We start from the raw sequence: 55,570 nt of genomic DNA on the forward strand, positions 1-55,570 counted from the left end.
TGACCCCATGCCGAACTCAGAAGTGAAACGCTGTAGCGCCGATGGTAGTGTGGCATTCGCCATGCGAGAGTAGGACACTGCCAGGCACCCAATTTCAAGATTACGCCCAGCGTGGTCTTTACCGGTTAGTGTGCTGATATGGCTCAGTCGGTAGAGCGCATCCTTGGTAAGGATGAGGTCCCCAGTTCGATTCTGGGTATCAGCACCATTAAATAAGAAAGCCTCCCAATCGGGAGGCTTTCTTGTATCTGCCTTTCAGCCATCCATCGCAAATTGCAGTCCTGCAATGTCGCACCTTCTTGTTGCTGAGATATCTTCCCTTTCTATCCCGTATGCTTTCCGGGCGGCGCTTCTCTCTTAAAGGGATCCGGGCTAAGTTGTGGATTGGCAAAGACAACGACGCTTTCGAAGGGGAAAGAACATGCTGATTAGGAATGTGCGTCTGGCGGGCAGGGAAGGGATGTGGCAAATCCTCTGTCAGGGAGGCGTGATCCGGGCCATCGAGCCCATGAGCACCCAGCTGCTCTCTGCCCGCGAGCTTGATGGTGAGCAAGGCCTTGTCATCCCCCCCTTTATCGAACCGCACATTCACCTCGATACCACCCAGACGGCTGGCGAGCCGAGCTGGAACCTCTCCGGCACCCTGTTTGAGGGGATCGAGCGTTGGGCCGAGCGCAAGGCGCTGCTGACCCATGAGGATGTGAAACAACGCGCCATCCAGACACTGAAATGGCAGATTGCCAACGGCATCCAGTTCGTCCGCACCCATGTGGATGTTTCCGACCCCAATCTGGTCGCCCTGAAGGCGATGCTGGAGGTGCGGGAGGAGATGAAGGAGTGGGTGGAGCTGCAGATAGTGGCCTTCCCGCAGGAGGGGATCCTCTCCTACCCCAACGGCAAGGCATTGCTGGAAGAGGCTCTCAAGCTGGGGGCCGACGTGATCGGTGCCATCCCCCATTTCGAGTTTACCCGGGAGTACGGGGTCGAGAGTCTGCACTACGTCTTCGATCTTGCGGAGAAATATCAGGTTCTGGTGGATGTGCATTGCGACGAAATCGATGACGAACAGTCCCGTTTTATCGAGACACTGGCAACCCTGGCCTACGAGCGCGGTATTGGCCATAGGGTAACCGCCAGCCACACCACCGCCATGCACTCCTACAACGGAGCCTATGCGTCGCGGCTGTTCCGGCTGCTCAGGATGGCGGGCATCAACTTCGTCGCCAATCCGCTGGTGAACATTCACCTGCAGGGGCGCTTCGATATCTATCCCAAGCGTCGTGGCATCACCCGGGTGAAGGAGATGCTGGAGGCGAACATCAACGTCTGCTTCGGCCACGACGACGTGTTCGATCCCTGGTATCCCATGGGTACGGCCAACATGTTGCAGGTGCTGCATATGGGGCTGCATGTCTGCCAGATCATGGGCTACGAACAGATCAACGACAGTCTCAAGCTGATCAGCTGTCACAGTGCCCGCACCCTGAACGTGCAGGATCGCTACGGCATCGAGGTGGGCAAGCCCGCCAACCTGCTGATCCTTCCTGCAGAGAATGGTTTCGATGCGGTGCGCCGCCAGGTGCCGGTACGTTATTCCATCCGTCATGGCAGAGTCATCGCCGATACTCGCCCGGCCGAGACGACCCTCCATCTTGTGAATGCAGAATCGGTAGACTTTCGCCGCTAGGGTCTAGCCGGGTCGATTAATTGCCCGGCTGTCCCCTGCTGCCGACATTTTGCATAATGCCAACCTGACAATCTTGGAGACTGCTTGATGCAAACCTGGTTATTTGTCGCTGTCGGGGGCGCCTTCGGTGCCTGCCTGCGTTTTGGCATCGCCGAACTGATGGCCTGGCTGCTGGGACGCCACTTTCCCTATGGCACTCTGGTGGTCAACGTGGTCGGTTCCTTCATCATGGGGATTGCCTATGCCCTGATCAGCCATGGTCACGTGGTGGAACACCCGATGAAGCCATTGCTGATGGTGGGTATCCTCGGTGCCCTGACCACCTTCTCCTCCTTTGCCCTCGACACGGTCGTGCTGGCCCAGCAAGGGGCCTATCTGAAGGCGCTGCTCAATATCGGTCTCAATCTGTTCCTCTGCCTGGCCATGGTCGTGCTGGGGATGCAGTTGGTCGCAAGCCGGGTTTGAGGTGTCCGCACGCCATCGGCTCTGGTAAACTGGCGGCCATTCTTTGCTCTATGGGTATTTGAGGGATGTCGGAACAGACTACTACTACGCATTTTGGCTATAAAACCGTGGCAGCGACCGAGAAGGAAACCCTGGTCGCCGGTGTCTTTCATTCGGTGGCGGCCAAGTATGATCTGATGAACGATCTGATGTCGTTCGGCATCCATCGCCTCTGGAAGCGCTTTACCATCGACTGCTCCGGTGTCCGCAAAGGACAGAAGGTGCTGGATCTGGCTGGCGGCACAGGGGATTTGACCGCCAAGTTCTCCCGCATCGTGGGCGAGACCGGTCAGGTGGTCCTGGCGGACATCAACGACTCCATGCTGAAAGTGGGCCGCGACAAGCTGCGCAACCTGGGGGTGGCCAACAACGTCTCCTACGTACAGGCCAATGCCGAGGCGCTCCCCTTCCCTGACAACCACTTCGACGTCATCACCATCGGCTTCGGCCTGCGCAACGTCACCGACAAGGACAAGGCGCTTGCCTCCATGTTCCGGGTGCTCAAGCCGGGTGGCCGCCTGCTGGTGCTGGAGTTCTCCAAGCCGGTGAGCGAAGTGATCGCCAAGCTGTATGATCTCTACTCCTTCAAATTGCTGCCGAAAATGGGCGAAATCGTCGCGAACGACAGCGAAAGTTACAAATACCTGGCGGAATCCATCCGCATGCACCCGGATCAGCAGACCCTGGCAGGCATGATGGAGAATGTCGGGTTCGAACAGGTCGAGTTTTACAACCTGACCCAGGGCGTGGTCGCCCTGCACCGCGGTTACAAGTTTTAAGGTCGCCTATGCCGATGGATGCCATGGTCACCGCGGTGATCGAAACCAGCCTCAACCAGTTGCTGGCCCTGGACAAACAGAGCCCGGAGCGGTTGCGCAAGCTGACGGGCAAGGTACTCAAACTGGAGCTGCGCGAGCTCAAGCCGCTCTGGTTTGTCTTCTCGGAGCGCCGTCTGGATGTGCTTGCCAGGTTTGAAGGGGAGGCGGATGCGGTGCTGAGCCTCTCCCTGACCGCCCTCGGTCTGCTCAAGGAGCCTTCCGCCCTGACCCGCTACATCCGCGAGGAGAAGCTGGACCTGAGCGGTGACCCCCAGCTGGTGCAGGCATTCAGCGCCCTGCTTGGCGAGCTCGATATCGACTGGGAAGAGGAGCTGTCCCGCTACACCGGCGATGTGGTGGCCCACACCCTGTGCAGTGGTGCCCGTCAGGCTCGCCGTTTTGTGGGGCGAGAGTTGTGCCGTTCCCAGCGTCAAGTGGCCGAGTATCTGACCGAGGAGGCGAGGCTTGCCCCGGGTCCGCTGGAAGTGGCGAGCTTCAATGACGATGTCGAAGAGCTGGCCCAACAGATGAAGGCGATCGAGTTGCGGCTTGCCCGCCTCGAACAGCAGGTGAGCTGATGACCCCGAAGGAGTTCAAACGCCTCTATCGCATCGTCAGCATCCTGCTGGAACAGGGCATCGACGAGCTGGTGCCCGCCCGTTATCAGCCCTGGCCTGGCCGTCTGGCCCGTCGCAGTCTGTTCTGGCTCAAGAACAAGCAACAAGGCATGAGCCGTGGCGCCCGTATTCGCCTCGCCTTCGAGGCCCTGGGCCCCATCTTCATCAAGTTCGGCCAGATGCTCTCGACCCGCCGAGACCTGCTGCCCCCCGACATTGCCGAAGAGCTGGCCCTGCTGCAGGACAGGGTGCCTCCCTTCTGTGGTCAGGCCGCCCGTCGCCAGATAGAAGAGAGCCTGGGTTGCCCCGTCGAGACCCTGTTCGATGAGTTCGACGAGACGCCGCTGGCATCCGCCTCCATCGCCCAGGTGCACACCGCCCGGTTGAAGGAGAACGGCCGCGAGATCGTCATCAAGGTGATCCGTCCCGATATCGAGCCGGTCATCGAGGCCGACCTGCGCCTGATGCAGGCCCTGGCCCGTCTGGTGGCCCGTTTCGTGCCCCAGAGCGGACGACTGCGCCCCGTCGAGGTGGTGGAGGAGTATCGCAAGACCATACTCGACGAGCTCAACCTGATGCGCGAAGCGGCCAACGCCATCCAGCTGCGCCGCAACTTCACCGGTTCCGAGGCGCTCTATGTGCCCGAGGTGTTCACGGACCATTGCCGTGAGCAGGTGCTGGTGATGGAGCGCATCTACGGCATTCCGGTCTCCGACATTGCCGCGCTGGAAGCCAACGGCACCAACATGAAGCTGCTGGCCGAGCGCGGAGTGGAGGTGTTCTTCACCCAGGTGTTCCGCGACAGCTTCTTCCACGCCGACATGCACCCGGGCAACATCTTCGTCTCTTTCGAACACCCCGAGAATCCGCTCTGGATCGGCATCGACTGCGGCATCGTCGGCACCCTCAACCGGGAAGACAAGCGCTACCTGGCGGAGAACTTCCTCGCCTTCTTCAACCGCGACTACCGCCGTGTGGCCGAGCTGCACGTGGAGTCTGGCTGGGTACCGCCCGATACCAAGGTGGACGAGTTCGAGTTCGCCATCCGCACCGTGCTGGAGCCCATCTTCGAGAAACCGCTCTCCGAGATCTCCTTCGGCCACGTGCTGCTCAATCTGTTCAACACCGCCCGTCGCTTCAACATGCAGGTGCAGCCGCAACTGGTGCTGCTGCAAAAGACCCTGCTCTATGTGGAAGGGCTGGGTCGCCAGCTTTATCCCCAGCTGGATTTGTGGCAGACCGCCAAGCCCTATCTGGAAAACTGGATGCACGAGCAGGTCGGCCCCAAGGCGGTGTGGAATGCCATCAAGGAGAAGGCGCCGTTCTGGGCGGAGAAACTGCCGGAGCTGCCGGAGCTGGTCTATGAGACCCTGCGTCAGGCCCGCCATCAGCAGCACCACTTCGACCAGATGTTTGCCGATTTCCGTCGCCACAGTCGCCGTCAGGGGCAGGCCCGCTACCTCTTAGGGGTTGGAGCCAGCCTGCTGCTCGCGGGTGTATTCTTGCTGACCCAGAAACAACACATTGAGTGGGGACAAATCAGCCTCGCCGGCGCCGGGTTATGCTGGCTGCTGGGTTGGTTGCGAACCCGTTCCCATTAAATAACCTGCGCCATCGGGCGCCTATCCGGAGAGAAAGTCATGGGTGGTATCAGTATTTGGCAGTTGTTGATCATCGCAGTCATCGTCGTGCTGTTGTTCGGCACCAAGAAATTGCGCGGTATCGGCGGCGATCTGGGCGCGGCGGTCAAGGGGTTCAAGAAGGCGCTCTCCGATGAGCCGGCCGACACCAAACCCGAGCAGAAAGATGCCGAGTTCCCGACCAAGCAGTTGAACGAGACGGCCAGCAACGCCGAAGCCGCCAAGCAGAAAGACAAAGATCAGGCCTAAGCCATGTTCGACATCGGTTTTTGGGAGCTGGTCGTCATCGGCGTCGTCGCCCTGGTGGTGCTGGGTCCCGAGCGGTTGCCGGTCGCGATCCGCACCGCCAGCCACTGGATAAGGCTGATCCGCAGCACCGCCAACTCGGTCAAGGCCGAGCTGGAACAGGAGCTCAAGTTGCAGGATCTGCACAACGATCTGAAGAAGGCCGAACGGTTGCAGATGAACAACCTGAGCCCCGAGCTGCAGGAGTCCATCGAGCAGTTGAAAGCGGCCGCCCAGTCGGTGAATCGTCCCTATCAGGGGGAGAACGAGATCCGCCCGCCTCGGGAGCCCGCCCAGGCTGAGCCAGCCATTCCGGTGGCGGCCTCGGTGCCCGCGACCCCAGAGGTGCCACCGGTCAACAGTCAGCGAGAGAGCGAGCCTGTGCCCGCCAGCGAGTCCGCAGCCAAAGGAGAGGGTAAGCCATGAGTCAGGCAGAACAACCCCTCATCAGCCATCTGGTGGAGCTGAGAACCCGTCTGCTGCGCGCCATCTCCGCCATCCTGCTGGTGTTCATCGCGCTCATCTACTTCTCCAACAACATCTACGACTTCGTGGCCCAGCCGCTGCTCAGCCAGTTGCCGGCAGGCACCAGCATGATAGCGACGGATGTGGCGACGCCCTTCATCACGCCCATCAAGCTGACCCTGGTGGTCTCCTTCTTCGTGGCGATCCCCTATCTGCTCTATCAGGCCTGGGCCTTCATCGCACCCGGTCTGTACCAGCATGAACGGCGGCTGATCCTGCCCCTGGTGGCCTCCAGCGCCGTGCTGTTCTATGCGGGGATGGCGTTCGCCTACTACGTGGTGTTCCCCCTGGTGTTCGGCTTCTTCACCAGTACCGCCCCCGCCGGGGTGACGGTGGCGACCGACATCGCCAGCTACCTGGACTTCGTGCTGACCCTGTTCTTCGCGTTCGGGGTGGCGTTCGAGATCCCGGTGGCCACCATACTGCTCTGCTGGACCGGGGTGACCACCCCCAGGAGCCTGAAGGAGAAGCGCCCCTACGTCATCGTCGGGGTCTTCGTGGTCGGTATGTTGCTGACGCCGCCCGATGTCTTCTCCCAGACCCTGCTCGCGATCCCCATGTGGGGCCTGTGGGAGATAGGTCTGTTCTTCGCCCGCTTCTACGTGAAGAAAGAGGACGAAGAGCAGCAACAAACGGAAGAGGGGAGCTGAGGCTCCCTTCCTCTTTTCATGCATCCGTTCGAGGCGTATGGTAAGGCCCCATCGAGTAGATGGTTTTCAAATGCCTGATATGCACCTCGTTTGTCCGGAACCCCTGACTCCATGATCGACATCGGTTTGAACCTGACCAGCAGCCAGTTCGCAGGCGAACAGGCCGACCTGGTGGAACGCGCGCGCGCCGCCGGGGTGGAAGCCCTGATCCTGACCGGCACCGATCTGGCCGGCAGCCGCGAGAGCGCCGCATTGGCCGCCCGCTGGCCCGGTTACTGCTTCTCCACCGCCGGGGTACATCCCCACGATGCCAAAAGCGTCGATGAGGCGACCCTGCCCGCCTTGCGCGAACTGGCGGCCCTGCCCCAGGTGGTGGCCATCGGCGAGTGCGGTCTCGACTACAACCGGGACTTCTCCCCCCGTCCAGTGCAGGACGTGGTGTTTGACGCCCAGCTTGCGCTCGCCGCCGAGCTCGGGATGCCGGTGTTTCTGCACTGCCGCGATGCCCATAACAAATTCGTCGAGATCCTGCGCCCCTGGTTGCCCCGCCTGCCGGGGGCCGTGCTGCACTGCTTCACCGGCTCCGACGCCGAGCTGGACGAGTGCCTGGCGCTGGGGCTGCATATCGGGGTGACCGGCTGGCTCTGTGACGAGCGCCGTGGCCAGCTGCTGCGCGAGCAGGTGGCCCGCATTCCGGCGGGTCGCCTGATGATAGAGACGGACGCCCCCTACCTAGTGCCGCGGGATCTGAAACCCAGGCCCAAACGCAACGAGCCCGCTTTTTTGCCGCACATCGCCCAGGTGGTGGCGGCCTGCCGTGGTGAAGCGCCCGAGGCCTTGCTGGCCCATACCCGGGCCACCTCCGCCGCATTCTTCCAACTTCCGCTTTTGGAGTGATTCATGGCCACAACTCTTCCGGGGGCCTTCCCGGGCCGTCGCCTGCGCCGGGTGCGCAAACATGACTTCAGCCGCCGCCTGGTGCGCGAGAACGTACTGACCGTCGACGATCTCATCTATCCCGTGTTCGTGCTGGAGGGGGAGGGTCAGCGAGAGGCCGTTGCCTCCATGCCGGGGGTGGACAGGCTCTCCATCGATCTGCTGCTCGAAGAGGCCGCCGAACTGGTGGCCCTGGGTGTGCCGGCGGTGGCCCTGTTCCCGGTGACGCCGCTGGAGAGAAAGAGTCTGATGGCGGAAGAGGCCTACAACCCGGATGCCCTGGCCCAGCGGGCGACCCGTGCCCTCAAGGCTCGCTTCCCGGAGCTCGGGGTCATCACCGATGTGGCGCTCGACCCCTTCACCACCCATGGCCAGGACGGCATCATCGATGACGAAGGCTATGTGCAGAACGACATCACCACCGAGATCCTGGTGAAGCAGGCGCTCTCCCATGCCGCCGCCGGGGCCGACATGGTGGCCCCGTCCGACATGATGGACGGCCGCATCGGTGCCATCCGCGCGGCGCTGGAGGAGAACGGCTTCGTCAACGTGCAGATCATGGCCTACTCCGCCAAGTACGCCTCCCACTACTACGGCCCGTTCCGCGATGCGGTGGGCTCCGCCGCCAACCTCGGCAAGAGCAACAAGGCCACCTACCAGATGGATCCGGCCAATGGCAACGAAGCCCTGCACGAGGTGGCCCTCGACATCGCTGAAGGGGCGGACAGCGTCATGGTCAAGCCGGGCATGCCCTACCTGGACATCATCCGCCGGGTGAAGGATCAGTTCGGCGTGCCGACCTTCGCCTATCAGGTGAGCGGCGAGTACGCCATGCACATGGCGGCGATCCAGAATGGCTGGCTCAAGGAGAAAGAGTGCGTGATGGAATCCCTGCTCTGCTTCAAGCGGGCCGGGGCCGATGGCATCCTCACCTACTTCGCCAAGCGGGTCGCCCAGTGGTTGAAAGAGGACGCCCGACGCTGAGGCGGGGAGTGTCCATGCCCTCACAATGCCGGCCCTCGGGCCGGCATTGTCGTCTCTGGCAGATGAAGTGCTGGTTTTATGAACAAAATGCCTGAAAAAGTGGGTAACAAGCCCGTCTCTTGGCGGCAAAGGCTTGATAAATGGGGTTTCTGCCTACATCTTAGATGGTCCAAGCAGGCTTCTGGACGGCAGGGGCTGCAGAGCATTTAGAGGTACCGCAGATGACTAACCCTTTGCTGACAATGGACTCGCTGCCTCCCTTCAGCCAGATCCAGCCCGATCAGGTGCAACCTGCCGTGACGCAGGCCATCGCCGATTGCAAACAGAAGATTGAGGATGTGCTGGCCCAGAAGGAGCCTCACACCTGGGACAGCCTGATCGCCCCGCTGGAAGAGGTCAACGACCGCCTCTCCCGGATCTGGTCCCCCATCAGCCACCTCAACGCCGTGCAGAACAGCGAGGCGCTGCGGGCGGCTCACGATGCCTGCCTGCCGCTGCTTTCCGAATTCCAGACCTATGTCGGTCAGCATGAAGGGCTCTATCAAGCCTATCTGGCCCTCTCCGAGAGCGATGACTTCCCCCGGCTGGATGATGCCCAGCGCAAGGAGATCCTGAACACCCTGCGCGATTTCCGCCTCTCCGGCATCGGTCTGCCTGCCGAGGCGCAGCAGCGTTACGGCGAGATCCAGGCCCGCCTCTCGGAGCTCGCCTCCCGTTTCAGCAACAACGTGCTGGACGCGACCCAGGGCTGGCACAAGCTGGTGACCGACGAGGCCGAGCTGGCCGGTCTGCCCGCGAGCGCCCAGGCTGCCGCGCGCCAGATGGCCGAACTCAAGGGCAAGGAGGGGTGGCTGTTCACCCTGGACATCCCCTCCTACCTGCCGGTGATGATGTATGCCGACAGCCGCGCCCTGCGTGCCGAGCTGTATGAGGCCTTCACCACCCGCGCCTCCGACCAGGGCCCCAACGCTGGCAAGTGGGACAACTCCACCATCATGACCGAGTTGCTCACCCTGCGCCGGGAGCTGGCCCGACTGCTGGGCTTTGCCAACTATGCCGAACTCTCCCTCGCGACCAAGATGGCGGACAAGCCGGAGCAGGTGGTGGAGTTCCTCACCGACCTGGCTGCCAAGTCCCTGCCCCAAGGCAAGGCGGAGCTGGAGGAGATCCGCGCCTTTGCCGCCGAGCAGCACGGTCAGGACGAACTGGCGGCCTGGGATCTTGCCTATTACGCAGAAAAGCTCAAACAGCACAAGTTTTCGGTCTCTGATGAGCAGTTGCGTCCTTATTTCCCCGCCGGTCGGGTCGTGAAGGGGCTGTTCGAGGTGGTCAAGCGGGTGTTCGGCATGAAGGTACGCGAGCGTCTCGGCATCGACACCTGGCACCCGGATGTGCGCTTCTACGACATCTTTGACGCCGATGACGAGCTGCGCGGCAGCTTCTACCTGGATCTCTATGCCCGCGAGCACAAGCAGGGCGGCGCCTGGATGGATGTCTGCCTGGGTCGCCGCTACCGTCAGGACGGCTCCCTGCAAAAGCCGGTGGCCTACCTGACCTGCAACTTCAACGGCCCGGTGGACGGCAAGCCGGCCCTGTTTACCCACAACGAAGTGGTCACCCTGTTCCACGAGTTCGGCCACGGCATTCACCACATGCTGACCCGCATCGATGTGGCTGGCGTGGCTGGCATCAACGGCGTGGCCTGGGATGCGGTGGAGCTGCCGAGCCAGTTCCTCGAGAACTGGTGCTGGGAATCCGAGGCGCTGGCCTTCATCTCCGGCCATTACGAGACCGGGGAGCCGCTACCCGCCGATCTGCTGGAGAAGATGCTGACCGCCCGCAACTTCCAGGCGGCGATGCAGATGCTGCGCCAGCTGGAGTTCGCCCTGTTCGACTTCCGTCTGCACCAGACCTTTGACCCGACCAGAGCGGATCAGATCCCTGCGCTGCTGGATGAGGTGCGCAGCCAGGTCGCCGTGATGACGCCTCCGGCGTTCAACCGCTTCCAGCACAGCTTCTCCCACATCTTCGCGGGCGGCTACGCGGCGGGCTACTACAGCTACAAGTGGGCCGAGGTACTCTCTGCCGACGCCTTCTCCCGCTTCGAGGAGGAGGGGATCTTCAACCCGGCCACGGGCCACTCCTTCCTGAAGAATATTCTGGAAAAGGGCGGCTCCAGGGAGCCGATGGAGCTGTTCCGTGCCTTCCGTGGCCGGGAGCCCCAGGTGGATGCGCTGCTGCGTCACAGCGGTATCGCCGCGTGAGGTCCCGCCGCCACAGTGAGCCTCGATTGGATGAGCTGCCGCGCCACTGTGGGAGCTTCAAGCAGGTACACATTTGCGGCATAGTGGGATCGAAACGTGATTTTTGATAGAAAAAGGGACCTTTTGGTCCCTTTTTCCAAGCCTTTTTAATATCTTGCGGAGTGCATGTTTGCACTGTCCCCGCCTCTTCAGTAGAGTCGGGTTCTACCTTCCAGGGAGAGAAAGAACCTTGCCATGAGGCGAGCACTCGAGTCTGTCTATCAAATCATCTCCAGCCTGTCTCATTCGAGTGGTCAGGGATATTTTGATGCCTTTGTGAGTGAAATCGCCAACGCGGTGGGGGCTGACTTTGTCCTGGTGTCCGGCAAGGATCAGGCGGGTCTGTTCTTTACCGTGCATGCCGCCTATCCCGCCTCCCTCGACATCAACGCCTACAGCTTCCCCCTCGCCGACACTCCGGGGGAGATCGCCATGCAACAGGGTGAAGCCTGGTTCAGTGATCGCACCCGCCAGCTGTTCCCCCACGCCGCCGTGCTGGAGCGCTGCGAGGTGAGAGCCTATGCCGGCGTCGCGCTCAAGAACGCCGAGGGAGAGACCATCGGCCTGTGCAGCGTCATGTTCAAGCGGGCCATGCCGAGAATGGAGAAGATAGTGGGCCTGCTGCGTCTGCTGGCCCCGCTCGCCGGTCGTGAACTGGCGCTGATGTATCAGCAGCGCCAGAGCCAGGAGCAGCCGGCGCAACCGGAACATCACCACTTCCTGGACACCATGATGTCCCATGCGCCCGTGGGCATCGGCAAGGTGGATCTGGGCGGCAAGATCCTCTGGGCGAACCCGGCCATCGAGAAGATGCTCGGCTACAGCCAGGAGGAGCTGCAACAGCTCACCGTCGCCGAAATCAACCATCCGGACGACTGGCAGACCAGCATTGCGCTCTACGACGCCCTCAAGCGGGGAGAGCGTCCCGCGTTTACCCAGGAGAAGCGTTATCTCCATCGGGATGGGACCGTCCTGTGGGGACGGGTGACGGTGACCCTGATCCGCAACGAGCAGATGCACCCCGACTATCTCATGGTGGTGCTGGAGAACATCGATCCCATCAGGCGCCATGCGGAGCAGCTCAAGCTCTCCCACCGGGTCTATGACAACCTCTCCGAAGCCATTCTGGTGTGCGATGCCGACAGTCGCATCATCTCGGTCAATCCGGCCTTCGAGAAGATCACCGGTTACAGCGAGGAGGAGGCGTGTGGCCAGCGGCCCAGCATGCTCAAGTCCGGACTGCACGATCAGACCTTCTATGCGGACATGTACCACGCCCTGGAGCGGGTGGGGATCTGGCGTGGCGAGGTGTGGAACAAGCGCAAGAACGGCAAGCTCTATCCCCAGCAGCTGATGATCAGCGCCGTGCGGGAAGGGGGCAAGATCAGTCAGTACATCGCCATCTTCAGCGATCTTTCCCAGACCAAGCTGGCAGAGCAGAAGATCGCCGCCCAGGCCAACTACGACAACCTCACCGGCCTGCCCAACCGCTGGCTGTTCGGTCGCTGTCTGGCCCGCTTCTGCGAACGGGGGGAGCGCTTCGCCCTCATGGTGCTCGACCTCAACAACTTCAAGGCGGTCAACAACAGCATGGATCACCATGTGGGCGACGCCCTGCTGCGGGAGGTATCGGATCGGCTGGTGAGCCGGGTGCGCACCGAGGACCTGGTGGCCCGCATCGGCGGCGACGAGTTTGCCTTCCTGGTGCCCGGCATCGTCAACCGCCGTCAGGCCGAGGTGTTTGCCAAGCAGGTGATCGGCGGTTTTGCCCGTCCCTTCATGCTGGCCAACCAGCACCTCTATGTGACCGCCACCCTGGGGATCACCCTCTGTCCCAATGACGGCGGCGACAGCGACGAGCTCTTGCGCAATGCCGAGCAGGCCCTGTTCGTCGCCAAGCGCCAGGGACGCCCCCTCGGCACCTACAACGCCTCCATGCGGGAAGAGGTGAGCCAGCGCCACCAGATGCAGCACGATCTGGCGGAGGCCATCAAGCTGGGCCAGCTGACCATGGCCTACCAGCCCATCTGGGACAACCGCAGCGGCCGGGTCGCCAAGCTGGAGGCCCTGGTGCGCTGGTATCACCCCCACTGGGGTCAGGTCTCACCGGCGGATTTCATCCCGCTGGCGGAAGAGGCGGGGCTCATCCAGGGGCTGGGTGCCCTGGTGCTGTGGCAGTCTTGCCGGGATCTGGCCAGATTGCAGCAGTCCGGCTTCCCGGATCTGCAGATGTCCATCAACCGCTCCACCCTGGAGTTCCAGACCATAGACCCGGAGGCCAACGAGTGGCTCAGGGTGATCCGCCACTTCGAGCTGGATCCGGCGGACATCATCATCGAGATCACCGAGTCCCTGCTGATGGAGACGAGCGATCAGCACAGGGTGCGGATCGATGCCCTGCGCGAGGCGGGCTGCAAGCTGGCCATCGACGACTTCGGCACCGGCTACTCGGCACTGAACTACCTGCGTACCTTCCCGGTGGATCTGGTGAAGATCGATCGCTCCTTCGTGCGCCATATTCCCTTCAACGAGCAGGACCGTCTGCTGCTCGACGGCATCATCAACATCGTGCACAACCTCGGCATGCAGGTGGTGATCGAAGGGGTGGAGACCCGGGAGCAGCTCAACTTCCTTTGCCAGAAGGGGTGCGCCTTCACCCAGGGGTATCTGCTCAGCCGCCCGCTGCCCTTCGACGATCTGACCGAGTACCTGAGCCTCAACCGTCAGGGAATGAACCTGGCGAATCTGACCACGGTGAGCTGACCCCCCGCTTCTGCTATCATGCCGGCTTCTGCGCCGTGATGAGTCCATGTTATGCCCCATATTCAGGTTTTCAGTGAAGTGCCCGCCCGCGATGGCGAGCTCGACGCCCTGCGCCAGCGCCTTGCCGACGTGGCGTTTCCCGCGCCCTTCGCCCTGGTGCTGACCGCATCGCGGTTGGAGCTGCGCAAGCTGGACGAACCCAAGCTGGGGGCCGTCTATGTGGATTTCGTGGAAGGGGCGGTGGCCCATAGACGCAAGTTCGGTGGCGGGCGCGGCCAGTCCATCGCCAAGGCGGTGGGATTGAAGTCGGGAGCCATGCCGACCGTGGTGGATGCCACCGCCGGGCTCGGGCGCGATGCCTTCGTGCTCGCCTCCCTCGGCTGCAAGGTGACCCTGATCGAGCGCAGCCCCGTGGTGGCGGCACTGCTCCAGGACGGTCTGACCCGGGCGGGGCAGGATCCCGAGATAGGCCCCTGGGTGCGCGAGCGGATGCAACTGCTGCAAGGCCCGGCGGTGGAGACCCTGCTGGCGCTGACCGAGCGGCCGGAGGTCATCTACCTGGACCCCATGTTCCCCCACAAGCAGAAGTCGGCGCTGGTGAAAAAAGAGATGCGGGTGTTCCAGTCTCTAGTGGGGGCGGATCTCGACGCGGATGCTCTGCTGCCAGCGGCGCTCAGGATGGCTAACAAGCGGGTGGTGGTGAAGCGGCCCGACTATGCGGGCTGGCTCAACGAGCACAAGCCCAGCATGGCCATCGAGACCAAGAGCAACCGCTTCGACGTCTATGTGATGGCGGCGCTGGCGAGTTGAGTGGCGACTGGCAGGGAATCTGAGCGTCAAACGAAGAGGGCCAACCTGATCAGGTTGGCCCTCTTGCTATTCATTGGCTGCGGGGTGGGGCGAAGTGGATCCGCTTTTCTTCCCCTTGCCAGACGAGTTCCAGGGTCGCCAGGTCCGCCAGGCTGAGGCGCTCAGCGCGCTCCAGCAGCAGATATTCGACTCCGTCGCTGGCTTCTATGGTGCGGATCTTGTCCGCCCAGGCTCGTCCATCCCGGTCGGTGATCGTGACGGGCAGCTGCCAGCTGGCGGCGATCTCCAGCCAGTCGTACAGGTCACAGCTGACGGGTTGGTAATCGGCCATGGGGTGTGCGCCTCAGGCTTCCAGCAGCCGGGTGGACCAGCCCATCTTCTGCTGGCGCTCTACCTCGAGGCGCAGCTCGCTGGCGCGCAGGTAGTGCTCGTCCAGCCAACCCTTGGGCAGGGTCAGGGTCAGGGCATCTTCATCGGCTTGCAGCATGAACCTGGGCACAGTGCCCTGGGTCCGGCGCATGCAGAGGATGAGGGAGATGCGCAGGATGCGGGCCAACCGGATCGCCTGGCGACCGGTGACGGCGCCCTGTTTCTCCAGCGGCTCCAGCTTGAATTCATCCCGCTGGTTGAACAGCAGGGCCGACAGCAGCTTCTTCTGCGCGGGGGTGAAGCCCGGCATGTCGATGTTGTCGATGATGTAGGCGGCGTGCTGCGGCGCCTTCTTGTACTCGATGCACAGACCGATTTCGTGCAGCAGGGCCGCGTAGCGCAGGATCGGGCGACCGTAGCGCTTGGAGAGGCGCCAGGCCGGCTGCAACTGGGTGAACGCTTCGATGGCGGTGTCGCGGACCCGCTCGGCGTGCTCCTTGTCCAGCTGGTAGCGGCTGATCAGGCTGTCGGCGGTGCGATCCCGGGCATCACAATCGTGATTGTTGCCGAGCAGGCCGTAGATGAGCCCTTCACGCAGGGCACCGCCCGCCAGGGTCATGCTCTCGATGTCGAGGGTTTCGAAGATGGCGATCAGGATGGCGAGGCCGGAGGGGAACACGGTCAGCCGTTCGGCCGCCAGCCCTTCGAGCTGCAACTGATCGAGTCTGCCGCAGGCGATGGCCTGACCCATCAGCTCTTGCAACTTGGGCAGGGTGACCCGCTCGCTCTTGCCCTGGGCCAGCATGATCTCCTGCAGCGCCTGGACGGTGCCGGAGGCGCCGACGCAGGTGCGCCAGCCGAGGGCACGGTAGTCCGCAGCCACTTTCTCCAGTACCGCCTTGGCGGCGGCAATGGCCTGGTTGAAGCGCGCCTCGGAGAGCTCGCCATCACCGAAGTGGTTGTTGAGCCAGGTGACGCAGCCCATGTGCAGGCTGTTGAGCAGCTTGGCTTCGCTCTGCTCGCCGATCACCAGCTCGGTGCTGGCGCCGCCGATGTCGATCACCAGCCGGTTGCCTTCCCCTGCCGACGTCCATGAGACACCTTCATAGATGGTCTTGGCTTCTTCCTCGCCCGAGATGATCTCGATGCTGTGGTTGAGCACCCGTTCCGCTTCGCTGATGAATTCGTCGACGTTGGTGGCCAGGCGCAGGGTGGCGGTGCCCACTACCCGGATGTTGTCGGACGGGATGTCCTGCAACTGCTCGGAGAAGAGGCGCAGACAATCCCAGCCCCGCTCCATGGCGGCACGGTTGAGGCGAAAATCGGCATCGAGGCCCGCGGCGAGGCGTACCTTGCGCTTGACCTTGGTGACGGTGCGCAGGGCACCGGCGACCTCGCGCACCACCAGCATGTGAAAGCTGTTGGAGCCGAGGTCGATGGCGGCATAGAGAGGCGAGTTGTGCAACTTGGCCGATCCCTCAGTTCTTGCGGGGGGGACGACGACGGTTGTTGCTGTTGCCACCGCCCTGGCGATCCCGCATGTTGCGGTTCACCGGCTGGCGGTTGCGGAACACCCGTTTTGGTGCGGTGACGTCATCCAGCAGCGCCTCGCGGTCATACTTGCTGACCGGGATGGGGTGGTGGATGTACTCCTCGATGGCCGGCAGGTTGAAGGCATAGTCTTCACAGGCCAGGCTGATGGAGTGACCGCTTCTGCCGGCGCGGCCGGTACGACCGATGCGGTGGACATAGTCTTCGGCATCATCGGGCAGGTCGTAGTTGAAGACGTGAGTCACGTCGGGGATGTGCAGACCACGGGCGGCCACGTCGGTGGCGACCAGGATATCCAGGGTACCCTTGGTGAAGTCTTCCAGGATCTTCATCCGCTTCTTCTGCGGCACGTCGCCGGTCAGCAGGCCGACGCGGTGGCCGTCGTTCTCCAGCCAGGCGTGAACGTCTTCACAGACGTGCTTGGTGTTGGCGAAGACGATGGCTTTCTCGGGCCACTCCTCTTCCATCAGGGAGAGCAGCAGCAACATCTTGTCTTCGTTGGAGGGGTAGAAGAGCTCCTCCTTGATCCGCACGCCGGTCATCTGTTCCGGTTCGACCTGTACATGTTCCGGGTGGTTCATGTGTTCATAGGCCAGCTCCTGCACCCGCAGGGAGAGGGTGGCGGAGAACAGCATGCTCAGACGCTCGGTGGCGGGGGGCATGCGGCGGAACAGGAAACGGATGTCCTTGATGAAGCCCAGATCGAACATGCGATCCGCTTCGTCCAGTACCACGACCTGGATGTTGCCGAGATCGATGACCTTGGACTTGAAGTAGTCGATGATGCGACCCGTAGTGCCGATCAGGATGTCGACGCCCTGTTCCAGCACGGCCAGCTGCTTGTCGTAGCCTTCGCCACCATAGGCGAGACCGAGCTTGAGCCCGGTAGAGGCTGACATGCTCTCTGCATCGTTATAGATCTGGACGGCCAGCTCCCGGGTCGGGGCCATGATGATGGCGCGGGGCTGGTTGACGAGGCGCGGCCTGGTCAGCGGATGGGTCAGCAAATAGTTGAATGTCGCCGCCAGGAAAGCCAGGGTTTTGCCGGTCCCCGTCTGAGCCTGACCGGCGAGATCATGACCTTCAACCAGCAGGGGCAGGGACAGTGCCTGGATGGGCGTACAATAGTGAAATCCCTTTGATTCCAGACCAGCCAGAACTTCGGGTTCGAGGCCCATTTGGGCGAATTTTTCGGTCGTTAGATGTGTTTTGCTCATGGCGGTAGGTTATCAGGTTAGGCTTGCAATAATAAACAGGATCATTTCAAATAGGGCAACTATTGCCTTTGTTGAACCATCAATAAAGCCTTAATTACTGACTGGAGTTGGAGATGAGTGACAAGATTGTTCAGCTGAGCGATGCCAGCTTCGAGGCCGATGTAATCAACGCCGACAGCCCTGTTCTGGTCGATTTCTGGGCCGAATGGTGTGGACCGTGCAAGATGATTGCCCCGATCCTGAACGAAGTTGCTCAGGAATATGAAGGTCGCGTGACCGTGGCGAAATTGAACATCGATCATAACGCCGACACTCCGCCCAAGTACGGCATTCGTGGTATCCCGACCCTGCTGCTGTTCAAGAATGGTGAAGTGGCAGCGACCAAGGTCGGCGCCCTGTCCAAGACCCAACTGAAAGAGTTCCTGGACGGCAACCTGTAATAATCAAGAAGGAGCGCATTGCAATAATGCGCTCCTTGTGTTTTATCACCTAGACGCTCACCCTGATTGGTGCTAGTTTATCGCTCGTTTGCTAACCTTTTTGCCTGACTCTTTGCTTAACTACCAGCCTGGCAAGTCAAATCCGATCAGCATCAATCCAGCAGACTGTCTCCTCATTTCAATCCTTGCTTACAGACTTTCACCACTATGAATCTGACTGAACTTAAGAACACTCCTGTGTCCGAGCTGGTCCAGCTTGGCGAATCCATGGGGTTGGAAAATCTGGCTCGGGCGCACAAGAAAGACATTATCTTTGCAATCCTCAAGGCGCACGCCAAGGGCGGCGAGGATATCTTTGGCGACGGTGTGCTGGAAATCCTGACCGACGGTTTCGGTTTCCTGCGCAGTGCAGACGGCTCTTATCTCGCTGGTCCGGATGACATCTATGTCTCCCCGAGCCAGATCCGCCGCTTCAACCTGCGTACCGGCGACACCATCTCCGGCAAGATCCGGCCGCCGAAAGAGGGCGAGCGCTATTTCGCCCTGCTCAAGGTCAACGACGTCAACTACGACCGTCCGGAAAACTCCCGCAACAAGATCCTGTTTGAAAACCTCACTCCCCTGCACGCCAACGAGCGTCTGCGCATGGAGCGTGGCAACGGTTCCACCGAAGACATCACCGCCCGTGTACTGGATCTGGCATCCCCGATCGGCAAGGGCCAGCGCGGTCTCATCGTTGCACCGCCCAAGGCCGGTAAGACCATGCTGCTGCAGAACATCGCCCAGAGCATCGCCTACAACCACCCGGATTGTGAGCTGATCGTGCTGCTGATTGACGAGCGTCCGGAAGAAGTGACCGAGATGCAGCGGATGGTGAAGGGCGAAGTGATCGCCTCCACCTTCGACGAGCCGGCCTCCCGTCACGTCCAGGTCGCCGAAATGGTGATCGAGAAGGCCAAGCGTCTGGTCGAGCACAAGAAGGATGTGGTGATCCTGCTGGACTCCATCACCCGTCTGGCCCGCGCCTACAACACCGTCATCCCGTCTTCCGGCAAGGTGCTGACCGGTGGTGTGGACGCCAACGCCCTGCACCGTCCGAAACGTTTCTTCGGTGCGGCGCGCAACGTCGAAGAGGGCGGCAGCCTGACCATCATCGCCACCGCGCTGATCGATACCGGTTCCAAGATGGATGAAGTCATCTACGAAGAGTTCAAGGGTACCGGCAACATGGAACTGCACCTCTCGCGCAAGATTGCCGAGAAGCGCGTCTACCCGGCCATCGACATCACCCGCTCCGGCACCCGCAAGGAAGAGCTGCTGACCGCCCCGGACGAGCTGCAGAAGATGTGGATCCTGCGCAAGATCATTCACCCCATGGGCGAGATCGACAGCATCGAGTTCCTCATCGACAAGCTGGCTGCGACCAAGACCAACGACGAGTTCTTCGACTCCATGAAGCGTCAACAGAAGTAACAGTCTCTTCAATGACAAAACCGCGGCCCAGGTCGCGGTTTTTGTTTATCTATTTCACGGCTGGCTTAGTAGTATGAAGCCTCGATGTCACAAGGAAAGGGACGTCATGAAGCTGGTGTTGTTCATATGGATGGGTTGGTTGTGGCTGGCGGCCCCGGTGCATGCCGACTCCCCGCCGCAATTGCAGGCTCCCCTGGTGGCGGACGAGGGACTGGAGGGGCATCGGGCGTACCTGGACGGGCGCATGGCGCTCGGGCAGTTTGATGCCATGGACTCGTTGCTCGAGACCCTGTCGGTGGGGCAGCGGGAGTTCCTGTTGTTCCAGTTGCTGGGTGAGCTCAAGTCATCGGGCGCACCGAGCCCGGCGCTGCTGGCCTGGGTGCGGGCACAAGCGGCCAAGGCGCCACAATGGCTGGTGGAAGGGAAGGTGGACGGTTTCCTGGTGCAGCTACCCGCCTACGACTTCCCCGCCGAGGCCCGGCTGGTGCTGAGCCACTGGCAGCAGCTGGCCTGGCAGGACAACTATCGCCAGTTGCTGGAGCAGGATCGCTTCGACTTCAAGCAGGTCTACTACAGCCGCAATCCCGAGCTGGCACAGCAGCAGCAGGCCCTGCTGGCGGTGCTCGATCGGCAGCCGGTATCCGTGTTGCGCCGGGAGGCGCAGCGGCTTGCCGCCCTCAATCTCTTCTTGCCGGACAACCAGTTGCTGCTGCACTTCATCGAACAGACCGGGGAGACGGCACTCTACCTCAAGCTGTGGCGTCAGCCAGTGGATCACGATAGCCTGACTGCGCTGCACACCATTTCCCGCTTTTATTCAGGGCAGGAGGCGAGCGATCTGCTGATCGCCGCCAGCCAGAACAGCCGCCTGATGGTCCCCGCCCTGCACCAGCTCAGCCGCCTCTCCCCCTTGCCGGACGGGGCCCAGCAGTTCCTCCTGGCCGAACTCGGCAAGCACCAGTATGGCGGGCTGGTGGCCGGCCTGTTGTTGCAGATGGACGAGCCCAGGCTCCTGGGTCAATTGGCAAACCGGCTGACGCTTCAGGAGCGGCGACACGCCTCGTCCGTCATGAGGTCCGATACGGGTACACCGGATACGCCGCCAGGGTTATAATGCGGGACCACCTGATCCCGCTGGGGTACTTGCATGAAATACAAGGACTTGCGTGATTTTATCGCGCAGTTGGAACAAAACGGACAGCTCAGGCGCATCAGTCGCGAGATAGACCCCTATCTGGAGATGACCGAGATCAGCGACCGTACCCTGCGTGCGGGGGGCCCGGCCCTGCTGTTTGAGAATCCCAAGGGCTACACCATGCCGGTGTTGACCAACCTGTTCGGCACGCCGGACCGGGTTGCCATGGGCATGGGCCAGCCCAACGTCAGCGCCCTGCGTCAGGTGGGGACCTGGCTCTCCTATCTGAAAGAGCCGGAGCCGCCTCGCGGGCTCAAGGAGCTGATGGAGAAGCTGCCCATCTTCAAGCAGGTGCTCAACATGCCGACCAAGCGGCTCTCTTCGGCCCCCTGTCAGCAGGTGGTGCTGGAAGGGGACGCGGTGGATCTGGATCAGATCCCCATCCAGCACTGCTGGCCCGGGGATGTGGCGCCCCTGGTCACCTGGGGTCTGACCATCACCCGCGGTCCCTACAAGAAGCGGCAGAACCTCGGCATCTATCGCCAGCAGAAAATCGGCAAGAACAAGCTGATCATGCGCTGGCTGGATCACCGGGGCGGCGCCATCGATTTTCGCGAGTGGCAGGAGGCCCACCCGGGCGAACGCTTCCCGGTGGCGGTGGCGCTGGGCGCCGATCCGGCGACCATCCTGGGCGCGGTGACGCCGGTCCCGGACAGCCTCTCCGAATACGCCTTTGCCGGTCTGCTGCGGGGCAGCCGTACCGAGGTGGTGAAGGCGCTGAGCTGCGATCTGGAAGTGCCCGCCAGCGCCGAGATCGTGCTGGAAGGCTATCTGGAGCCGGGGGAGATGGCCTCCGAAGGGCCTTACGGCGATCACACCGGCTACTACAACGAAGTGGACGAGTTCCCGGTCTTCACCATCACCCACATGACGATGCGCCGGGATGCCATCTACCACAGCACCTACACCGGCCGTCCGCCCGATGAGCCGGCGGTGCTCGGGGTGGCGCTCAACGAGGTGTTCGTACCGCTGTTGCAGAAGCAGTTCCCCGAGATCGTGGATTTCTACCTGCCGCCGGAGGGGTGCTCCTACCGGATGGCGGTGGTGACCATCAAGAAGCGCTACCCCGGCCACGCCAAGCGGGTGATGCTGGGGGTCTGGTCCTTCCTGCGCCAGTTCATGTACACCAAGTTCGTGATCGTCTGCGATGACGACATCAACGCCCGGGACTGGAAGGACGTGATCTGGGCCATCACCACCCGGATGGATCCGGCCAGGGACACCACCCTGATCGAGCACACCCCCATCGACTACCTGGACTTCGCCTCGCCGGTCTCCGGGCTCGGCTCCAAGATGGGGCTGGATGCCACCAACAAGTGGCCGGGGGAGAGCAACCGGGAGTGGGGGCAGCCCATCGTCCAGGACGAGGCGGTAAAGCAGAAGATCGATGCCATCTGGGACGAGCTGAAGATCCTCGACTGAGGGATCCCCGATGCGGCGCGGCCATTGTGATGCAAAAGTGCGGTATTGCCGTGCCGAATTGGGTATGCTCGACGGACCTGACCACCAACTGGTCGCCATAAAAACAGTGAAACCATGAGCGAAGCGGGCCGGGCAGGCCCCTCACAAGGACAAGAATGCAACGTATCAAGTGCCGCGTAGAGGAACTGCGCGAATATGTCGACACCATCTGGCACGTGGCGCTGGCGCCGCAGCAGGAGGTGAGCTTCAAGCCGGGCCAGTATCTGCTGGTGGTGATGAGCGATTCGGACAAGCGCCCCTTCTCCATCGCCAACTCGCCGACCCGCTCCGGCGTGCTGGAGCTGCAGATCGGTGCCACTCCCGAGAATGCCTATGCCGGTCAGGTGCTGGCCCGCATGCGCGAGCAGGGAGAGATCGAGGTCGAGCTGGCCGCCGGCAAGGCGTTCCTGCGCGACGAATCCCCCCGACCGCTGATCCTGATGGCGGGCGGCACCGGCTTCTCCTATGCCCGCGCCATCCTGGAATACCTGATCGGCAGCGGCAGCAAGCGTCCGGTGTTCCTCTACTGGGGGGTACGCCAGGCGCACTGGCTCTACGAGCTGGAGCAGATGCAGCAGTGGGAGCGCGACTACGCGCCGCTGACCTTCATTCCCGTGGTGCAGGAGCCCGAGAGCGACTGGACCGGCAGGACCGGGCTGGTGCACAAGGCCATCATGGATGACTTCGTCAGCCTGCATGACTACGACATCTATGTGGCGGGCCGCTTCGAGATGGCCGGTGCAGCGCGGGAAGAGTTCAAGGTGCTGGGCGCCGAGCCCGAGCGCATCTTCGGCGATGCCTACGAGTTTATCTGACCACGGCCAACCGCAGAGCGTCGATCTGCCCCCTTATCGTCTTGCCAGAGAAGGGGGGATGAGAAACTCGTTGTCCCCATAAAAACGACAAACCCCAGCCTGGCTGGGGTTTGTGCTATCTACGGCGGGTCACGCCGGATCATTCGCCCTTGGCGGCGAGCTGCTGCTCGAGCTGGGCCAGCTTGGCCTCGAGGGCGGTCAGCTTCTCCCGGGTGCGCAGCAGCACCTTGGTCTGCACGTCGAACTCCTCACGGCTCACCAGATCCAGCTTGCCCAGCTGGGCCTGCAAGACCTGACGGGTCTTTTTCTCCACCTCTTCACCCATGCTGCGAATGCCGGGGGGCAGGGCGTTGTGTATCTGTTTGGCGATCTCTTCCAGTTTTTTCGGGTCGATCATGGGGGTCTCCTTAAGCAATGGCGCCATTCTACCGACAAATCGTCCCCTTTGCCGAGATCGGGGCGGCTTTTTGCGCCATGGATCCCATCGGGCTCTGGTCGGGTCTGGTTGATGCACCCTGGCTGCTACCCTGTGACACCGGGAATCAATTCCAATTCCTTGATGGTGTACACAAAAAAATCAGATCAGATGACTGACCAGAGGCTTATTAATTGTTGCGTTGCTGTTAATATGATTCGGTCGGGTTTGAACCCTACCCCGTCAGGCTCATCATGGATAACAACATAAAAGAGATAAGGATATGAAGAAAAAGCTAATTTACGCGGCCGTCGTCAGTGCGCTGCTGAGCGGTTGTGGTGGCAGTGACGACAACACAGGCGATACCTCAAGCTATCTCGATTATCTGCTGAGCGGCTCCAATGCAGTCCGACCCAGCGCCCTGGCAGCCCGTGCGACCGACGGTACCCTGAAATTCTCCACGGAAACGGCGGATCTCTCCAACCCGGTGTCCGCCCTCTCCACCCTGGATGGCTGGTCGACTACCCAGGCGATCCAGATCGTGCCGGTGACGGCCTCCGGCATCCAGGTCAAGGCGCCGGCCGCTGCTGAATTCGCAGCCTCCGTGGCACCCCTCTACCTGATGGAGCTGGAGTTTGACAGTGCGGCCCTGCGTCCGAGCGGCGTGAAGAAGGTGCTGACCTACGGGGTGGACTTCGTGGTGGCCGAGACGACCGGCAAGCTGAATCTGGTGCCGCTCAAGCCGCTCAACCCCTCTTCCTACTACATGATAGTGGCGACCGATACCCTCAAAGACAGCACGGGTGCCCCCCTGCGACCGGGTAGCGACTACAGCAACTACAAGACCAGCACCGGCAGCAACGCCCAGGAGCAGACCATCAGCGGCCTGATTGCGCTGCAGGAAGGTCTGTTCAAGGCTGCCACCGGTATCACCAGCGACCACGTGATCTTCTCCGACTGGTTCGGTACCCAGTCCGGCGCCGACGTGCTGGTGGCGGTGAAAGGGGCGGCCGCATCCGTGCTCAAGAGCCCGACCCTAGACGCCGCCGCCCTGTGGAAGCAGGACGCCCTGGGCAATACCAGCCTGCCTGGCACCTATACCCTGTCGGTGAGCGGCGGCAGCCCCTTCCTGACCCAGCTGGACGCCGAGAATTTCCTGCCCCAGGAGCAGAAGGATGCGATTGCCGCCGCTTTTGGTGATGGCACTCCACTCCACAATCTGGCCTTGGGTACCACCGTCTACAGCGGCACTGTCAAGCTGCCCTACTTCCTCTCCTCCCCGGCTACCGCCGGCTCCTGGGACAAGGCGAAGACCCAGTCCTGGCACGGTGCCATCCCCAGCCTCTACGCCATCGCGAACGCCCTGAAGGCCCAGGATGCCGAAGTGATCGGCGGCCTGGTGGGGGCTGGCGTGGATCCGGCCCTGCTGGGCGAACTCATCGCCGATCCGAGCCGTCAGGCCGAGCTGCTGGCGGAGGCGAGCAAGCTGATCGGGGTGACCCTCACCTCCGGTGGCAAGGCGCTGGATCCCGAGATGAATATCGGGCGCTTCAACCCGCTGCCGGCACTGGAAGAGGTGCAGTCCGTCCCGATGCGGATCTTCGCCGCCGCACCGCTGGCGAACATCACCGACGTGATCATCTATCAGCACGGCGTCACCTCCGTGAAGGAGAACGCCTACGCCCTGGCCCTTGGCCAGATTGGTGCCGGTGCCCAGGCGAACAAGAGCGTGGCCGTGGTGGTGATCGATCATCCCCTGCACGGTGAACGCGGCTTCGCCCTGACCGGCAGCATGGACTCGGTGACCACCTCAGACAACCCGACCCCCTACCTGAACCTGAGCTACCTGACCGTGGCCCGCGACAACCTGAAACAGAGCGTGGCGGATCTGCTGGGCCTGCGTCTGGCGGTGGGGCTGGCCAATGCCAAGGGCGCCATCGGCACCGCAGGCAGCCTCAAGGTACACTTCCTGGGTCACTCTCTGGGTGCCATCGCGGGGGCCAACCTGTTGGCGGTGGCCAACCAGTCTGTTGGCAACCTGACGGCAGACGCCCTGTTCAAGTTCGACACTGGCGGCCTGGCCATGCCGGGTGGCGGTATAGCGCCGCTGTTGCTGAACTCGCCGACCTTCGGTCCGACCATCCAGATGAGCGTGCTGACCGCTGGCAGTGCGGCCCTGAAGGCAGCTTTCACCGCCTACGCCCCGAACTGCAAGACGGCAGTGCCGACCTGCTTCGTCAACGAGTTCCTACCGAGCCAGGATGCGGCCACCCAGGCCACGGCGGCCAGTACCCTGCAGAGCTACAGCTTTGCGGCGCAGTCGGTGCTGGATTCGGCAGACCCCATCAACCTGGGGAGCGGCATCGCGGCGGACTTCCCGCTGTTTGCCACCGAAATCGTCGGCGACGGCGCCCTGAGCCTGTCGGATCGAGTGATCCCGAACAGCATCGCCACCGCCCCGCTGGGTGGCACCGAGCCGCTGTTCAAGGTCCTGGCCCTGCAGCCGCTGACCGCCACCGGCGCCGCCAACCACAGAGCGGCCCGCTTCGTGGCCGGGGGTCACAGCTCGCTGCTGGCACCGGACGAGAACTTCGATCCGACCGGCGCCGTCACCACCGAGATGCAGACCCAGTTCGGCAGCTTCTTCGCAAGCGGCGGTACCGCGGTCAAGGTGACCGACGGCAGCCTGCTCAAGCAGTAAGCCGGCCGACCAATAAAAACGCCGCCCCTTGGGGCGGCGTTTTTTTATGGCAAATCGGCTCAGGCTGGTCTGTGGTGCCTGTCCAGCCAGCCTTGGGCAAGACCGACCAGCAGGTCTGACAGGTGAGCATGTTGGTAGTCGCTTTGGTTGCCGAGCAGTTGCCGACAACCAGGCTTCCCCCCGGCCTGTGGTGCCTGTCTCGCCAGCCCTGGGCAAGGCCGACCAGCAGGCCCGTGAGCCACGTTGGCGGTCGCTTTGGTTGCCGAGCTGTTGCCGACAACCAGGCCTCACCCCGGCCTGTGGTGCCTGTCCAGCCAGCCCTGGGCAAGGCCGCTCAGCAGGCCCGCCAGGTGAGCCATGTTGGTGGTCGCTTTGGTTGCCGAGCAATTGCCGACAACCAGGACTCACCCCGGCCTGTGGTGTCTGTCCAGCCAGCCCTGGGCAAGGCCGACCAGCAGGCCGACCAAATGGGCCATGTTGGCGGTGGGGGTGCCGAGCATGTCCAAGAAGCCGAGCACCAGCCAGACCAGCATGAAGCCCATCAGGGCTGGCGGCATGGCGAGGCCGCAATCCGGTTGCAGCCTGGTTCGCAGCCAGCTGTAGCCGAGCAGGGCATAGACCACCCCGGTGAGGCCGCCAAAGCGCGGGCCGCTGGCAAAGAACTCGGCGATATTGGGCAGGGCTGCTCCGACGATGAGCAGGATGAACAGCTTGCCGCTGCCGAGACGCTGCTCTATCTGGCCACCGAGATACCACCACCACAACAGGTTGAACATCAGGTGCAGCACCGAGAAGTGGATGAAGGCCGGGGTGAGGTAGCGCCAGGCCTGCCAGTCGGTGAGCTGGGCCAGGGTGGGGTGGAAGGCGAGCTCGTCGAAGATGGGCAGGCCGATGGCATCCAGAGCGTAGATGGCCAGGCAGGCGATGATGACCACCAGGGTCAGGGGGCCCGCCTGGTGGAGGAAATCGGTGACCGGATCCGTCATCCCCTTGCTGTAGTCGATCCGGGCATCGGCATGGCCGGATTGCCAGGAGGCCTCCATGTAGCGGGGGTGATTGGGTTCGCTCAGGAAGCGTTTGACCTCCTGCTGGGCCTGGGCGAGGCGCCGTTCGTCCGCCAGCCAGACCGAGACGCCGAGCTCGGACTGGGTCAGCTCGCACGGAATGCCCAGGGTAGCGAGATAATCCACCAGCGCCTGGGCCATGCGGGCGTCGCCCAGCACCAGCAGCTGGATCATGCCGGTCGAGGAGGAACGACCCGCCTCTGTCATGCGTCCCCCGCCTGGATGGGGAACTCCCTGCGCCAGGCCTCGAAACCGCCATCCAGGCTATAGACCTCGTCATAGCCTTGTTGCAGCAGGTACTGGGCCGCCCCCTGGCTGCTGTTGCCGTGATAGCACATCACGATGACAGGGGTATCGAAGTCCACCTCGTTCATAAAGCGAACCAGGGTGCCGTTGGTGAGGTGGAAGGCGCCGACCGCGTGGGCCGTCTCGAAGGATTGGGGATCGCGAATGTCCACGAGACGGGCTTCGCCTGCGCTCAGCTTCTGGTGGGCATCATGGGCGCTGATATGGGCAAACTGGTCCATTGAGATGTCCTGAAAATGGAGGGTTGAAGGGCAGTTTACCGCAAGCGGCGGTTTGCGCTAAGTGTGCAATGGGGACGGCATCCAGGGGATCGCAATTTTCTTCAATATCGGGCCGCCCGGGCAGGGTAGGCTCGGGCTTCCCTCAATTGAACGAGCATCATCCATGGAATTCAGTCTGCTGTTATCCATGGCCGGGTTTGCCCTGGCCATGTCCATCTCCCCGGGGCCGGTCAATCTGGTCGCCCTTGGCACCGGCGCCCGGTACGGTTTCACGGCCAGCCTGCGCCACGTGGTGGGGGCCACCCTCGGCTTCATCCTGCTGCTCCTGCTGATGGGGCTGGGTCTTGGCGGCGCCCTGTCCCGCTGGCCTGTGGCGCTGGGGGCCATTCACTGGAGCGGCGTGCTCTTTCTCGGCTGGATGGCCTGGCAGTTGCTGGTGGACAGCGGCGAGGTGGAGGAAGTGGAGGGCGTACCCCCCGCCTTCTGGTACGGGGCCTTGATGCAGTGGCTCAATCCCAAGGCCTGGCTCGCCGCCAGCATGGGGATGGGAGCCTATGGGATCGCGGGCGGCATGAGCCAGATCGCCCTCTTTACCGGCATCTATCTGGTGATCTGCCTCGGCTCCATCGCCTGCTGGGCCTATGCGGGCAGCCGATTGCAGGGGTGGCTGGTCTCTCCTCGCCGGTTGCGCTGGTTCAATCGGGCCATGGCGCTCTTGCTGCTGCTCAGCGCCGCCTATCTGGTGCGCTCGTCCTGAGGGACGAGCTGCGCTCTGTACTGGCCCGGGGTGGCGGCCACCCGGCGTTTGAACTGGCGCTGGAAGTGGGCCTGATCGGCAAAACCGCTGGCAAGGGCCACTTCCGCCAGGGGCTGCCCCTGGCGCAGCAGGGTGCGGGCGTGGCGAATGCGCTGATCGAGCAGGTAGGCGTGGGGCGTCATGCCGTAGTGGCGGCTGAAGGCGCGCACGAAGTGGGAAGGGGTAAGCCCGGCCACCGCACTCAGCTGTGCCAGGGTGAGGGCGCAGGCACTCTCGTCCTGCATCAGCTCGGCGGCTCGCTGCAGGTGCTGGGGAGGGCGGTCATCCCACTTGGCCGGGGTGAGCCTGGCCAGAAGCTGGCGGCTGAAGAAGTGGCAGGCCACTTCGCGAGCCAGGGGATCCGGCTCCGCCACCAGTTGCCGATGAAGCCGGCAGAGCCCCTGGTAGAGCAGGGGATCCCGGCTTGCGGTCATGTCGAAGGGGCGAAACGCGTTGCCGAGCCCGGCCTCCTCCTGCTGGCGCTGCAACCAGAGGTTGTCGATGTAGAACATCAGATAGGACCAGGGCTGGTCAGCGACGGGATTGCAGGCGTGCACCTCTTCCGGGTTCATCAGCACCAGGCTGCCGCGGCCGACCTCTTGCAGGCTGCGCTGGTTGAGGTAGTGGCTGTGACCGCCGGTGATGGCGCCGATGGAGAAGTGGGGGTGGCTGTGCTTGTCATAGCAGACGCGCCGGCCATCCTGCACCGCCCGCGCCTCGATGAAGGGCAGGGCGGGATCGTGCCAGAAGTGGTGCTGATCCTGCGTCGCCCGCGCACGGCTCACAATGTGCTCCTCGGCGGGGGGCTGTTCCCCTGCCGGGCTCGGGGAGCGCGGCAGGGGAAGGGTGACGATGGTTGCTGCATCCTCAGCCGCCAAGATAGGCCTGGCGGACGGCGGGGTTGGCCAGCAGGGCCTCTCCCGTGTCTTGCAGCACCACCCGGCCGTTCTCCAGCACATAGCCGCGATCCGCCAGCTTGAGCGCCTGGTTCGCGTTCTGCTCCACCAGGAAGATGGTCATCCCCTTCTGGCGCAGTTGCTCTATGGTGTCGAAGATCTGCTGGATGACGATGGGCGCGAGTCCCAGGGAGGGTTCATCCAGCAGCAGCAGGCGCGGCTTGCTCATCAGGGCGCGCCCGATGGCCAGCATCTGCTGCTCGCCGCCGGACATGGTGCCTGCCCGCTGCTCCAGCCGCTCGTGCAGGCGGGGGAACAAGGTAAATATCTGATCCAGCAGGCCGCGCTGCTCCGCCTTGTCGACGAAGAAGGCCCCCATCAGCAGGTTCTCCTCCACCGTGAGGCGGGCGAAGATGCGGCGCCCCTCCGGCACCACGGCGATGTCCTTGCGCATGATGCGGGCGGTGGTGAGAGAGTCTATCTGCTCCCCCTCGAACCAGATGGAACCGCTGCTGGGCTTGGGCTCGCCGCACAGGGTCATCAGCAGAGTGGTCTTGCCGGCGCCGTTGGCGCCGATCAGGGTGACGATTTCCCCCTCTTTCACCTCGACGCTGACGTCGTGCAGCGCCTGAATTTTGCCGTAGTGGGTCGATACGTTGCGAAGTTCTAACATCTTTTTGTCCTTACGACTCGCCCAGATAGGCCTTGATCACCGCCGGATTGCTGCGGATTTCGTCCGGTTTGCCGTGGGCCAGCGGGGTGCCCTGGTTGACCACGAAGATGCGGTTGGAGATCTCCATCACCAGCTTCATGTCGTGCTCGATCAGCAGCACCGAGACCCCGAACTCGTCCCTCAGGTTGGAGATGAGCTCGTTGAGCTCGTCGGTCTCCTTGGGGTTGAGGCCTGCGGCCGGTTCATCCAGCATCAGCAGTTCGGGCCGGGTCGCCATGCAGCGGGCGATCTCGAGGCGGCGCTGCTGGCCGTAAGCCAGGTTGCCCGCGGCGCGGTTGGCGAGATCCTTGAGGCCCACCTTTTCCAGCCAGAAGGCGGACTGCTCCAGCCCCTCTTTCTCGGCGCGGCGGAAGGAGGGGGTCTTGAACAGGCCGGCGATGAAGCCGGTATTGAGATGCCTGTGCTGGGCCACCAGCAGGTTTTCCACCGCCGTCATCTCCTTGAACAGGCGCACGTGCTGGAAAGTCCGCACTATGCCCTTGCGGGCGATGAGGTGGCCGGGCAACCCCTGGATCTCCTCACCCTTGTAGCGAATGACACCGCCACTCGGGCGATAGAAGCCGGTCAGGCAGTTGAAGATGGTGGTCTTGCCCGCCCCGTTGGGGCCGATGATGGAGATCACCTCCCCCTTTTCCACATCCAGCTTGACGCCGTTGACCGCGAGCAGGCCGCCAAAGCGCATCGACAGATCTGAGACATCCAACAATGGTTGATTGTTGCTCATTTACGCAGCTCCATATGGGGTCGACTCATGGGCAGCAGTCCCTGCGGCCGCCAGATCATCATGAATACCATCAAGAGACCGAACATCAGCATGCGATATTCGTTGAACTCGCGGGCGAGCTCCGGCAGCACCGTCATCACGATGGCCGCCAGCACCACCCCGATCTGGGATCCCATGCCTCCCAGCACCACAATCGCAAGGACGATGGCCGACTCGATGAAGACGAAGGATTCCGGGCTGATGAAGCCCTGGCGGGAGGCGAAGAAGCTGCCGGCAAAGCCCGCGAAGCAGGCGCCTATGGTGAAGGCGGTCAGCTTGATGATGGTGGGGTTGAGCCCCAGGGACTTGCAGGCGATCTCGTCTTCCCGCAGCGCCTCCCAGGCACGGCCGAGCGGCATGCGCAGCAGGCGGTTGATGACGAACAGGGTCGCCACTACCAGCACCAGGGCCATCAGGTAGAGGAAGATCACCTTGTGGTTGGCGTTGTAGGCGATGCCGAAGAAGTCGTGGAAGGTGCCAAAGCCCCCATCCTTGACGGTGCGGTTGAACTCGAGCCCCCCCAGGGTCGGTTTCGGAATGCCGGAGATCCCGTTCGGACCGCCGGTCAGGGTGGTCATGTTGTTGAGCAGGATGCGGATGATCTCGCCAAAGCCCAGGGTGACGATGGCCAGGTAGTCCCCCCGCAGCCGCAGCACCGGGAACCCGAGCAGGAAGCCGAAGGTGGCCGCCAGCAGACCTGCGATGGGCAGACACTCCCAGAAGCTCAGACCGAAGTAGGTGTTGAGCAGGGCGTAGCTGTAGGCGCCGACCGCATAGAAGCCGACATAGCCAAGGTCGAGCAGACCGGCGAGGCCCACCACCACGTTCAGTCCCAGCCCCAGCATGATGTAAATCAGGGTGAGGGTGGCCAGATCGATGGCGCCGCGAGAGGCCATGAAGGGCCAGCTCACCGCAAACAGCAGCACCAGCACGGCGGTGAGGTTATAGAGCTTGGGGGCCTCTTCGGGGCTTGGCAGCACCAGCTTGGTGAAACCGACGGAGAAGCCGCTGATGGAAGCCTGGAACAGCCGGCTTATCTGGCCGCGCAGCATCTGGAACCAGAAGACGATGGTGGCGCCCCCCAGCAGCCAGGCCAGCGACACATCGAGGCGGCTCACCACCAGCAGGCGGGAGCCATCGGTCTCCAGCTTGAAGCCGAGCAGCCAGAAGGAGAGCACCAGCAGCACCAGGCTGGCGATGCAGGCATGGATAAATTGACGTTTCATCAGACTTTCTCCACTTCCGGACGGCCGAGAATGCCAGTGATGGTCATGAACAGCAGCACGAGGGCATGCATAGATTGGTTTTTCATACCTTCTCGACCTCCGGACGACCCAGGATGCCGGTGGGCATGAAGAGCAACACGAAGATGAGCAGGGCAAAGGCCATCACATCCTTGTACTCGGTGCTGAGATAGCCCGCGGTGAGCGCTTCCACCACGCCGAGCAGCAGGCCGCCCAGTACGGCACCGGGAATGCTGCCGATGCCGCCCAATACCGCAGCGGTGAAGGCCTTCAAGCCCGCCATGAAGCCGAGATAGGGGTTGATGACACCGTAGTACATGCCGAGCAGCACCCCCGCGACGGCGGCCAGGGCGGCCCCCAGCACGAAGGTGATGGAGATGACCACGTGGGTGTCTATCCCTAGCAGGTTGGCCATCTTGATGTCTTCCGAACAGGCACGGCAGGCACGCCCCATGCGGGAGCGGCCGATGAACTGGGTCAACGCCAGCATGGTGACGAAGGTCACCACGAAGATGATGAGCTGCATGTAGGAGAGGCTGGCCTGGAAGCCATCCTCGCCGCCGAGGGTCCAGCCCCCGGAGATAAGAGTGGGCATGGCGATGTCACGCGAGCCCTGGGCCATCCGCATCATGTTCTGCAGGAAGATCGACATGCCGATGGCGGAGATGAGGGGGATAAGACGGTTGCCGCCCCGCAGTGGACGATAGGCCACCCGTTCTATGGACCAGCCATAGCTGCCGGTGATGATGATGCTGACCAGGAAGGCGCCCCCCAGCAGCAGCACGGTGCTGTCGATGCCCATCATCATGAGCCCGGCCATCACCATGAAGGCGACATAGGAGCCGATCATGTAGACCTCGCCGTGGGCGAAGTTGATCATGCCGATGATGCCGTAGACCATGGTGTAGCCGATGGCGATCAACGCATAGGTGCTGCCTATGGTCAATCCGTTCAGCAACTGCTGAACCAGATAAAGAAGGTGTTCGGACATACCGCGTTCCCTGTGTACTTGCCCGCAAAGAAAGGAGGGGTGACTCACGTCACCCCGACCGGCAGATTATTTGAGTTGAGTGGAGGTACCGTCGGCATGCCACTGGAACACACCGAATTCGAAGCCTTTCAGGTCACCGTTCGGTGCCCAGGTCAGGGGGCCCATCACGGTGTCGATCGGTGCGGCCTTGATGGCGGCAGCGACGGCAGCCGGATCATCCTCGCCCGCCTTGGCGATACCGGCCGCCAGGGCCTGCATGGCGGCGTAGGTGGTCCAGACGAACGGACCGGAGGAGTCCTGACCCTTGGCCTTGAACGCTTCCACGATGGGGGCGTTGGCCGGCACCAGGTCATATTTGTTCGGCAGGGTCACCAGCAGGCCTTCGGAAGCCGGGCCGCCGATGGCGGAGATGTCCTTGTTGCCCACGCCTTCCGGACCCATGAACTTGGCCTTCAGACCCTTCTCGCCAGCCTGGCGCAGGATCAGACCCAGCTCGGGGTGGTAGCCGCCGTAGTAGACGAAGTCGACGTTCTCTTTTTGCAGCTTGGCGATCAGGGCGGAGAAGTCCTTGTCGCCTGCAGTGATGCCCTCATAGGCAACGACCTTGACGCCGGCCTTGTCCAGGGCCGCTTTCACGCTGGAGGCGATGCCTTCACCGTACTGTTTCTTGTCGTGGATGACGGCCACGCGCTGGGGTTTGACCTGCTCGATGATGTACTTGGCGGCGGTCGGGCCCTGGTCGCTGTCCAGACCGATGGTGCGCAGGGTCAGCTGGTAACCGCGCTCGGTGATCTTGGGGTTGGTGGAGGCGGGGGTGACCATCAGGACCCCTTCATCTTCATAGATGTCGGAGGCGGGCAGGGTGTTGTCGGAGCAGAGGTGGCCGACCACGAACTTGACGCCGTCGTTGATCACCTTGTTGGCGATGGCCACGGCCTGCTTGGGATCGCAGGCATCGTCATAGATGACGGCTTCGATCTGCTTGCCCTTGATGCCGCCCGCCTTGTTGATCTGCTCGACCGCCATCTTGCCGCCGGTGAACTGCATGTCACCGTACTGGGCGACCGGGCCGGTCAGGGGGCCGGCGATGCCGATCTTGATGGTATCGGCCGCATTGGCCATGGAAACTGATCCAAACAGAGCCAAAGAAACCGCTGCTCTGACTGCCATTTTGCTGAAGTTATGCATTGATTCGTCCCTTAATCAGTGAATTGTTTCATTTTATGCACGTCATTCCGAGCCTGTGTCCCGCCAGCCCGGCGATAGATAAGGTTCTATCATTCCTCGCCGGGCAATAACAAGATGTTAAAGATACTAACCGGAGCAGGCGCGAGAGGGGTTTTGTGAAATTAACACGCAGTTTTTTGCTGTTTATCGGAGTTTAATGTTGTCAAGGTGGTGCAACATACAGATAACAAATTGTCATGGTGACAATTTCCAGAGTAAAAAACTGACGATATTTCATTCTGCGTCCGCTCTCATTTTGACCAAAATCCGTTTGCGCAAAAAGAAATGACCGCATAGATTAGCCAGCATTGATAATTCACTGGCAGCGCCCGTTAAAACCAAGCCTTTATTCGGGAAATCTGCTACTGTTCCGCCTTTGTTATTCAGGAGACAGAGATGGCAACTATCAAGGATGTCGCCTCGCGCGCAGGCGTATCCATCTCCACCGTCTCACATGTACTCAATCACACCCGTCGGGTCAGCGAAGACGCAACCCAGAAAGTGCTTGAGGCGGTGGCAGAGCTGAACTACGCGCCCAACTCGGTGGCGCGCAGTCTCAAGATCAATTCGACCAAGACCATTGGCATGCTGGTGACCACCAGTGCCAACCCCTTCTTCGCGGAAGTGGTACAGGGGGTGGAAGCCTACTGCTTCGAGCAGGGTTACAGCCTGATCCTGTGCAACACCGAGAACCAGCCGCCCCGCCAGCAGCACTATCTGCGCATGCTGATGGAGAAGCGGGTGGACGGTCTGCTGGTGCTGGGGACCGATATCGACACCCAGTTCAGGGACATGCTGCGCATCCACAAGAAGGTGCCGCAGGTGGTGCTGGACTGGGGCAACGAGTGCGATTTCGCCAACGTGATCAACGACAACGCCCGCATCGGCGCGCGGCTGGCCATGCGCCATCTGCTGGAGCAGGGCCATACCAACATCGTCTGCATCACCGGCCATCTCGCCAAACCGACCACCCAGCAGCGGCTGGACGGGGTGCGCGATGCCCTGGCCGAACAGGGGATGACCCTGAAAGAAGAGCAGATCTTCGAAGGGGACTACGAGAGCCAGAGCGGCTTCGATGCCATGCAGCGCATCCTGGCCCTCACCCCTCGCCCGACTGCGGTCTTTGCCTTCGACGATCCCATGGCCATCGGTGCCATCTGCGCCGCCTGGGAGGCCGGGGTCAAGGTGCCGGACGATATCTCCATGATCGGCTATGACGATGTGGAGATGGCGCGCTTCTCCAGCCCGCCGCTCACCACCATCCGCCACCCCAAGGCCGAGCTCGGTCTGCTGGCGGTGCAGCAACTGGTGAGCCGGATCCGCAACAAGGAGCTGGAAGTGGAGTCCATGACGGTGCAGCCCGAGCTCATCGTCCGCCGCTCGGTCAAGTCCCTGCGCTGACGGCGCCACGGGTGCCATGAACAAGAAACCCCCTCGCCAGCGAGGGGGTTTCTGTTTTTGGGCCCCTCTCGAATCTGGGGGCGTCAGGCCTTGAGGCCGAGCCGCCTGGCGAGGCGGTGCAGGTTGCCGCCGTCCAGATCCAGCGCCCGGGCGGTGGCGGCCCAGTTGCCGTCATGGGCCGTCAGGGTCTGCTCGATGAGCTGGCGCTGGAACAGATCGGTGGCGGCGCGCAGGCCGAGGCCGGCAATGGCCGGGGAGGCGGGCTGGCTGACGGTGTCGGCGGGCAGGGATGAGCCCGTCGGCCCCAGGTTGAAGTGGTGGGGTTCCAGGGTCGGCGAGGGGCTGCCCTGTTCGGCCCTGGCCAGCACGGCGGCGCGGTGGATGGCGTGCTCCAGCTCCCGCACGTTGCCGGGCCAGTCGTGGCGCTCGAGCAGTTGCAGCGCTTGTGGCTGGATACGCAGCTGCTCCAGCCCCAGGCCGAGCCGGCAGCGCTCGCAAAAGTAACCGGCCAGCAGGGGAATGTCGCCTGGGCGTTCCCGCAGTGCCGGGGCGTGGATCGGGAACACGCTCAGCCGGTGGTAGAGGTCGGCTCGAAACTGCCCCTCGACCACCGCCTGTTTCAGATCCCGGTTGGTGGCCGCCAGGATGCGCACATTCACCTTGAGCGGGGTGTCGTCACCGATCCGCTGCAGATCGCCGTATTGCAGCACCCGCAGCAGCTTGGCCTGCAGCGCCAGGGAGAGCTCGCCAATCTCGTCGAGAAACAGGGTGCCCTTGTCCGCGAGCTCGAATTTGCCTGCCCGATTGTGGATGGCGCCGGTGAAGGCCCCCTTCACGTGGCCGAACAGCTCGCTCTCGGCCACGGATTCGGGCAGGGCGGCGCAGTTGAGGTAGACCAGGGGGGCCTTGGCGCGCTGGGAACCGCGATGCACCGCCTTGGCGATCAGCTCCTTGCCGACCCCGGTCTCCCCCAAAATCAGCACGTTCAGCTCCGAGTTGGCCACCACGTCTATCTCGTGGCGCAACCGGGCCATGGCGGGGGAGTGGCCTATCATCTCCGGCTGCTCGGGGCCGGGCCGGGTGCCGGGGACCAGGGGCTCGCTGCTCTGGCGGGCGAGCCGCTCCAGCAGCAGGGCGTTGTCGAGGGCGGCGGCGGCCAGGGCCCCCACCAGACGCAGCTCCTCGTCGCTGATGCCGTCGAACTGGGCCGGGTTCATGCCGTCTATGGTCAGGGCGCCGATCAGCGCCTGATCCGAGAAGAGCGGCAGGCCGACGCAGGCGTGCACCTTGAAGTCGTCGTGATCCGGCAGCAGGCCGTCATAGGGGTCGGGCAGGGCGCTGTCGGCGGGGAAGCGCACCACATCCCCGGCGCGGGCGATGGCCTCGAGGCGCGGGTGATCCTTGAGGGCGAAGCGGCGCCCCAGCACGTCCTGCATCAGGCCGTCGATGGCCAGCGGGATGAACTGGCCCCCCTCGTAGCGCAGCAGGGCCGAGGCATCCGAGTTCAGCAGGCTGCGCACGCTCTGGATCAGGCGGTGGAAGCGGTCCTGATGAGAGATGCCGAGTTGCAGGTCGAGGGCGATGCGCGCCAGGCTGTCGGTCGAGATCACGATAATTGTCCAAATGACAGTGTGTTTGTGATTTTGACTATATGACGAGATTGTCTTAATGACAATCATTGAAATTAGTGTCGATAAAAATCAATGAGTTATAACTTGGCACGTCCGCTGCAATAGCTGGTTCAGTCGAACATACACTATTGCATTCGAGGAACTGCCTGATGAGCATTCACGTCAAGAACAACATCCACTGGGTCGGCCAACGGGACTGGGAGATACGCGACTTCCACGGTACCGAGTACAAGACCCACAAGGGCACCAGCTACAACAGCTACCTTATCCGCGAAGGGAAGAATGTGCTGATCGATACCGTCGATCACAAGTTCAGCCGCGAGTTCGTGCAGAACCTGGCGGCGCAGATCGATCTCGCCGCCATCGACTATGTGGTGATCAACCACGCCGAGGAGGATCACGCCGGCGCCCTGACCGAGCTGATGGCCCGCATCCCCGGCACCCCCATCTACTGCACCCACAACGCCATCGACTCCATCACCGGCCATCATCACCACCCGGAGTGGAACTTCCACCCGGTCAAGACCGGTGACAGCCTGGACATCGGCAACGGCAAGCAGCTGGTGTTCATCGAGACCCCCATGCTGCACTGGCCCGACAGCATGATGACCTATATGACCGAGGACGCTGTGCTCTTCTCCAACGACGCTTTCGGTCAGCATTACTGCGACGAGCACCTGTTCAACGACGAGGTGGACCAGACCGAGCTGATGGAGCAGTGCCAGCGCTACTACGCCAATATCCTCACCCCCTTCAGCCCGCTGGTGACCGCCAAGATCAAGGAAGTGCTGGGCTTCAACCTGCCGGTGAGCATGGTGGCCACCTCCCACGGTATCGTCTGGCGCGAGGATCCCACCCAGATCATCCTCAAATACCTGGAGTGGGCGGATCAGTATCAGGAAGACCGCGTCACCTTGTTCTACGACTCCATGTCCAACAACACCCGCATGATGGCCGACGCCATCGCCCAGGGCATCCACGAGGTGGACCCCGGCGTGGCGGTGAAGATCTACAACGTGGCCCGCCACGACAAGAACGAGATCCTGACCCAGGTGTTCCGCTCCAAGGGGATACTGGTGGGCTCCTCCACCATGAACAACGTCATGATGCCCAAGGTGGCGGGCATGCTCGAAGAGATCACCGGCCTGCGTTTTCGCAACAAGCGCGCCTCGGCCTTCGGCAGCTACGGCTGGACCGGCGGTGCGGTGGACCGGATCCAGACTCGCCTGATGGATGCAGGTTTCGACATCAGCATCTCCCTCAAGGCCAAGTGGCGCCCGGATGGTTCGGCGCTGGCCGAATGCCGCGAGCATGGCCGCCAGCTCGCCCGTCAGTGGGCGCTGCATCCGCTGGATGCGCCCCGCCCGATCACCACAACCCAGGCAACCGTGACGCCAGTATCCGTTCCAGCCAAGGCCCCGCAAGCCACTCCGGCCACCGCCGAATGGGACGATGATCAGGCCATGCTCTGCACCGTCTGCCAGTGGGTCTATGACCCGGCGCTGGGCGAGCCGGATCAGCTGGTGGCGCCGGGCACCCCCTGGGCCCAGGTACCTGACAGCTTCCTCTGCCCGGGTTGCGGCATCGGTAAGGAGGTATTCGAACCCTGCGCCGTGGAGGCCTGTGTATGAGCGCAGCAATTCAAACTGACGCTGGCATCAGCCGGGAGATAGTGGTGATCGGCAGCGGCTTTGCTGCCCAGCAGTTGGTCAAGAGCCTGCGCAAGCTGGACTGGGATCAGCCCATCCGCCTCATCACCGCCGACAGCGGCGACGAGTACAACAAGCCCGACTTGAGCCATGTGGTGAGTCGGGGCTGCCCTGCCGCAGCCATGACCCGCCAGAGCGGCAGCGATTTTGCCGAGCAGCAGCGCATCGCGCTGCTGCCCCACTGCCCGGTGCATGGCATCGACCCAGCAAGGCGGTTGGTGCTGACCGCCCAGGGGGAATTCCCCTACGGCCAGCTGGTGCTGGCCACAGGGGCGAGCGCGGCGCGCCCCGATCTGCCGGGCAGCGAACACCTGGTCACCCTCAACAGCCAGCAGGAGTACGCCGCCACCGAGGCGCAACTGCGTCAGGCCCGCCGCATCCTGGTGCTGGGGGCCGGCCTCATCGGCTGTGAGCTGGCGATGGACATGGCGAGCGATGGCCGCGAGGTCACCCTGCTGGACCTGGCCGACAGCCCCTTAAGCGCCCTGTTGCCTGCTACCCTGACCCAGCCGCTGCAACAGGCCCTGCGCACCCAGGGGGTCAGTCTGCAGTTCGGGACGGGTCTCGCCAGGATGGATGCCCAGCCGGGGGATGGCTGGCGGGTGACTCTGACCGATGGCCGCGTCAGCGAGCAGGATCTGGTGATCGTCGCGATCGGCCTGCGGCCGAATCTGGCCCTGGCCCGTGGGGCCGGGCTGGCAGTGGCGCGTGGCATCCTGGTCGACGATCGGCTGCAGACCAGCGATCCCCATATCTTCGCGCTGGGGGATTGCATGCAGTGGCAGGGTCAGTTGCTCCCCTTCCTGCAACCCATCGTGCTGGGAGCCAATGCGCTGGCGCGCACCCTGCTCGGCACGCCGACCCCGCTGACTTTGCCCCCCATGTTGGTGAAGGTGAAGACGCCGCGCTACCCGCTGCAACTGGCCGGTCGCACCCGGGGCGAGGATCTTGCCTGGCAGTGCCGCTGGAACAGCCACGGCATGGTGGCCGAGGCGCGTGATGAAGCCGGCGAGCTGTGCGGCTTCGTGGTGGGGGGCGACCAGATGAGCGCCGCCTTCCCGCTGCTGCGTCAGCTGCCCCGTTAACCCCTTTCATTGCACCGGCCGGGTCGACCCGGCCACACGAGGAGAACCGATATGGCCATGCAACTGATCCCGTCTCACTGGGTGGTGCGCCGCTCCACCCCCTTCTTTACCCGCGAGAATGTGCCCCAGGCCCTGCTCACCCATCACAACACCGCGGCCGGGGTGTTCGGCCAGCTCTGCGTGATGGAGGGCACCGTCACCTATCACGGCTTTGCCGACGAACAGGCCGAGGAGCCCGAGATCACTCTGGTGATCCGGGCCGGGGAGTTTGCCACCAGCCCGCCCCGGTACTGGCACAGGGTCGAGCTGTCGGAGGATGCCCGTTTCAACATCCACTTCTGGGCCGAGCAGGCAGAATCCGACCAGCCGCTGTTCCACAGCCGCAAATAACGGGGTTTAAGGCTCAGAGGGCGGAGCGGGCAAATGCCCCCTCTGCCCATGCAGATCAAAATCATCAACTCAGATGTTGGTTATCCTGCCCCCTCGATTCGGATGAGCACTGTGAGGGAAGCATGAGCCTGTTGGAAGCCCTGACCATGACCTCGGGTCTGGTCTATCTGGTTCTGTTGTTGTGGCAGGGCCGCAGCGGTTGGGGCTGGACTCTCTCTCTGCTGTTGGCCGCCGCGCTCTGGCTGCTGGTGGCGGATTCGGTACTCTGGCTCGCACTGGGGCTGGTGGCCACGACCCTGGCGCTCTGGCTGCGCTATCACCCCCTGCTCATGCTGGCCCACATAGACAGTCAACGTCTCAGAATGGCCACCAGGCAGCTATTGCTGCTGTGTTGGGGGTTGGTGGCGGTTCAATATGTTGTTCATATCGGACAGTTGGGGCTGGGGATGACCCCCTGGCTGGTACGCCCTGACGTGGTGGACGGTTTCCTGCCCATCGCCGGTGGTCTCGGGCTGCGGGCCTGGCTCGGGCAGGGGCTGACGGACCCCCACCACCCGGCGGCCACCGTCACCGTGCTGGTGCTTTCCCTGTCGGCCCTGCTGCTGGGTCGGGCGTTTTGTGCCTGGTTCTGCCCGCTCGGGCTGGTGGGGGAGTGGCTGCACGGCCTGCGCTCGCGCCTGTTGCCGGGGGAGTGGACCCCGCCGCGCTGGCTCGATGCCGTGTTGCGCGGGCAGAAGTTTCTGGTGCTCGGCTTTCTGCTCTTCATCATATTGCTGGCGGTACCCGCCGCCGCCCTGTCCGGCTACCTCGCCAGCCCCTACCATCAGGCGGCGGACATGAAGATGGGGGCCTTCTTCTTCAACCTGACCCTGATCTCGGGCCTGTGCCTTGGCTGGGTGCTGCTGCTCACCGCCACCTTTCGGCAAGGGTTCTGCCGCTACCTCTGCCCCTATGGCGCCTGGTTCGCCCTGCTCGGCCTGCTGACCCCATTGCGCATTCGCCGCGACCCGGACCGCTGCCTGCGAAGTGCGGGCCACGATTGTGACAAGTGCAGCCGGGCCTGCCCCTCGCGCATCCAGGTGCACCAGCTCATCGCGGTGCAGAGCCTCGAGTGCACCAGTTGCCAGAGCTGCGTGGCCGCTTGCCCCAAGCGGGCCGATGCCCTGCATCTTGGCACGCAAGGGCAGCGACTCGCCCCCCGCCAACTGCTGGGGCTGCTCTGCCTGTTGCTGCTGGTGTTGCCGCTACTCTCCTATGGCTTGCTGGATCTCTGGGTCAGCCAGACACCGATCTCTGACCGCTACGAGTTGTTGCAGCGGCTGCCCTGGCTGAGCCACTGAGGGGGAAAGGGCAAAAGGTGGATGATGGGGGGATCTTTCGGATTGGCGATAATAAGCTGTATAAAAATCCCCCGCCAAATTGTTAGCGCCATCCCACTTTGCTCATATTGCAATTGATCATATAGCGCTCCCCACCATAATGGGTGCTGTTATTTGGCGTTGTTAATATCAATTGGATGAGCAACAACATGAATATCAAGGTCAGCTATCCCAAGTGGTTTACCCTGGACCATAAGATCGCGTTCTTCTTCCCGCTGTAATTCCCCGCGGCGGCGCGGCATGCCTGCCATGCCACGAGCCCGCCTCCATTCCTGAACTGAAATAGCTGCACCCGTCTTTGCCTGTTTATTCTGGCGAGGCGATGTCGTGCATCCATTTCTCAATATTTCCCACCTGCCGGACATTCTATTTTCGGCGGGGGAAGAGACTCATTCTGAATATTTAAATCTGGGGTGTTTATATTATGGAAAACTTCAAGCATCTGCCCGAACCCTTCCGTATTCGTGTCATCGAGCCGGTCAAGCGCACCACCCGTGCCTATCGGGAAGAGGCCATTGTCCGGGCGGGCATGAACCCCTTCCTGCTGGACAGCGAAGACGTCTTCATCGACCTGCTGACCGACAGCGGCACCGGCGCCATCACCCAGGACATGCAGGCCGCCATGCTGCGCGGTGACGAGGCCTACAGCGGCAGCCGCAGCTACTATGCCCTGCAACAGGCGGTGCAGGAGATCTTCGGCTACTCCCTGACCATCCCCACTCACCAGGGGCGCGGCGCCGAGCAGATTTACATCCCCGTGCTCATCAAGAAGCGGGAGCAGGAGAAGGGGCTGGATCGCAAGAAGATGGTGGCCCTCTCCAACTACTTCTTCGACACCACCCAGGGCCACACCCAGATCAACTGCTGCGTGGCGAAGAACGTCTACACCAGGGAGGCGTTCGATACCTCGGTCACCGCCGACTTCAAGGGCAACTTCGATCTGGTGAAGCTGGAAGAGGCCATCCTGGAGGCGGGCCCCGCCAACGTGCCCTACATCGTCAGCACCATCACCTGCAACTCCGCCGGGGGGCAGCCGGTCTCCATTGCCAACCTGAAGGCGGTGTACGAGATCGCCAGAAAGTACGACATCCCCGTCATCATGGACTCCGCCCGCTTCGCCGAGAACGCCTACTTCATCCAGCAGCGGGAGCCCGGCTACGCGAACTGGACCATCGAGGAGATCACCAGGGAGTCCTACAAGTACGCCGACGGCCTCGCCATGTCGGCGAAGAAGGATGCCATGGTGCAGATGGGGGGGCTGCTGTGCTTCAAGGATGACAGCATGCTGGACGTCTACACCGAGTGCCGCACCCTGTGCGTGGTGCAGGAAGGCTTCCCGACCTATGGCGGCCTGGAAGGAGGCGCCATGGAGCGCCTGGCGGTGGGCCTGCGGGACGGCATGCGCCAGGACTGGCTGGCCTATCGCATCGGCCAGGTGCAGTACCTGGTGGACGGGCTGGAGGCCATCGGCGTGGTGTGCCAGCAGGCGGGGGGCCATGCGGCCTTCGTGGATGCGGGCAAGCTGCTGCCCCACATCCCGGCGGATCAGTTCCCGGCCCACGCCCTGGCCTGCGAGCTCTACAAGGTCGCCGGCATCCGCGCGGTGGAGATAGGTTCCCTGCTGCTGGGGCGCGACCCCGCCACCGGCAAGCAGCACCCCTGCCCGGCGGAGCTGCTGCGCCTGACCATCCCCCGTGCCACCTATACCCAGACCCACATGGACTTTGTCATCGAGGCCTTCGGCGAGGTGAAGAAGAACGCCCACCGGGTGAAGGGGCTCGACTTCATTTACGAGCCGGCCGTGCTGCGCCACTTCACCGCCAGACTGAAAGAGGTCGAGCATAACGACCCGTCAGCCGGCAAGACGCAGAAAAAATTGATAGAAGCATAACGAGTCAGGGGCACAGATTTTTCTGTGCCCTTTTTTTTCACTGCTCTGTGAAAGATTTGGAGTGACACACATGACATCAACACCGTCCGTCATCGGAGGGGCCTGCATCATTGCCAGCGTCTGTGTCGGCGCAGGCATGCTGGGGCTGCCGAGTGCGGGAGCCGGGGCCTGGACCAGCTGGTCAACCCTCGCCATCATTCTTACCATGGTCGTCATGACGGTTTCAGGCTGGATGCTGCTGGAAGCCCTGAAACCCTACGCATTGACCGCCTCCTTCAACTCGGTGACCAAGGATCTGCTCGGTCACAGGATCAATCTCTTCAACAACCTCACCGTCTATTTCGTGGGCGGCATTTTGCTCTATGCCTATATCACCTCGTCGGGTCTCATCCTGGGCGGCCTGCTGGGCATCAATAGCCAGCTGGCTTCGGTGTTGTTCGTGCTGGTGTTCTCCTGGTTCGTCTGGCATTCGACCCGGGCGGTGGACAGGATTTCGGTCGTCCTGATCGTTTTTATGGTGCTGAGCTTCGTGTTCGGGGTCTCCGGGCTTGCCAGCAAGGTCGACACCGCCAAGCTGTTCAACTCCTTTGCCGAGGAGCTGGGCCGCGCCCCTTACGCCCTGGCCATGTTGCCGGTGGCGCTCACCTCGTTTGGCTACCACCACTCGGTGGCATCGATGCGCGCCTATTACGGCGAGGAGCAGAAAGCCAGGCAGGCGATCCTGGGGGGGACCCTGATCGCCCTGGCGCTCTATCTGCTGTGGCTGCTCAGCATCTTCGGCAACCTGCCTCGTCCCGCCTTCGGCCCCGTCATCGCCAAGGGGGGCGACGTGGATGTGCTGCTGGGGGCGCTGGCCTCGGTGATCGAGTCCAGGCAGGTCTCCCAGGCCATCAACCTCTTCTCCATGGCGGCCATCCTCTCCTCCTTCATCGGGGTGGGGCTCGGGGTGTTCGACTATCTGGCGGATCTGTTCCGGTTCGACAACAGCCGCCGGGGGCGGGCCAAATCCTGGGCGGTGACCTTCCTGCCCCCCCTGGCGCTCTCCCTGATGTTCCCGTTCGGCTTCGTGGTGGCCATCGGCTATGCCGGGGCCGCGGCGACCGTCTGGGCCTGCATCATCCCGGCCCTGCTGGCGAAGAAGTCCCGGGAGCTGGCCCCGGACGAGGCGGGGTTCAAGGCCCCCGGCGGCCAGCCCATGGTGGTGGCCGTCATCGTCTTCGGGGTGCTTACCGCCATCTTCCACCTGATGGCCATGGCGGGTCTGCTGCCCGTCTACACCGGCTGACCCTGGTGTGCTGAACCTGGCCCCATCCCGAACATATTCCACGGATGGGGCGCAGGATCCGGCCCATTCCCCCCATTTTCCCTCTGGATTTGATACCCGAAGGCATGCAGGGTAAAGTCCCCCGGCGCCAGCAGTGGCGAACGCAGGAGAAGCACGGCGGTGTGCCGTGACCAGTCGACAATCCGTTTGGGGGAGTAATGGAACAGAAACCATCGTTGGTGGGCGGGGCATGCATCATTGCCGGCGTCTGTGTGGGGGCCGGCATGCTGGGGCTGCCGAGTGCGGGGGCGGGCGCCTGGACCCTCTGGTCCATGCTCGCGGTAGCACTGACCATGGTGGTGATGACGGTCTCCGGCTGGATGCTGCTGGAGTCCTATCGGGGCTATCCCCTGCGCGTCTCCTTCGATACCGTGACCCGGGATCTGCTGGGGGAGAAGGTCAACGCCCTCAACAATCTCAGCGTCTACTTCGTCGGTGGCATCCTGCTCTATGCCTACATCACCTCGGCCGGTCTCATCATTGACGGCATGACGGGGATGGGCAGCCAGTGGGCGTCCGTGCTCTTTACCCTGGCCTTCTCCCTGCTGGTGTGGCACTCCACCCGGGCGGTGGACCGCATCTCGGTGATGCTGGTGATCCTGATGGGGCTGAGCTTTGCCTTCGGCATCTCGGGCCTGTCGATGAACGTGCGCCTCGATCTGCTGCTCGACCGGGTGGGCAGTGAAGTCAGCTACGCCCCCTATGCCCTGGTGATGCTGCCGGTGGCGCTCACCTCGTTCGGTTACCACCATTCGGTCTCCTCCATGCGCGCCTACTACGGTGAAGAGCGTCGCGCCAGCCGCGCCATTCTGGGGGGCACCCTGATCGCGCTCGCGTTTTACCTCGTCTGGCTGGTGAGCGTCTTCGGCAACCTGCCCCGCAGCGAGTTCGGCCCGGTGATCGCAGAAGGGGGCAACGTGGACGCCTTGCTCAAGGCCCTCGGCTCGGTGATCGAGTCCAAGGCGGTGGCCAGCGCCCTCAACGCCTTCTCCATGGCGGCCATCCTCTCCTCCTTCATCGGGGTGGGGCTCGGGGTGTTCGACTACCTGGCGGATCTGTTCAAGTTCGACAACAGCCGGGGTGGCCGCGCCAAGTCCTGGGCGGTGACCTTCCTGCCGCCCCTGGTGCTCTCCTTGCTGTTCCCGTTCGGCTTCCTGGTGGCCATCGGCTATGCGGGCGCCGTAGCGACCCTGTGGACCTGCATCATCCCGCCCCTGCTGGCCTGGAAGGTGCGGGCGGCCCGGCGCGAAGAAGGTGGCGAGGGCTTCCGCGCCCCCGGCGGCCTCTTCATGATCGTCCTGGTGATCCTGTTCGGCGTGCTGACCGCCGCCTTCCACCTGCTCAACATGGTGGACCTGCTGCCCGCCTACAAGGGCTGAGCCGTTACCCGGGTCGCAGTGCCAGCACAGAATGACAAAGAAGGAGCCTCATGGGCTCCTTCTTGCTTGTCACACAGGCAATATTGGCGTCGGTTACTGAATGCCGACCGACAGGGAGTGGGGGACCTTGGCGCCTTTACGGGCGGTGGCGCGCATCTGGTAGACCTGGATCAGGTACTTGCCCGACTTGGGCAGGGTGCCTTGCCATTTTGTGTCCACGTTGCCGCCGCCCAGTGCCTCGGCCTGACCCGGGATGGCGCCCGGCGCGAAGACGTTGAAGTTGGCATTGGTGCTGCCGGTGATGGCGACCGTCATGGTCTGGCCTTCTTTGGCGCCCAGGGTGTAGTTGATGGTGTCATAACCGGAGAAGGTGCCGTCAACCTTGGCGCTGTGCGCGCCTTTGGCGAAGTGCACCGGCACCGTGGTCACCTTGTCTGCCGCCTGAACCGAGGCCGCCATCATCATGGCCAGCAAGGCGGCCGTTACTGCTTTTTTCATTATGTATTGCTCCTGTGATCGGGCCCTGGCACGGGCCTCGAGGGGAAGATATGCCTGAACGATGACGCGACTCCATCGAAATGATGGGGCGGTCGGAGTGGGGGATGTTGCAAGATTTGGGGTATGCACAGACGGACATGGTGCCTTTTGGCCGCAAGCCAGATGAACACAAGGTCGATGGGGTTTTATATGGCGAGTTCCCTGATACAGGGGGCGTTTTTGTCAACGTGGTGTTGACGAACAGGGTGCCCGCTGCGGCCATGAGTCTGCGACAGAATTGATCGCCCCGGGTCTCCTGCATGGTCAGGGCGCGGGAGGGCTTGCGGAAAAGAGGACGTTAAGGTTGGCTGGTGCCCTCAGCCGCCATGGCCTGCTGCTCATAGCGCGCCACCGTGCCGTCCTGCTTCATTTGCCGGATCACGCCGGCAAGGGGGGCCAGCAGATCCCGATGCCGTTCGTGCAGATAGACGTAAGAATCGGCCAGCTCCATCACCCCGGCGGAGTAGATGCCGGCATAGCCCGGGTCCTGGCGCGTCAGGGCGGCCAGGGTCTGGCTGGCAATCAGGGTCTGCTCCACATAGAGGTCACTGCGCCCCTTGAGCAGCTTGCCCATCCCCTGCTCGGCGGTGGCGATGGCAAAGAGCCGGTCCGGTGCCACCACCTTGCCCAGCATCATCTCCGGCAGCTTGGCGCCACGGCGAAACTCGACCCGATAACCGGTGCCCTGCAGGCTGTGCCACCCCTGCAGCTGGATCCCGGGCTGGTGGGCATAGGCCTGATAGGAGACGGCGAAATGGGGCTCGGGCACGCGCTGGAGGGTGCGGGTCTGCTGCTGGTAGCTGGCGGCGCGGTGGATCTCGCCATCGACCTGTCCCTGCTCTGCCAGCAGGGGGGCCCGTCCCCCGGGGTAGCCCTGGTACTGGAATGCATAGCCCAGGCGGGCGAACGCATCCCGATAGATGAGATCGAGCCAGCGACCATAGGGGGAGTCCCTGGTTTCAAGGGAGCTCACCAGTGTGATGTTGCCCCTGCCTTGCGCCCCCCATACCTGGAAGGCCAGCAGCAAGAGCAGTGAAAGAGCGAAGAAGCGGTATCCTGAAACCTGCGCCATGGTGTCCCTGTCAGAGCGGTGGTTGCAAAGGGTGACAGTCCCATCCTAGCCCAGGGGGTTGCCCGGTCCAGCGCTTTCTGCCGTCCGCCCGTGGATATCCTCCCGTCCCGCCTTGCCCGAATGAACGCCAACCAAGGGAGATGGCCAGCGCCGCTCACAGGCTGGCGAAATCCACCTCGGGCAGGGTTTCGAAGCCGGGGCGGGCAAACAGATAGCCCTGCATCAGGCTGACGCCCATCTCCCGCAGGCAGGCCATCTCGTCGCGGATCTCGACCCCTTCCGCCAGCGGGGTGATCTGCAACTCCGTAAACAGCGCCAGACAGTGGCGAACGATGGCCTGACGGATCGGGTCCTGGTCGATGCCGCGCAGCAGGTGCATGTCGAGTTTGATGATGTCGGGGCGAAAATCGGCCAGCAGGCTGAGGCCCGAGTAACCGGCGCCAAAGTCGTCGATCGCCGTCTTGAAGCCCAGGGCCTGATAGTGATCCACGATGCCGCGAATATGGCGGTTGTCCTGCACCTGTTCCACCTCGGTGAACTCGAACATGATCTGCTCGATGGGAAAGAGATGCTCGCGGGCCGCCTGCAACGTGGTGCGGATGCAGCGCTCCGGGCGATAGACCGCATTGGGCAGGAAGTTGATGCTCGGCATGCCCTGCATGTCGAGGCGGGCGGCCAGCGCGATGGCCTTGATCCGGCACAGCTGATCGAAGCGGTAGCGGTTGTCATCGTTGACCCGGTCAATCACGCTCTGCGCCGACTCGTTGTTGAGCCCCCGCACCAGGGCCTCGTAGCCGAAGAGGGTGCGCTGGCTGCAATCGACGATGGGCTGGAAGGCCATGGTGAAATCGAAGTCGAGATCCACCTGCTCATGACACTGCTGGCAGAGGGTGGAGGACAGGGCGGCAGGTATGTCCATGACTTTCCTCTTGGGCGTGGCGGCGCTGGGCACTGTCTCAAATGATAACAGCTCATTACCCCCCTGTAGGTTCTATTAGCGCAGCGTAATCGAACGATCGAGAGGCTTTGATTACGGTTGTTGCCGTGAAACAGGATCGGCCAGCTGGAGGGGGAAGTGCGGCTGGCCGTGATGGCGGGATAATCCATTTACGCGAACGTCCGATTACGCCTGACGGCTAATCGAACCTACGGGCTATCTCATGATCACCCCCCTGTAGGTTCGATTAGCGCAGCGTAATCGGACGATCGAGAGGCTTTGGTTGCGGTGGTTGCCGTCAAATGTGGTGGCCAGCCGGAGTTGGAAATTCGGCTGGCGGTTATGGTGGGAGAATTCATTTACGCGAATGTCCGATTACGCCTGACGGCTAATCTAGCCTACGAGCAGGATGTACCTTTATATATTATTACAAAGATGAAAAACAGCGCTTCTCAAAAATAAAAAATCAATTGTGGTAGACTTTTAAAAGTCATCAAAAAAGAGAGCGAGATTGCATGAAGAATGTGAGTGAAATCATCCAGAGTAAAGCTGGTGACGAGTTGGTTTATCTTGACTGTAATATTACGCCAGAAAGTCTATCAAGATATATTTGTGCTATGGCAAATACTATGGGTGGATTCATTCTCATTGGATTTAAAGATCAGACGGAGGTTGTAGGTGTTGATATCACAGTGGCAAAGGCAGTGGTGATGGCAGCTAAGTCACAGTTGTCAGCGCCCTCTTCTTCTACTCCCATTTTCACGGATGACATTCAAGATTTTAGAGGCTCCCCTGTAATAGTTGTTCAAGTCTACCGTTCAAATCTAATAGTTTTAGCTAATCAGCTCCCCTATGTAATGGTTGATGGATTTAATAGATTAATGAATCAGGATGAAAGGATGGCAATTGAGGATGCAAGCCATACGCCCCAAAAGGATATTCTGGCAGAGGTTAAAGGTCTTGTAGAGGATAGTTCAAGGAAAGTATCTGGATTAGCGGCAGAGATAAGAGAAAGTCAAAGTATCAAATCCACGCTAAAGAACAACATAATCGGATTTCTGTGTGGACTCGTTCTAACCTACGCTGTTTCGGTGTTCTTAGACATGTTCAAAAGGGTTTGATGTCTCACTTTGACGGCAAGAGAAACCAAAAAACGGCGCCTCGCGGCGCCATTTTTTATCTCAATCAACCCAACCAAGATCACTGCAGCAGGGAGATATCCGCGACTTGCAGGAACAGGTTGCGCAGGTTGTTCAGCAGCGCCAGACGGTTGGCCTTGAGGGCTTCATCGTCGGCCATCACCATCACTTCGTTGAAGAAGGTATCGACCGGCTCGCGCAGGGCGGCCAGACGGGTGAGGGCGGCCTGATAGTCACCGGCGGCGAACAGCGGGGCCAGTTCGGCTTGCAGTTCGGCAACCTGGGTGGCCAGCGCCTTCTCGGCAGCATCGACCAGCAGTTCCGGTTTGACGGCAGTCGGCAGTTCGCCTTCGACCTTGGCCAGAATGTTGCTCACGCGCTTGTTGGCGGCAGCCAGAGCCAGTGCGGCATCCAGAGAGCGGAAGTGGCTGACGGCCTTGACGCGACGATCGAAGTCGAGCGGACGGGTCGGGCGGCGGGCCAGTACGGCCAGCACCACGTCGGCACCGATGCCTTCGTCCTGATAGGCGGCGCGGAAGCGGCCCAGCATAAAGTCGACCACGTCGGTGACGACGGTTTTGTTGGTCAGCTTGTCGCCGTAGACGCGTACCGCTTCTTCAACCAGTTCAACCAGATCCAGATCCAGCTGCTTCTCGGTCATGATGCGCAGGGCACCGATGGCAGCGCGACGCAGGGCGAACGGGTCCTTGTCACCCTTCGGCAGCATGCCGATGCCGAAGATACCGGCCAGGGTATCGAACTTGTCGGCCAGCGCGACGGCGCAGGCAACCAGACCGGATGGCAGGGCATCGCCGGCAAAGCGCGGCATGTACTGCTCGTTGAGGGCCACGGCGACCGCTTCGTCTTCGCCATCGTGACGGGCGTAGTGCATCCCCATGACACCCTGGGTGTCGGTGAACTCGCCGACCATGTTGGTCATCAGGTCACACTTGGAGAGCAGACCGGCACGCTTGGCCTGAGCCACGACGGCATTATCGCCACCACTGATGCGCTCGGCGATAAAGCCGGCGACGGTCTCGATGCGCTCGACCTTGGCCTTGACGGTGCCCAGCTGTTGCTGGAACAGCACGGTTTCAAGGCGCGGCAGGCGGGAGGCGAGAGTCTGCTTGAGGTCGGTCTTGAAGAAGAACTCGGCGTCAGAGAGACGGGGGCGAACCACCTTCTCGTTGCCGCTGATGATCTGGCTCGGGTCTTTCGACTCGATGTTGGTGACGAAGATGAACTTCGGCAGCAGCTTGCCGTTCTTGTCGTAGACCGGGAAGTACTTCTGGTCACCCTTCATGGTGTGCACCAGCGCCTCGGCCGGCACGGCCAGGAACTTCTCTTCGAAGTTGGCGGTCAGCACCACAGGCCATTCGACCAGTGCGGTCACTTCTTCCAGCAGGGCGTCGTCCAGATCGGCCACGCCACCGAAGGCGGCAGCGGCCGCTTCGACGTCAGCCTTGATCTTGGCTTTGCGCGCCATGAAGTCGGCAATCACCATGCCGCGCTCCTGCAGGATCTGCGGGTACTGGCTGGCGTTGTCGATGGTGAACTCGCTCTCGCCCATGAAGCGGTGACCGCGAAGGGTGCGGGCAGAGTCGATACCCAGAATGTGGGCGGGAACCAGCTCGCCATCCAGCAGCAGGGTCACGGTGAAGACCGGACGCACGAACTGGATGGTCTTGTCGCCCCAGCGCATCATTTTCGGGATCGGCAGCTTGGCCAGTGCAGAGGCGACCAGTTCGCCCAGCAATTCTTTGGCCGGACGGCCTTCGACCTTGGCGGTGTGAACCAGCCACTCGCCCTTGTCGGTGACCAGACGCTCGGCCTGCTCAACGGTGATGCCGTTGCCACGGGCCCAGCCTTCGGCGGCCTTGGTCGGCTTGCCTTCGGCATCGAACGCCTGCGCCACGGCCGGGCCGCGCTTCTCGACGCTCTTGCTCGGCTGTTCGCCGGCCAGCTCGCTTACCTTCAGCGCCAGACGGCGCGGTGAAGCAAACCACTCGACGTCACCGAAGGCCAGATCGGCCTTGGTCAGTTCGGCTTTGAAGTTGTCGGCAAAGGCTTCGGCCAGGGAGCGCAGGGCTTTGGGCGGCAGCTCAGCAGTACCGATCTCTACCAGAAATGTATGTTGTGCCATGTCCGTTCCTTAACCTTGCTTGTTCTCACTGCGCTGACACATAGGGAAGCCCAGCGCTTCGCGGGAGGCGTAGTATGCCTCTGCCACGGCCTTGGTCAGGGTGCGAATGCGCAGGATGTAGCGCTGACGCTCGGTGACCGAGATGGCCTTGCGGGCATCCAGCAGGTTGAAGGAGTGAGCGGCTTTCAGGATGCGCTCGTAGGCAGGCAGCGGCAGCGGTTTTTCCAGTGCCAGCAGGTTCTGGGCTTCCTTCTCGTACTGCTCGAAGCAGTGGAACAGGAACTCCACATCGGCGTGTTCGAAGTTGTAGGTGGATTGCTCCACTTCGTTCTGGTGGAACACGTCGCCGTAGGTGGTCTTGCCCAGCGGGCCGTCAGACCAGACCAGATCGTAGACGCTGTCGACGCCCTGGATGTACATGGCCAGACGTTCGAGACCGTAGGTGATCTCGCCGGTGACCGGCTTGCACTCGAGGCCGCCAACCTGCTGGAAGTAGGTGAACTGGGTCACTTCCATACCGTTCAGCCACACTTCCCAGCCCAGACCCCAGGCACCCAGAGTCGGGTTTTCCCAGTTGTCTTCCACGAAGCGGATGTCGTGGATTTCGGGATCCATACCCAGCTCTTTCAGGGAGCCCAGATAGAGTTCCTGAATGTTGTCGGGGGAAGGCTTGATGATCACCTGGAACTGGTAGTAGTGCTGCAGGCGGTTCGGGTTTTCACCGTAGCGGCCGTCAGTCGGACGGCGGGACGGTTGCACGTAGGCGCAGGCGATGGGCTCGGGGCCCAGGGCGCGCAGGCAGGTCATGGGGTGAGAAGTACCGGCACCCACTTCCATATCCAGCGGCTGAATGATGGTACAGCCCTGGCGGGACCAATAGTCCTGCAACTGCAGGATCAGGCCCTGAAAGGTTTTGACATCGAATTTTTGCATAGTGTTTTTCGCGCGAAATGAAATCAGAGCAAGATTTGCTGAATGTGAACCGAGGGAGTATACCGTCTGGCATGGTCGGATAATAGGCGAAATTACAGGGGATTAGTGGGGCTATGTTGCCGCTTGCCCTATGATGTCGCCGACACAAGCGGCCTGCTGATGGCCGATGAAAAACAGGGGAGAGGAAATGGAACTGCGCTGCGCCTGGGTGACCAGAGACCCGGAATACATCGAATACCATGACAAGCAGTGGGGCAGGCCGGTGTATGACGCCCGCGAGTTGTTTGCCAAGCTCTGCCTCGATGGCCAACAGGCGGGGCTGTCGTGGATCACCATCCTCAAGCGCACCGAGAGCTACCATCGCGCCTATGCGGATTTTGATCCGGTGCGCATCGTGCAGTTCGACGACCAGGACGTGGCGCGGCTGATGCAGGATACCGGCATCATCCGCAACCGGCTCAAGGTGCAGTCGATCATCAAAAACGCCCGCGCCTATCTGGCGCTGGAGGCGGAAGGCATCGACTTCGTGGAGTATCTGTGGGGCTTCGTGGGCGGCGCCCCCATGGTCAACCAGCGTCAGGGCAACGGCGACATTCCGGCGACATCAAAGGAGTCGGATGCCATGTCCAAGGCCCTCAAGAAGCGCGGCTTCACCTTCGTCGGCAGCACCATCTGCTACGCCTTCATGCAGGCGGTGGGCATGGTGAACGATCATCTGGTGACCTGCCCTTGCCACGCCGAGTGCCAGCAAGCAGCGGCGACGTGAAGGGGAAATGCACGAAGAAGGGAGGCTCAAGCCTCCCTTCTTTTTTGCTCTGAATCAGCAGGGCTCAAGGGGGCGGCCGAGCGCCTCGCACACCTCGTCGCTGCTCATCAGCCGCACGAAGGGGCCGGCCAGGGCGGCGTTGTGATGGGCGATGATCTGGGGGGCGGTCAGTTGCGGCGTGTCCATGCAGGTATGGGCATCGCTCACCAGCACTACGGTGTAGCCGAGATCTGCCGCCGCCCGGCAGGTGGTGTCGATGCAGTACTGGGTCTTCATGCCGGTGATGATCAGGGTCTGCACGCCGTCCTCTTTCAGCCAGCCATCGAGACCGGTGCCATGGAAGGCGCTGGGGCGCTGCTTGTCGAACACCCGATCGGCCTCGCCGACGACCAGCTCAGGCGCAAGCTGCCAGAACGGGCTGCCGGCGGCGATGGGGCTACCGGCTGGGCCCGTGTGGCGCACCGCCAGCACGGGGAGAGCGGCACTGCGGGCCGCCTGGCTCAGGCGATTGATGTTGGCCAGGGTCTCGGCCCCGGCATGGGGGGCTTCCGGGCCGTGAAGGAGGCCCACCTGGATGTCGATGATGAGCAGCGCGGGGCGGGAAAGGGACGACATGGTCATGGCTCCGTGAGAAATGTCCCCCACTCTGGGGCCATGGGCTCTTATGAGACAACCCGCATCTGGGGGGCAACCACTCCAGACCCCGGGAGCATGTTCCGTTGCGCCGGGCCGGGAGCCTTTTCGCCCCTTGGTACAGCCGGGATACAGTCATACGGGTTCACCATCGGGAGCGCCATCACGAGGGAGTCCCGTGTCACTGAGCGCCGCCGCCCTCTCTTCCCCGGCCTGATCGGCTGCACCCTGGGGATGACGTTGCTCGTCAGGGCAAACACGAGGGGAAGCCGGCCCTGTGCAAGAAGGTCCGAGGCTGCACAGACGACGCCCCCGAGGGCCGAGTCTGCGCTGCCGGGATCTTGCCCCTCCCCTATCATTGAAAGACGCCGGACCGGTTCAGGTTGTCTGGCGAAGGAGCCATCATGAAGAAGTCCGTATTGGCGCTGCTTGCCGCCACCGCCTTGCTGGCCGCCCTGCCTGCACAGGCCACCAAGCAGGCCCAGGAGCGCCGTGACGCCCGCGATGTGCGTCAGGATACCCGTCAGGAGTCCCGTGACGCGAAACAGGAGTGTCGTGAGGGGCTGGTGGGCAATGCCGACTGCCGCCAGGAGCATCGTGACAACAAGCAGGAGGGGCGAGACAAGGCCCGGGATATCAAATATTGATGCGGGCCCGTCCGAAGAGGGGCTGCACCGGGTGAATCGCAAGGGGCAGGGGGGCGTGTTGCCCCCTGCCCATCTTCGCAATGCGCGCGTCACACTCTGGCGCCTCTCTGGGTTAGAATGCGCGGCCATCGGCTAGAGTCGTTCTTTTTCAGAGGTTTTTTCATGCATTTCAAG

The 55,570-nt window shown here is 62.4% G+C and carries 53 protein-coding genes and 1 tRNA gene (1 of these 54 cut by a window edge); 35 read left to right on the top strand and 19 right to left on the bottom strand.

Annotated features, from left to right (window positions below):
• Positions 1 to 132: 132 nt before the first annotated feature.
• The 14 genes from AB5Y53_RS02430 to AB5Y53_RS02495 all read left to right on the top strand — a co-directional run bounded on the left by AB5Y53_RS02430 (position 133) and on the right by AB5Y53_RS02495 (position 14,522).
• Positions 133 to 208: transfer RNA gene (locus AB5Y53_RS02430), tRNA-Thr, on the top strand.
• 213 nt (positions 209 to 421) lie between these two features.
• Entirely contained in the window at positions 422 to 1,687 is a 1,266-nt protein-coding gene (locus tag AB5Y53_RS02435) for a cytosine deaminase (protein ID WP_368181066.1), read from the top strand.
• An 87-nt stretch (positions 1,688 to 1,774) separates the two neighbouring features.
• Entirely contained in the window at positions 1,775 to 2,152 is a 378-nt protein-coding gene (gene crcB, locus AB5Y53_RS02440) for a fluoride efflux transporter CrcB (RefSeq protein ID WP_039041077.1), read from the top strand.
• Positions 2,153 to 2,217: 65 nt separating this feature from the next.
• Complete coding sequence (gene ubiE / locus AB5Y53_RS02445; protein WP_039041078.1) at positions 2,218 to 2,970, top strand: bifunctional demethylmenaquinone methyltransferase/2-methoxy-6-polyprenyl-1,4-benzoquinol methylase UbiE; 753 nt, start codon at positions 2,218 to 2,220, stop codon at positions 2,968 to 2,970.
• Positions 2,971 to 2,978: 8 nt separating this feature from the next.
• The gene (locus AB5Y53_RS02450) at positions 2,979 to 3,587 is read left to right on the top strand and encodes an SCP2 domain-containing protein (protein WP_029313421.1); all 609 of its coding nucleotides are present in this window, start codon (positions 2,979 to 2,981) and stop codon (positions 3,585 to 3,587) included.
• Positions 3,587 to 5,227: a ubiquinone biosynthesis regulatory protein kinase UbiB gene (ubiB, locus tag AB5Y53_RS02455; RefSeq protein ID WP_041212050.1), complete on the top strand. Its 1,641-nt coding sequence runs from the start codon at positions 3,587 to 3,589 to the stop codon at positions 5,225 to 5,227. The genes AB5Y53_RS02450 and ubiB overlap by 1 nt, the downstream gene beginning before the upstream one ends.
• 39 nt (positions 5,228 to 5,266) lie before the next feature.
• On the top strand, positions 5,267 to 5,515 hold the full coding sequence (tatA, locus tag AB5Y53_RS02460) for a Sec-independent protein translocase subunit TatA (protein ID WP_010672358.1): 249 nt from the start codon (positions 5,267 to 5,269) through the stop codon (positions 5,513 to 5,515).
• A 3-nt stretch (positions 5,516 to 5,518) separates the two neighbouring features.
• Positions 5,519 to 5,977 carry a Sec-independent protein translocase protein TatB gene (gene tatB / locus AB5Y53_RS02465; RefSeq protein WP_368181067.1) on the top strand — a complete coding sequence of 153 codons (459 nt, stop codon included), beginning with the start codon at positions 5,519 to 5,521 and terminating at the stop codon, positions 5,975 to 5,977.
• Complete coding sequence (gene tatC, locus AB5Y53_RS02470) at positions 5,974 to 6,726, top strand: twin-arginine translocase subunit TatC (protein WP_010672360.1); 753 nt, start codon at positions 5,974 to 5,976, stop codon at positions 6,724 to 6,726. Before tatB ends, tatC begins: the two co-directional genes overlap by 4 nt.
• A 111-nt stretch (positions 6,727 to 6,837) precedes the next feature.
• A complete protein-coding gene (locus AB5Y53_RS02475) occupies positions 6,838 to 7,623 on the top strand; it encodes a TatD family hydrolase (RefSeq protein ID WP_368181068.1) in 786 nt (261 codons plus the stop codon).
• A 3-nt stretch (positions 7,624 to 7,626) separates the two neighbouring features.
• A complete protein-coding gene (hemB, locus tag AB5Y53_RS02480) occupies positions 7,627 to 8,646 on the top strand; it encodes a porphobilinogen synthase (protein WP_039041081.1) in 1,020 nt (339 codons plus the stop codon).
• 221 nt (positions 8,647 to 8,867) lie between these two features.
• On the top strand, positions 8,868 to 10,910 hold the full coding sequence (gene prlC / locus AB5Y53_RS02485; protein WP_368181069.1) for an oligopeptidase A: 2,043 nt from the start codon (positions 8,868 to 8,870) through the stop codon (positions 10,908 to 10,910).
• A 234-nt stretch (positions 10,911 to 11,144) separates the two neighbouring features.
• Positions 11,145 to 13,712 (top strand): bifunctional diguanylate cyclase/phosphodiesterase, encoded by a 2,568-nt coding sequence (locus AB5Y53_RS02490; protein WP_039041083.1) that lies wholly within the window; start codon positions 11,145 to 11,147, stop codon positions 13,710 to 13,712.
• Between the two features lie 60 nt (positions 13,713 to 13,772).
• On the top strand, positions 13,773 to 14,522 hold the full coding sequence (locus tag AB5Y53_RS02495; protein WP_368181090.1) for a class I SAM-dependent methyltransferase: 750 nt from the start codon (positions 13,773 to 13,775) through the stop codon (positions 14,520 to 14,522).
• A gap of 70 nt (positions 14,523 to 14,592) precedes the next feature.
• On the opposite strand, the gene AB5Y53_RS02500 is transcribed toward AB5Y53_RS02495, so the two are convergent.
• The 3 genes from AB5Y53_RS02500 to rhlB are packed head-to-tail and all read right to left on the bottom strand — an operon-like array spanning position 14,593 to position 17,659.
• The gene (locus AB5Y53_RS02500) at positions 14,593 to 14,853 is read right to left on the bottom strand and encodes a Rho-binding antiterminator (protein WP_368181070.1); all 261 of its coding nucleotides are present in this window, start codon (positions 14,851 to 14,853) and stop codon (positions 14,593 to 14,595) included.
• A gap of 12 nt (positions 14,854 to 14,865) precedes the next feature.
• Complete coding sequence (gene gppA / locus AB5Y53_RS02505; RefSeq protein WP_124244184.1) at positions 14,866 to 16,356, bottom strand: guanosine-5'-triphosphate,3'-diphosphate diphosphatase; 1,491 nt, start codon at positions 16,354 to 16,356, stop codon at positions 14,866 to 14,868.
• A gap of 13 nt (positions 16,357 to 16,369) precedes the next feature.
• Positions 16,370 to 17,659 carry an ATP-dependent RNA helicase RhlB gene (rhlB, locus tag AB5Y53_RS02510; RefSeq protein ID WP_368181071.1) on the bottom strand — a complete coding sequence of 430 codons (1,290 nt, stop codon included), beginning with the start codon at positions 17,657 to 17,659 and terminating at the stop codon, positions 16,370 to 16,372.
• Between the two features lie 113 nt (positions 17,660 to 17,772).
• Between rhlB and trxA the strand changes: the two genes are divergently transcribed.
• The 5 genes from trxA (at position 17,773) to fre (ending at position 23,043) form a co-directional block, all read left to right on the top strand.
• Complete coding sequence (gene trxA, locus AB5Y53_RS02515; RefSeq protein WP_010672369.1) at positions 17,773 to 18,099, top strand: thioredoxin TrxA; 327 nt, start codon at positions 17,773 to 17,775, stop codon at positions 18,097 to 18,099.
• A 207-nt stretch (positions 18,100 to 18,306) separates the two neighbouring features.
• On the top strand, positions 18,307 to 19,572 hold the full coding sequence (gene rho, locus AB5Y53_RS02520) for a transcription termination factor Rho (RefSeq protein WP_010672370.1): 1,266 nt from the start codon (positions 18,307 to 18,309) through the stop codon (positions 19,570 to 19,572).
• A 106-nt stretch (positions 19,573 to 19,678) separates the two neighbouring features.
• Complete coding sequence (locus AB5Y53_RS02525; RefSeq protein WP_010672371.1) at positions 19,679 to 20,686, top strand: hypothetical protein; 1,008 nt, start codon at positions 19,679 to 19,681, stop codon at positions 20,684 to 20,686.
• Between the two features lie 33 nt (positions 20,687 to 20,719).
• Positions 20,720 to 22,189 (top strand): 4-hydroxy-3-polyprenylbenzoate decarboxylase, encoded by a 1,470-nt coding sequence (gene ubiD / locus AB5Y53_RS02530; RefSeq protein WP_368181072.1) that lies wholly within the window; start codon positions 20,720 to 20,722, stop codon positions 22,187 to 22,189.
• 155 nt (positions 22,190 to 22,344) lie between these two features.
• Positions 22,345 to 23,043, top strand: coding sequence for an NAD(P)H-flavin reductase (fre, locus tag AB5Y53_RS02535; RefSeq protein ID WP_010672373.1), 699 nt, complete (start codon positions 22,345 to 22,347; stop codon positions 23,041 to 23,043).
• Between the two features lie 139 nt (positions 23,044 to 23,182).
• On the opposite strand, the gene AB5Y53_RS02540 is transcribed toward fre, so the two are convergent.
• Positions 23,183 to 23,440 (bottom strand): accessory factor UbiK family protein, encoded by a 258-nt coding sequence (locus AB5Y53_RS02540; protein WP_279990388.1) that lies wholly within the window; start codon positions 23,438 to 23,440, stop codon positions 23,183 to 23,185.
• A 301-nt stretch (positions 23,441 to 23,741) separates the two neighbouring features.
• Here AB5Y53_RS02540 and AB5Y53_RS02545 point away from each other — a divergent pair, with 301 nt between their 5' ends.
• Positions 23,742 to 26,159 (top strand): VolA/Pla-1 family phospholipase, encoded by a 2,418-nt coding sequence (locus tag AB5Y53_RS02545; RefSeq protein WP_368181073.1) that lies wholly within the window; start codon positions 23,742 to 23,744, stop codon positions 26,157 to 26,159.
• Positions 26,160 to 26,563: 404 nt separating this feature from the next.
• Here AB5Y53_RS02545 and glpG read toward each other — a convergent pair whose 3' ends face one another.
• Together glpG and glpE are read right to left on the bottom strand one after the other, a co-directional pair.
• Positions 26,564 to 27,397, bottom strand: coding sequence for a rhomboid family intramembrane serine protease GlpG (gene glpG / locus AB5Y53_RS02550; RefSeq protein ID WP_368181091.1), 834 nt, complete (start codon positions 27,395 to 27,397; stop codon positions 26,564 to 26,566).
• Between the two features lie 29 nt (positions 27,398 to 27,426).
• Positions 27,427 to 27,750 (bottom strand): thiosulfate sulfurtransferase GlpE, encoded by a 324-nt coding sequence (glpE, locus tag AB5Y53_RS02555; RefSeq protein WP_005307320.1) that lies wholly within the window; start codon positions 27,748 to 27,750, stop codon positions 27,427 to 27,429.
• 163 nt (positions 27,751 to 27,913) lie between these two features.
• On the opposite strand from glpE, the gene AB5Y53_RS02560 reads away from it, so the two are divergent.
• A complete protein-coding gene (locus AB5Y53_RS02560; protein ID WP_368181074.1) occupies positions 27,914 to 28,507 on the top strand; it encodes a LysE family translocator in 594 nt (197 codons plus the stop codon).
• Here the strand turns inward: AB5Y53_RS02560 and AB5Y53_RS02565 are convergent.
• The 6 genes from AB5Y53_RS02565 to AB5Y53_RS02590 all read right to left on the bottom strand — a co-directional run bounded on the left by AB5Y53_RS02565 (position 28,486) and on the right by AB5Y53_RS02590 (position 34,361).
• The gene (locus tag AB5Y53_RS02565) at positions 28,486 to 29,331 is read right to left on the bottom strand and encodes a helix-turn-helix domain-containing protein (RefSeq protein ID WP_368181075.1); all 846 of its coding nucleotides are present in this window, start codon (positions 29,329 to 29,331) and stop codon (positions 28,486 to 28,488) included. The genes AB5Y53_RS02560 and AB5Y53_RS02565 overlap by 22 nt on opposite strands.
• A gap of 82 nt (positions 29,332 to 29,413) precedes the next feature.
• Positions 29,414 to 30,115: an ABC transporter ATP-binding protein gene (locus AB5Y53_RS02570; protein ID WP_010672380.1), complete on the bottom strand. Its 702-nt coding sequence runs from the start codon at positions 30,113 to 30,115 to the stop codon at positions 29,414 to 29,416.
• Between the two features lie 10 nt (positions 30,116 to 30,125).
• Positions 30,126 to 30,899, bottom strand: a complete 774-nt coding sequence (livG, locus tag AB5Y53_RS02575; RefSeq protein ID WP_010672381.1) for a high-affinity branched-chain amino acid ABC transporter ATP-binding protein LivG — start codon at positions 30,897 to 30,899, stop codon at positions 30,126 to 30,128.
• A complete protein-coding gene (locus tag AB5Y53_RS02580) occupies positions 30,896 to 32,164 on the bottom strand; it encodes a high-affinity branched-chain amino acid ABC transporter permease LivM (protein WP_039041002.1) in 1,269 nt (422 codons plus the stop codon). Before AB5Y53_RS02580 ends, livG begins: the two co-directional genes overlap by 4 nt.
• Before the next feature lie 82 nt (positions 32,165 to 32,246).
• Positions 32,247 to 33,173: a high-affinity branched-chain amino acid ABC transporter permease LivH gene (gene livH, locus AB5Y53_RS02585; RefSeq protein ID WP_010672383.1), complete on the bottom strand. Its 927-nt coding sequence runs from the start codon at positions 33,171 to 33,173 to the stop codon at positions 32,247 to 32,249.
• 66 nt (positions 33,174 to 33,239) lie between these two features.
• The gene (locus tag AB5Y53_RS02590; protein ID WP_039041003.1) at positions 33,240 to 34,361 is read right to left on the bottom strand and encodes a branched-chain amino acid ABC transporter substrate-binding protein; all 1,122 of its coding nucleotides are present in this window, start codon (positions 34,359 to 34,361) and stop codon (positions 33,240 to 33,242) included.
• Positions 34,362 to 34,796: 435 nt separating this feature from the next.
• Between AB5Y53_RS02590 and AB5Y53_RS02595 the strand changes: the two genes are divergently transcribed.
• The gene (locus tag AB5Y53_RS02595; protein ID WP_039041004.1) at positions 34,797 to 35,801 is read left to right on the top strand and encodes a substrate-binding domain-containing protein; all 1,005 of its coding nucleotides are present in this window, start codon (positions 34,797 to 34,799) and stop codon (positions 35,799 to 35,801) included.
• A gap of 83 nt (positions 35,802 to 35,884) precedes the next feature.
• Here AB5Y53_RS02595 and norR read toward each other — a convergent pair whose 3' ends face one another.
• Positions 35,885 to 37,411, bottom strand: coding sequence for a nitric oxide reductase transcriptional regulator NorR (gene norR, locus AB5Y53_RS02600; protein WP_368181076.1), 1,527 nt, complete (start codon positions 37,409 to 37,411; stop codon positions 35,885 to 35,887).
• Positions 37,412 to 37,581: 170 nt separating this feature from the next.
• Here norR and norV point away from each other — a divergent pair, with 170 nt between their 5' ends.
• From norV to AB5Y53_RS02640, 8 genes are all read left to right on the top strand, one after another.
• The gene (gene norV / locus AB5Y53_RS02605; protein WP_368181077.1) at positions 37,582 to 39,063 is read left to right on the top strand and encodes an anaerobic nitric oxide reductase flavorubredoxin; all 1,482 of its coding nucleotides are present in this window, start codon (positions 37,582 to 37,584) and stop codon (positions 39,061 to 39,063) included.
• The gene (gene norW, locus AB5Y53_RS02610; protein WP_368181078.1) at positions 39,060 to 40,226 is read left to right on the top strand and encodes an NADH:flavorubredoxin reductase NorW; all 1,167 of its coding nucleotides are present in this window, start codon (positions 39,060 to 39,062) and stop codon (positions 40,224 to 40,226) included. The genes norV and norW overlap by 4 nt, the downstream gene beginning before the upstream one ends.
• 51 nt (positions 40,227 to 40,277) lie before the next feature.
• On the top strand, positions 40,278 to 40,616 hold the full coding sequence (locus AB5Y53_RS02615) for a DUF1971 domain-containing protein (protein ID WP_128313657.1): 339 nt from the start codon (positions 40,278 to 40,280) through the stop codon (positions 40,614 to 40,616).
• A 122-nt stretch (positions 40,617 to 40,738) separates the two neighbouring features.
• A complete protein-coding gene (locus tag AB5Y53_RS02620) occupies positions 40,739 to 41,956 on the top strand; it encodes a 4Fe-4S binding protein (protein WP_368181079.1) in 1,218 nt (405 codons plus the stop codon).
• A gap of 188 nt (positions 41,957 to 42,144) precedes the next feature.
• A complete protein-coding gene (tnaC, locus tag AB5Y53_RS02625; RefSeq protein ID WP_223302601.1) occupies positions 42,145 to 42,216 on the top strand; it encodes a tryptophanase leader peptide in 72 nt (23 codons plus the stop codon).
• Between the two features lie 203 nt (positions 42,217 to 42,419).
• A complete protein-coding gene (tnaA, locus tag AB5Y53_RS02630) occupies positions 42,420 to 43,886 on the top strand; it encodes a tryptophanase (protein ID WP_010672391.1) in 1,467 nt (488 codons plus the stop codon).
• A gap of 70 nt (positions 43,887 to 43,956) precedes the next feature.
• Positions 43,957 to 45,171 (top strand): aromatic amino acid transporter, encoded by a 1,215-nt coding sequence (locus tag AB5Y53_RS02635; RefSeq protein WP_043155441.1) that lies wholly within the window; start codon positions 43,957 to 43,959, stop codon positions 45,169 to 45,171.
• A 197-nt stretch (positions 45,172 to 45,368) separates the two neighbouring features.
• Positions 45,369 to 46,589, top strand: coding sequence for an aromatic amino acid transporter (locus tag AB5Y53_RS02640; protein ID WP_368181080.1), 1,221 nt, complete (start codon positions 45,369 to 45,371; stop codon positions 46,587 to 46,589).
• Between the two features lie 93 nt (positions 46,590 to 46,682).
• Here the strand turns inward: AB5Y53_RS02640 and AB5Y53_RS02645 are convergent, their stop codons facing one another.
• Complete coding sequence (locus AB5Y53_RS02645) at positions 46,683 to 47,087, bottom strand: hypothetical protein (protein WP_010672394.1); 405 nt, start codon at positions 47,085 to 47,087, stop codon at positions 46,683 to 46,685.
• Positions 47,088 to 47,191: 104 nt separating this feature from the next.
• On the opposite strand from AB5Y53_RS02645, the gene AB5Y53_RS02650 reads away from it, so the two are divergent.
• A complete protein-coding gene (locus tag AB5Y53_RS02650) occupies positions 47,192 to 47,368 on the top strand; it encodes a hypothetical protein (protein ID WP_154676073.1) in 177 nt (58 codons plus the stop codon).
• Positions 47,369 to 47,424: 56 nt separating this feature from the next.
• Here the strand turns inward: AB5Y53_RS02650 and AB5Y53_RS02655 are convergent, their stop codons facing one another.
• Positions 47,425 to 48,198, bottom strand: coding sequence for a hypothetical protein (locus tag AB5Y53_RS02655; protein ID WP_368181081.1), 774 nt, complete (start codon positions 48,196 to 48,198; stop codon positions 47,425 to 47,427).
• Between the two features lie 154 nt (positions 48,199 to 48,352).
• Positions 48,353 to 49,117 (bottom strand): EAL domain-containing protein, encoded by a 765-nt coding sequence (locus tag AB5Y53_RS02660; protein ID WP_368181082.1) that lies wholly within the window; start codon positions 49,115 to 49,117, stop codon positions 48,353 to 48,355.
• A 533-nt stretch (positions 49,118 to 49,650) separates the two neighbouring features.
• Between AB5Y53_RS02660 and AB5Y53_RS02665 the strand changes: the two genes are divergently transcribed.
• A complete protein-coding gene (locus tag AB5Y53_RS02665; protein WP_368181083.1) occupies positions 49,651 to 50,256 on the top strand; it encodes a helix-turn-helix domain-containing protein in 606 nt (201 codons plus the stop codon).
• A 79-nt stretch (positions 50,257 to 50,335) separates the two neighbouring features.
• Here the strand turns inward: AB5Y53_RS02665 and glyS are convergent, their stop codons facing one another.
• Positions 50,336 to 52,417 carry a glycine--tRNA ligase subunit beta gene (gene glyS / locus AB5Y53_RS02670; protein WP_368181084.1) on the bottom strand — a complete coding sequence of 694 codons (2,082 nt, stop codon included), beginning with the start codon at positions 52,415 to 52,417 and terminating at the stop codon, positions 50,336 to 50,338.
• 9 nt (positions 52,418 to 52,426) lie between these two features.
• Positions 52,427 to 53,350: a glycine--tRNA ligase subunit alpha gene (glyQ, locus tag AB5Y53_RS02675; RefSeq protein ID WP_005339464.1), complete on the bottom strand. Its 924-nt coding sequence runs from the start codon at positions 53,348 to 53,350 to the stop codon at positions 52,427 to 52,429.
• 187 nt (positions 53,351 to 53,537) lie between these two features.
• Here glyQ and AB5Y53_RS02680 point away from each other — a divergent pair, with 187 nt between their 5' ends.
• Positions 53,538 to 54,116, top strand: a complete 579-nt coding sequence (locus AB5Y53_RS02680) for a DNA-3-methyladenine glycosylase I (RefSeq protein ID WP_368181085.1) — start codon at positions 53,538 to 53,540, stop codon at positions 54,114 to 54,116.
• 54 nt (positions 54,117 to 54,170) lie between these two features.
• Here the strand turns inward: AB5Y53_RS02680 and AB5Y53_RS02685 are convergent, their stop codons facing one another.
• Positions 54,171 to 54,731, bottom strand: a complete 561-nt coding sequence (locus tag AB5Y53_RS02685; protein ID WP_368181086.1) for a cysteine hydrolase family protein — start codon at positions 54,729 to 54,731, stop codon at positions 54,171 to 54,173.
• Positions 54,732 to 55,153: 422 nt separating this feature from the next.
• On the opposite strand from AB5Y53_RS02685, the gene AB5Y53_RS02690 reads away from it, so the two are divergent.
• Together AB5Y53_RS02690 and AB5Y53_RS02695 are read left to right on the top strand one after the other, a co-directional pair.
• Positions 55,154 to 55,396 (top strand): hypothetical protein, encoded by a 243-nt coding sequence (locus AB5Y53_RS02690; RefSeq protein ID WP_041212021.1) that lies wholly within the window; start codon positions 55,154 to 55,156, stop codon positions 55,394 to 55,396.
• A gap of 162 nt (positions 55,397 to 55,558) precedes the next feature.
• Positions 55,559 to 55,570, top strand: the start of a protein-coding gene (locus AB5Y53_RS02695) for an OmpA family lipoprotein (RefSeq protein ID WP_010672405.1). Its footprint extends 645 nt past the window's final position; 12 of the gene's 657 nt are visible here — the first part of the coding sequence; the start codon lies at positions 55,559 to 55,561; the stop codon falls past the right edge of the window.

Source organism: Aeromonas sp. R7-5 (assembly GCF_040908015.1).
GTDB lineage: Bacteria > Pseudomonadota > Gammaproteobacteria > Enterobacterales > Aeromonadaceae > Aeromonas > Aeromonas caviae.

Excerpts from the sequence above, each read along its gene's own strand:
- AB5Y53_RS02435 (WP_368181066.1), top strand. The coding sequence starts at position 422 with ATGCTGATTAGGAATGTGCGTCTGGCGGGCAGGGAAGGGATGTGGCAA.
- crcB (WP_039041077.1), top strand. The coding sequence starts at position 1,775 with ATGCAAACCTGGTTATTTGTCGCTGTCGGGGGCGCCTTCGGTGCCTGC.
- ubiE (WP_039041078.1), top strand. The coding sequence starts at position 2,218 with ATGTCGGAACAGACTACTACTACGCATTTTGGCTATAAAACCGTGGCA.
- AB5Y53_RS02450 (WP_029313421.1), top strand. The coding sequence starts at position 2,979 with ATGCCGATGGATGCCATGGTCACCGCGGTGATCGAAACCAGCCTCAAC.
- ubiB (WP_041212050.1), top strand. The coding sequence starts at position 3,587 with ATGACCCCGAAGGAGTTCAAACGCCTCTATCGCATCGTCAGCATCCTG.
- tatA (WP_010672358.1), top strand. The coding sequence starts at position 5,267 with ATGGGTGGTATCAGTATTTGGCAGTTGTTGATCATCGCAGTCATCGTC.
- tatB (WP_368181067.1), top strand. The coding sequence starts at position 5,519 with ATGTTCGACATCGGTTTTTGGGAGCTGGTCGTCATCGGCGTCGTCGCC.
- tatC (WP_010672360.1), top strand. The coding sequence starts at position 5,974 with ATGAGTCAGGCAGAACAACCCCTCATCAGCCATCTGGTGGAGCTGAGA.
- AB5Y53_RS02475 (WP_368181068.1), top strand. The coding sequence starts at position 6,838 with ATGATCGACATCGGTTTGAACCTGACCAGCAGCCAGTTCGCAGGCGAA.
- hemB (WP_039041081.1), top strand. The coding sequence starts at position 7,627 with ATGGCCACAACTCTTCCGGGGGCCTTCCCGGGCCGTCGCCTGCGCCGG.
- prlC (WP_368181069.1), top strand. The coding sequence starts at position 8,868 with ATGACTAACCCTTTGCTGACAATGGACTCGCTGCCTCCCTTCAGCCAG.
- AB5Y53_RS02490 (WP_039041083.1), top strand. The coding sequence starts at position 11,145 with ATGAGGCGAGCACTCGAGTCTGTCTATCAAATCATCTCCAGCCTGTCT.
- AB5Y53_RS02500 (WP_368181070.1), bottom strand. The coding sequence starts at position 14,853 with ATGGCCGATTACCAACCCGTCAGCTGTGACCTGTACGACTGGCTGGAG.
- rhlB (WP_368181071.1), bottom strand. The coding sequence starts at position 17,659 with ATGAGCAAAACACATCTAACGACCGAAAAATTCGCCCAAATGGGCCTC.
- trxA (WP_010672369.1), top strand. The coding sequence starts at position 17,773 with ATGAGTGACAAGATTGTTCAGCTGAGCGATGCCAGCTTCGAGGCCGAT.
- rho (WP_010672370.1), top strand. The coding sequence starts at position 18,307 with ATGAATCTGACTGAACTTAAGAACACTCCTGTGTCCGAGCTGGTCCAG.
- AB5Y53_RS02525 (WP_010672371.1), top strand. The coding sequence starts at position 19,679 with ATGAAGCTGGTGTTGTTCATATGGATGGGTTGGTTGTGGCTGGCGGCC.
- ubiD (WP_368181072.1), top strand. The coding sequence starts at position 20,720 with ATGAAATACAAGGACTTGCGTGATTTTATCGCGCAGTTGGAACAAAAC.
- fre (WP_010672373.1), top strand. The coding sequence starts at position 22,345 with ATGCAACGTATCAAGTGCCGCGTAGAGGAACTGCGCGAATATGTCGAC.
- AB5Y53_RS02540 (WP_279990388.1), bottom strand. The coding sequence starts at position 23,440 with ATGATCGACCCGAAAAAACTGGAAGAGATCGCCAAACAGATACACAAC.
- AB5Y53_RS02545 (WP_368181073.1), top strand. The coding sequence starts at position 23,742 with ATGAAGAAAAAGCTAATTTACGCGGCCGTCGTCAGTGCGCTGCTGAGC.
- glpG (WP_368181091.1), bottom strand. The coding sequence starts at position 27,397 with ATGATCCAGCTGCTGGTGCTGGGCGACGCCCGCATGGCCCAGGCGCTG.
- glpE (WP_005307320.1), bottom strand. The coding sequence starts at position 27,750 with ATGGACCAGTTTGCCCATATCAGCGCCCATGATGCCCACCAGAAGCTG.
- AB5Y53_RS02560 (WP_368181074.1), top strand. The coding sequence starts at position 27,914 with ATGGAATTCAGTCTGCTGTTATCCATGGCCGGGTTTGCCCTGGCCATG.
- AB5Y53_RS02570 (WP_010672380.1), bottom strand. The coding sequence starts at position 30,115 with ATGTTAGAACTTCGCAACGTATCGACCCACTACGGCAAAATTCAGGCG.
- livG (WP_010672381.1), bottom strand. The coding sequence starts at position 30,899 with ATGAGCAACAATCAACCATTGTTGGATGTCTCAGATCTGTCGATGCGC.
- AB5Y53_RS02580 (WP_039041002.1), bottom strand. The coding sequence starts at position 32,164 with ATGAAACGTCAATTTATCCATGCCTGCATCGCCAGCCTGGTGCTGCTG.
- livH (WP_010672383.1), bottom strand. The coding sequence starts at position 33,173 with ATGTCCGAACACCTTCTTTATCTGGTTCAGCAGTTGCTGAACGGATTG.
- AB5Y53_RS02590 (WP_039041003.1), bottom strand. The coding sequence starts at position 34,361 with ATGCATAACTTCAGCAAAATGGCAGTCAGAGCAGCGGTTTCTTTGGCT.
- AB5Y53_RS02595 (WP_039041004.1), top strand. The coding sequence starts at position 34,797 with ATGGCAACTATCAAGGATGTCGCCTCGCGCGCAGGCGTATCCATCTCC.
- norV (WP_368181077.1), top strand. The coding sequence starts at position 37,582 with ATGAGCATTCACGTCAAGAACAACATCCACTGGGTCGGCCAACGGGAC.
- norW (WP_368181078.1), top strand. The coding sequence starts at position 39,060 with ATGAGCGCAGCAATTCAAACTGACGCTGGCATCAGCCGGGAGATAGTG.
- AB5Y53_RS02615 (WP_128313657.1), top strand. The coding sequence starts at position 40,278 with ATGGCCATGCAACTGATCCCGTCTCACTGGGTGGTGCGCCGCTCCACC.
- AB5Y53_RS02620 (WP_368181079.1), top strand. The coding sequence starts at position 40,739 with ATGAGCCTGTTGGAAGCCCTGACCATGACCTCGGGTCTGGTCTATCTG.
- tnaA (WP_010672391.1), top strand. The coding sequence starts at position 42,420 with ATGGAAAACTTCAAGCATCTGCCCGAACCCTTCCGTATTCGTGTCATC.
- AB5Y53_RS02635 (WP_043155441.1), top strand. The coding sequence starts at position 43,957 with ATGACATCAACACCGTCCGTCATCGGAGGGGCCTGCATCATTGCCAGC.
- AB5Y53_RS02640 (WP_368181080.1), top strand. The coding sequence starts at position 45,369 with ATGGAACAGAAACCATCGTTGGTGGGCGGGGCATGCATCATTGCCGGC.
- AB5Y53_RS02645 (WP_010672394.1), bottom strand. The coding sequence starts at position 47,087 with ATGAAAAAAGCAGTAACGGCCGCCTTGCTGGCCATGATGATGGCGGCC.
- AB5Y53_RS02650 (WP_154676073.1), top strand. The coding sequence starts at position 47,192 with ATGTTGCAAGATTTGGGGTATGCACAGACGGACATGGTGCCTTTTGGC.
- AB5Y53_RS02655 (WP_368181081.1), bottom strand. The coding sequence starts at position 48,198 with ATGGCGCAGGTTTCAGGATACCGCTTCTTCGCTCTTTCACTGCTCTTG.
- AB5Y53_RS02660 (WP_368181082.1), bottom strand. The coding sequence starts at position 49,117 with ATGGACATACCTGCCGCCCTGTCCTCCACCCTCTGCCAGCAGTGTCAT.
- AB5Y53_RS02665 (WP_368181083.1), top strand. The coding sequence starts at position 49,651 with ATGAAGAATGTGAGTGAAATCATCCAGAGTAAAGCTGGTGACGAGTTG.
- glyS (WP_368181084.1), bottom strand. The coding sequence starts at position 52,417 with ATGGCACAACATACATTTCTGGTAGAGATCGGTACTGCTGAGCTGCCG.
- glyQ (WP_005339464.1), bottom strand. The coding sequence starts at position 53,350 with ATGCAAAAATTCGATGTCAAAACCTTTCAGGGCCTGATCCTGCAGTTG.
- AB5Y53_RS02680 (WP_368181085.1), top strand. The coding sequence starts at position 53,538 with ATGGAACTGCGCTGCGCCTGGGTGACCAGAGACCCGGAATACATCGAA.
- AB5Y53_RS02685 (WP_368181086.1), bottom strand. The coding sequence starts at position 54,731 with ATGTCGTCCCTTTCCCGCCCCGCGCTGCTCATCATCGACATCCAGGTG.
- AB5Y53_RS02690 (WP_041212021.1), top strand. The coding sequence starts at position 55,154 with ATGAAGAAGTCCGTATTGGCGCTGCTTGCCGCCACCGCCTTGCTGGCC.